Origin of the sequence: Dermacoccus nishinomiyaensis, assembly GCF_900447535.1 — a bacterium.
Classification (GTDB): Bacteria; Actinomycetota; Actinomycetes; order Actinomycetales; family Dermatophilaceae; genus Dermacoccus; species Dermacoccus nishinomiyaensis.
Window position 1 is genome coordinate 101,246 of the sequence record NZ_UFXX01000001.1, and the last position, 57,671, is coordinate 158,916.

Consider the following 57,671-nt stretch of genomic DNA (forward strand, 5'->3'; position numbering starts at 1 on the left):
ACTCCGACCTCTACCACGAGCAGATCCGCGACTTCATGGGCCCCGCCTCGCAGCTCATCGCGGCGTGGGAGGGCGACGAGGTCGTCGCGTTCGTGTGGCTCGTGGTCTCCGGCAAGACCGCGTTCGAGCTGTACGGCGGCGTCAGCCCGCGTGGCATGAAGCTGCGCCTCAACTATGGCCTCAAGTTCTGGGCGATGACGCACGTCAAGGCGCAGGGCGTCGAACGTTATGACTTCAACGGGCTCCTCAATGACGGCATCAGCGACTTCAAGCGCCAGTTCGCCAAGCACGAGGACATGCTCGTCGGCACGTACGACAAGTCGCTCTCGCCGATGTTCCCCGTTTTCGCGACGGCCCTGCCCGTGGTGCGCTCGACGCTCAAGCGCGGCGTGCCCGCGGCGAAGAAGACGGCTGTGTCGCTCAAGAACGACCCGAAGGGGACGCTCGTCGGCGCCGCAGCGGGCGCCCGCTCCAAGGCATCTGACGTTCGCGCCAAGCGCGCTGACGCAGCGTGGCACCGCCTCGACTGACGCCGACCTGACCCGCGACGACCCGCCTGATGTCCCATCGGGTGGGTCGTCGGTTATTCGACGTGTGGCGAGCCGGAGTTTGCGCGGCGGTCGACTGCCTGTTCTGCGCATGCCTTGTCCTGCGCGGCCGAACGCCGCCGCTCCTTGCCGGTCGTCGGGGCTGGCCGCGGCGGGGGCCAGCTGGCTGACCCTCGCGTCGGACGGCGAGGAGCGCTCGTTCGGCTCAGTTCACTGATTCGGCGCCTGCCGGCGATCGTCATCACGGCAACCGGCATTGGCTGACTGACTTCCTCGGCGCGTACGACGGCGGTTGCCACCGAGCGACTTGTCGACTCGTGTGCCCTGCCACGTCGCTTCCGCTCGACCCACCTCGAGGCCGAACGGCGACGTCGCCATCGGCTGCCCAGAAGCCTCAAGATCGCCTGCCGGGCGTTGCCGCTGATTTCGCGAGGCCGTCCGCCACGATGCGGGAAGCGGCGAAGCCTCGCGCGCGTGATTTCCGCGGCCCACTATGCCGCGTGGAAGCGCGGCGCGGCCTTTTCGATGTGACAGCCCGGGTAGGTGAGCCACAGGTGGAGTGTCGTGCTGACGCGGCTGTTCTCCAGTGCGAGGTCGAGAAGCGCCTTGACGCGCAGCGATCCGGCCGGGGGAGCCGCTCCGGGCGGGCTGTTCTCGCGCAACGACTGCGCGTGTTCCTCGATGACGGCGTTGAGCGCCACCGCGTCGCCCGTGTCGAGGGTGACGTGCAGTTGCGTCAACGCGTCGAAATCGAGGTGCGGAGTGAACCAGACGGCGTGTTCACGTGCGGTCTCATCAGGGTCGCGCGGTTTCGCGAGACCCTGCCGGTGGAGCAGGGTGAGCGCCCGCGCACGTGCCGCGTCGGCTCCGAGGCGGTGGGCGCCGGCCTTCGTCAGGTCGGCCTCGATGCCGGACGCGACCTTGGGCTCGAGGTGCTGCAGCTCGTGCAGGATGGCGCGCACCGCAGGCATGCGCGCGTCACCGTGTGCAGCTGCTCGAGCGACCGCGGGTGCGGCTGCGCAGTGCGGCGACGTCATCGGACATCGCCGCGACCGTACCGGGTTGCATCCCGGGCACCGCAGCGAGGTGGGCGGGGGCGAACTCGCCTGGCCCGAGCGGGTACGACTCGTCAGCACGTGCGAAGCGTTCGAACTCAAGATGATCCTGAGCCCGCACCGTGTCGTGATGAGCATGTGCGGTGAGGTCGACGACGGTCTGCGCCATCCGGGTGACCATGCGCGCCGCCTCTGCCGCTCGCTCGAGGTCGCGGCGGGTCGCCGCGAGGGTTGCGCACTGGTCGTCGAGGGTCACGCCGTCGTCCGCATCGGACGTCAGCGCGGAACCGCTCGCGAGCGCCCGGTCTGCCGCCACGCGCGTCAGTGCCTGCCATGTCTCGACGAGTTCGTCGCCGGGCAGGCAGGTGAGCGCCTCGAGGCTCTCCCGCACGATGCTGTCCATGCTGCATTATCGCACATATGTTCGAATGACGGAAGATTGTTGCACGCCGGGTTGACCGGTCGAAGCCGGGCTGGTCCGTACCTTTGCGAGAAACCCCCAGCGGATCGGCTGCCCCTCGCCAGCTATGGTGCCGTGCAGCGACCCCAGCGATGCCGAGCGCAGCGGGCCTGTGACTGAGTCAACGTCCGCTGTCGCGCACCGTCGGTCACGGGATGGCCCGTCCCGCCGCCGACCCCATTGCGCCGAGGAAACGCCACGCGTCATCGCACGGTCAGGCCCACCGGAGGTTCACGAAATGCGCCCGGTCGCCAGCACGGCGCGAGCATCGAAGGTCAGCGTCCCCTCGGCACTCATCGTGCGGGCCGTCTCGAAGAAGAGCTCCCGCATCCGGGCCCTCACCTCGGGTGATTGAGCAAGGTACGTCATGCCCGGCGTCGCCACGCCGGCCGTGATGCCCGCCCACAGGTCCTCGGGCGTCACCGTCCACGTCCAGCTGATGTCGGTGGATCGGACATCGTCGAGCCCCGCCGCGGCGAAGAGGGAACCGAGGCCCCGGCGGGTTCGCTCGAAGTCCTGATCGGCAGGTAGGGACTGGTCAGGCAGCGGCGTCAGATCGGGGCAGGAGAGCACCTCGCGGAGCAAGGGGCCGAACCCTGCGCCACCGGCGGGCCAGATCGTCGCCGCCACGATCCCGTCACGACGGCAGACGCGGGACAGCTCGCGCATCGACGCGCACGGTGCCTCGACGTGATTGATGACGAAATTGGCCGTCACGATGTCGAAGCTGCCGGAGCAGAAAGGGAGTTCAGGCAGCGCTGCTTTCAGAGTGGCCACGTGGGGTGCCGAAGAGCGGGTGAGTTCGCACATCGTCGCGTCCGCGTCGCACGCGACGACCGCACGACCGGTCTCTGACGCGGCAGCGGCCAAGCGACCGTCGCCGCACCCGACGTCGAGATGGCGCACGACGTCGTCGCTGTGGCCGCGCTGGTCATTCGTTGCGGCCAGGAGCGGCCCGGTGGCGCCCGCGCAAGCCCGTGCAAACGATCGGCGGTAGCCCTCCGCGACGTCGGCCCAGTCCCTCATCGCCCGGCGGGCGTGCAGATGCAGTGACGGTTGCCGTCGGCGTCCTCGACGACCCAGAACGACGGGGCGTGGGCGTCGCTGACGAGGCGGCCGCCGGCATCGAGAACGGCTGCCAGCCGCTGCTCGGCGGCCTCCGCCGCCACCCAGACGTCGAAGTGCCAACGCTGCTCGTGATCCGCCGGCGGGAGCTGGGAATCGTCGGCCGCATCGCCATCGGGGGAGTCTGCATCATCCGGGGCCTGCCACCACACCGTCGGCGTCTGGCCGCTCGGGTCGACGGGCTCACCGTCACGCAGCGGCGCAGCGAAGAGCGCCGAGTAGAACGGAGCGACCTCGTCCGCGTGTGCAGTGTCGAGCCCCGGATCGATCTGGGTGAGACCGGCCACGTCCGGTTCGAGGCCCAGGTGCGCCGCGTGCTCGGCGCTCAACCTCGCCATCCGTAGATCGCGGCTCGTGATGCCGCGGACGTCATGGCTGACGAGGCTGACGATGACGTCCCCGTACGTCAGGGTGACGTCGGGATGGTGATCCCACCGTTCCGCCGACTCGCCGATGAGGTTCACGAGCCGCAACCCCGTCGCGAAGTCGCCAGTGCGGTAGCGCGCCCGCAGTGACCCCATGATCGGCGTCCACCCGGCCGGGGCCTGCGCGGCCACCTCCGCCGCCGTCAGGGTGCGCATCGGATCGGGCCGCCCGCCGGGACGCTGCGTCATGTCGTCGCTCATGGCTCCAGTCGACCACACCCGCGCCCGTGCTGGGAGCGTGTCGGTCGCCTCGGTTCCGCCGTGCCCAGCACCGCGGGCGACTGCGTGAGGTGCAGCGTCGGCTCCCACGCTTGACCGCCGGAACTGCTAGCAGCTCCTCGAGCACGTGGCTCGGTTCCACACCGCGATGCGCCTCACGCACCCACGACGTCGTCGCCCGCCCCGTCCCGCCGCCTCACCCCCGCCGGTCGCGCGCAGACGTCGGTTCGTCGATGCCTTCGCGCAACAGCGGGTCGATACGGTAGGGGATGACGCGGCGCAGGTAGACGCTCGTGCGGGTTCGAGTGACGCCGGGGCACAGGCGGATCTCCTCGCTGACGCGATAGAGGTCGTCAGGGTCGCGCGCGACGACGCGCACGAGCAGGTCCGTCTCGCCGGCCGGCGCGAAGCACTCGAGCACCTCGGGGATTTGCGCCAACCCGTCGATCGCGCCCGAGATGTCGTGCTGATCCAGCTCGACCGCCACCATCGCGCTCATGGGCCGTCCGAGCGTCGCCGGGTCGACGCGCGCACTGTTGAGTCGCAGGATGCCGCGCTCGCGAAACCGCTCCAGCCGCGCGTGCACCGTGCCGCGCGCCAGGCCGCAACGCTGCGCGAGCGCCATCGTCGTCATACGCGGGTCCTCGTCGAGAGCGAGCAGGAGCAGCCGATCCGTCTCGTCGAGCTGCGGCGGTGAGGTCGGGCGCGGCGACCCAGATGACGTCGCGGTCGCGGACGTCGTCGCCGTGCGTGGCCCCGTGTCTGTTTGTCGAGCTGCACCGCGTCGGGCGTAGGAGCGTCGATCCATGATCATCCTCGTTCCAGTCGTGACGCGTGCTCAGCGCACCGCATCCATGGCCTGAAGCACAGTGCAGTGCGCTGCCCCGCGCAGGTCGCACGAGCAGTTCACGCCCACCCGAGCCTGACGCTGGAAGGGCCCGGTGCCTGCCGACCTGGGCGTCGTGGCCAAGCAACGACGCATGACGCCCCGCCACCTTGATCATAATGACCAATCAAGGCGGTGGGTGTTGCGCAGCATGATCGACATTGCAAGAGTTGAGGCATCGCGTTCGACGCGCTCACCACCCCGAGTGCGCGAACCGGCAGGTGACTCGGAGCCCCACCACGGCCCGAACAGCCGCGCACCACCACCCTGGGTGAGCACGCCACGAAGCGACCGAGGCCGGCTCCCGCACACTGCGGGAAGCCGGCCTCGTCGTCATCGGGCGAGTTCTCGGGCGCGCCTGGTCGCAGGTGACGGCCGAGCAGTGGCCGCTACTTCACGTGCCGATCGTGCGCGAGGCGCGCTGCACCGACGATGCCGGCGGCGTTCTCGAGCTTGGCGGGCACGATGGGCGTGCGGATGTCGAGCAGTGGCAGGAACTTCTCGGCCTTCTTCGACACGCCACCGCCGACGACGAACAGGTCGGGCCACAGCAGGTTCTCCAGCGAGGTGTAGTACTTCGTGAGTCGCTTGGCCCACTTGCCGTACGACAGTTCCTCGCGCTCCTTCGCCGAGTGAGCGGCCCGCGTCTCGGCGTCGTGGCCCTCGACCTCGATGTGGCCGAGCTCAGAGTTCGGTACGAGCACACCGTCGTTGATGACGGCGGTGCCGATGCCGGTGCCGAGCGTCGTGACGAGCACGAGCCCGTCCGTGTCCTTCGCCGCGCCGTAGAAGTTCTCTGCAATGCCGGCCGCGTCGGCGTCGTTGACCACGAGCACGTCGCGCCCGATATGCGCCGAGATGAGCTCTTCGGCGTTCGTCCCGATCCACGCCTTGTCGATGTTCGCGGCCGTACGCACGACGCCGTGCTGCACGACGCCGGGAATCGTCACGCCGATCGGTTCGTCGCCGATCATGTCGGCGAAGTGCTCGACGATCTGGGCGATGACGTCCGCGACAGCGTCAGGCGAGGCACCCGCGGGCGTCTCGAAACGGATGCGCTCCGAAGCGAACGCGCCCTTGTCGAGGTCGACGGGGGCACCCTTGATGCCGGTTCCGCCGACGTCGATGCCGAGGGGATAGGACGTGCGGGTCATGCTCGGGCTCCTTGATCAACTGCAGGGGAATCGCACTGCACGGGACGGGGCCACCGACATCTCGCGTGCGGCGACGAACTCGTCGACAGCCTAACCGCGCGGCCCGTCAGCCCTCGTGCGCAGGCGCTGGGCCTGCAGGAACGTCAGTCGACGCTGGTGAGGATCTGCGGGCCCGTCTCGGTGATGACGAGGGTGTTCTCGAACTGCGCCGAACGCGAGCCGTCGGCCGTCACGACCGTCCAGCCGTCGTCCCAGGTCGGGGCCGACTCGCCCGAACCCAGGTTGAGCATGGGCTCGACCGTGAAGACCATGCCCACCTCGATGACGTCGTCGTAGTGGGGCGCCGCGTCGTAATGCGGGATGATGAGGCCGTTGTGGAACTCGGTGCCGATGCCGTGGCCCGTGTAGTCACGCACGACGCCGTAGCCGAACCGCTTCGCGTACTGCTCGATGACACGGCCGATGACGTTGACCTGCCGCCCCGGCTTCGCGGCGCGGATGCCGCGCATCATCGCCTCCTTCGTGCGTTCGACGAGCAGGCGCGACTCGTCGTCGACGTCGCCGCACAGGTATGTCGCGCAGTTGTCGCCGTGCACGCCGTCCTTGTAGGCCGTGACGTCGAGCTTCACGATGTCGCCGTCCTCGAGCACCGTCGAGTCGGGGATGCCGTGGCAGATGACCTCGTTGACGCTCGTGCACAGCGACTTCGGGAAGCCGAGGTAGTCGAGCGTCGAGGGGTAGGCGCCGTGGTCGAGCATGTACTCGTGGGCGATGCGGTCGAGCTCGTCGGTCGTGACACCGGGGGCTACGGCCTTGCCCGCCTCCTCCATCGCGCCCGCGGCGATGCGCCCGGCGACGCGCAGGCGTTCGATCGTCTCCGCGTCCTTGACGTACGACTCGAAGCCCTCGCGCGCCTCGTCGCGCCCGACGTACTCGGGGCGGGCGATCTTCTGAGGCACGCTGCGGCGCGGGCTGATCGTGCCCGCGGTGATCGTGCGGCCGGACGTGGTCGTGGAGCGCGTCGTCGTCATAGGGTTGAGTCTAGAGGCCGGGTCCGACAGGGCTCGGCGCCCGCACAAGACGCGCCCGCAGGCGCGAGGAGGTGAGCCGTCATGGCCTACTGGTACAACGTCAACACCGGTGCCGTGGAGCAGGGGGAGGAGACCAACGCCAAGAGCGACATGCTCGGCCCCTACGCCACCGAGGCCGCGGCGCGCGACGCCATCGAATCCGCGCACAAGCGCAGCGAGGAGTGGGACGCTGAAGAGCGTCGTTTCAACGGCGACGACTGACGCACCCATCCACGCGCGACGGGCCGCATCCCACGAGGGATGCGGCCCGTCGTCATGATCTGGCGCGGCGTGATGCGGCTGATCCGACGCGCATCTGGCCAGGAATGTCACCGTTGCCTGCCGGGTAGGGCCGCCCATGAGCCCCACGTGAGACGCTGACGCGCCCCACGCCATCGACGCATAGCATCGCAATGCAACGACGGGTGCGAAGGAGGGGAGCACAGGTGAGCGAGCTCGGGTTCGATCTGCGGCGGCTCGCGATCCCCGCCTATGGCCCGACGCTGCTGTTCGGTGCCGCTGAGGGCGCCATCCTGCCCGTCATCCCCTCGACGGCCGTGGCGCGCGGCGCGTCGGTGGCGCTCGCGGCTTTCGTCGCGATGCTCATCGGGCTCGGCTCGCTCGTGTCGAACATCCCCGCCTCACTCATCACGCAGCGCCTCGGCGAACGTCGCGCGCTCGTGCTCGCGGGCGTCGTCACGGCCGCGGGATGCCTGCTGTGCCTCGCGCCGAGCCTCGTCGCGCTCATGCTCGGTGTCGTCATCATCGGCATGGCGTCGTCGGTCTACATGCTCGCGCGCCAGAAGTACCTGACGGAGGCCGTCCCGCCCACGCACCGGGCGCGCGCGTTGTCGCTGCTCGGCGGCGTGGGTCGCATCGGCATGTTCGTCGGCCCCCTCGTCGGCGCCGCCCTCATCGGAGTGTTCGGCGGGCGTTCCGTCTTCGTCCTCGCCATCGTCTTCCTCGCGCTCGCGACGTGGTGCGCGCTGCTCATGGAGGATGTCGAGCGGGCCGGAACCGGGCCCGTCGAACGGGTCTCCACCCGCACCGTCGCACGCTCGTTCGCGCGCGTGCTGCTGACGGTCGGGCTCGGCGTCCTGCTCGTGTCGGCCGTGCGCGCGACACGGCAGGTCGTCATCCCGCTGTGGTGCACGCACATCGGCCTCGACGAGCAGTCGACGAGCGCCATCTACGGGATCGCGGGCGGCATCGACATGCTCGTGTTCTACCCGGCCGGCAAGGTCATGGACGTGCGGGGGCGCGCCGCCGTCGCCGTACCGTCGATGCTCATCATGGCCGCAGCCCTCGTCGCGCTGCCGTTCGCCCACACCTTCGCCGCGGTGCTCGCCGCGAGCTGCGCGCTCGGGTTCGGCAACGGCATCGGCTCTGGCATGGTGATGACGCTCGGCGCCGACTTCTCGCCCGACGTCGGACGCGCGCCGTTCCTCGGCCTGTGGCGCCAGCTCAGTGACACCGGTTCGACGATCGGGCCGCTCGCCCTGTCCGGCATGACGGCGCTCGCCGGCCTGAGCGCCGCCGTCGTCGTGAACGCGATCTTCGGCGTCCTCGCCGCCGCGATGCTCGCCTACTGGCCCGCCAAGCTCATGCGCGCCGGATGGGGTGCCGCCCGGCCCGAACCTGACGCCGCCGACTCAACACCCTCACACCAGCGCTGACATACCCGATCCTCTCGCGTCCCGCGCGAACGACGAGCGCGGGCGTCAGCTCTCGAAGCTGTGCTCGGGCGCCGGGAACGTGCCGGAGGCGACGTCTTCGCGGTAGGTGCGCGCCGCGTCGAGCAGCACGCTGCGCACGTCGGCGAACTTCTTGGCGAAGCGCGGATAGCGGCCGTCACGCAGGCCGGCGAAGTCGGTCCACACGAGCACCTGACCGTCGCATCCGGCGCCGGCGCCGATGCCGATCGTCGGCACGCGCAGCGCGTCCGTCACCTGCTGCGCGACGGGCGCCGGCACCATCTCCATGAGCACGCAGAAAGCCCCCGCGTCCTGCAGCGCCCGCGCCTCGGCGACCATGCGCTCGGCGTCGTCGCCGCGGCCCTGGACTCGGTACCCGCCGAGCGTGTGCTCGCTCTGCGGCGTGAACCCGATGTGCGCGATGACGGGGATGCCGCCGCGCACGAGATGCTCGACGGTGGGCGCCATGTGCGCCCCGCCCTCGAGCTTGACCGCGTGAGCGCGCCCTTCCTTCATGAGTCGCGCGGCGCTCGCGAACGCCTGCTGCGGCGATTCCTGGTAGCTGCCGAACGGCAGATCCGCGACGACGAGGGCGTGCTGCGCAGCGCCGCTGACGGCACGCACGAGGGGGATGAGTTCGTCGAGGGTGACGGGCAGCGTCGTGTCGTAACCGAGCACGTTGTTGCCCGCCGAGTCGCCGACGAGGAGCGTCTCGATGCCGGCCTCGTCGAAGATCTCGGCCGTGTACATGTCGTAGGAGGTGAGCATCGAGAAACGCTCACCGCGCTCCTTCAACTGCTGCAGCGTGACGGTGCGGATGCGCTTGCGTTCGGCGGTGCGGTACGGGGCGGCCTCTTCACTCATGGCTCCAGCGTAATCAGCAGCCGTTGGAGCCGTTCCCATCCGCTGGCGGGGGCGGATCGTGATAGCACCCTTCGTTACGCAAATGTTGTAAGCGACATCACCGTTCGCTGAGGGGAGGCTGGGTATCTTCACAGTGTTCACGCGCTGGACGTGGGCGCCCTTCTGCTCCTGGAGTACTCATGACACATCGTCGTTCGAACACGCCGCGCATGGCCGCGGCTCTCGTCGGCACGGTGACGGCCTTCGGTCTCATCGCAGCCCCGGTCGCCTCCGCCAACAACGCCCCGCCCGCAGGCGAGGGCCAGACCCGCGTCGGCAAGTCCGACGACCGTCCGAACCCGCTCGCGGAGAAGAAGGCCGACCTGCGTGACGCCGCCGTCAGCGCTCTCGTCACGGGCAAGGCGGCCACGAAGAAGGTCAACGGCAAGCGCGTCATCGAGGTCAAGGGCAAGGACAAGAAGGGCAAGACGAAGCCGCGTTACGTCCAGTACGACGTCAACCAGAAGGCGAACATCCTGAGCTTCCTCGTCGAGTTCGGTGACCAGACGAAGCCCGCCGCCGGTGGCGCGCCCGGCCCGCTGCACAACAAGATCGCCCAGCCCGACCGCAAGATGGACGGCGGCGCGACCGACAACAACAGCACGATCTGGAAGGCCGACTTCAACCGTCAGCACTACTTCGACATGATGTTCGGCAGCTCGGAGTCGTTCAAGGACTTCTACTCCAAGCAGTCGAACGGCCGCTTCGACGTCGAGGGCGACGTGAGCGACTGGGTCAAGGTGCCCTTCAACGAGGCGCGCTACGGCCACAACCCCGTCTCGGGTGACGGCACGAGCGAGGCCGAGGGCTCCTGGTCCTTCATCGCCGACAGCGCCACGGCGTGGGTCAACGCGCAGAAGGCAGCGGGCAAGAGCGACGCCCAGATCAAGGCGTACCTGCAGAGCTTCGACAAGTGGGACCGTTACGACTACGACGGTGACGGCAACTTCGACGAGCCCGACGGCTACATCGACCACTTCCAGGCCATCCACGCCGGCGAGGGCGAAGAGGCCGGCGGTGGCGCCCAGGGTGATGACGCCATCTGGAGCCACCGCTGGTACGCGTACCAGAACCTCGCGGGCAAGGCCGGCCCGTCGCAGAACAAGCTCGGTGGTGTGCCGCTCGGCGACACGGGCCTGTGGATCGGTGACTACACGACCGAGCCGGAGAACGGTGGTCTCGGTGTCTTCACGCACGAGTTCGGTCACGACCTCGGCCTGCCGGACCTGTACGACACGACGAACAAGGCTCAGAACGACGTCTCGTACTGGTCGCTCATGAGCGCCGGTTCGTGGCTCGGCGACGGCAAGACCGACATCGGTTCGCGCCCTGGCTACATGGGTCCGTGGGAGAAGCTGCAGCTCGGCTGGCTCGACGCCACGAAGGTCAGCTACGGCAAGAGCAAGAAGGTCCAGATCGGCCCGAGCGACCGTGACTCGGCGACGCTCGGCCAGGCGGCCCTGATCAACCTGCCAGACAAGACGATCACCACGACGTACAACAAGCCCAAGTCGGGGGCCAACGAGTGGTGGGGCGGCAGCGCCGACAACCTCAACTCCACGTTGACGCGTTCGATCGACCTCACGGGCAAGAAGTCCGCGAGCGTGACGACGGCCGCCTGGTACGACACCGAGGAGGGCTACGACTTCTTCTACGGCGAGGTCAGCACCGACGGTGGCGCCACGTGGGCGCAGGTGGGCAAGGAGGTCTCCGGTGAGAAGAAGAACTGGAGCGACCTCACGTACGACCTGAGCGCTTACGCGGGCAAGAAGGTCGACTTCCGCTTCCGCTACGCGAGTGACGGCGGCGTCCACGGGGCGGGCCCGTTCCTCGACGACATCCGCATCGTCGCCGACGGCGCGACACTGCTGTCGGACGACGTCGAGAAGGGCACGAACGGCTGGGTCGCGAAGGGCTTCACCCTCTCATCGGGCACGACGAGCGAGAAGAAGACGCACTACTACCTCGCAGAGAACCGTCAGTACAACGGCTACGACCGCTACCTCAAGACGGGTCCGTACAACTTCGGTTATCTCAAGCAGCAGGCAGAGCGTGTCGAGCACTTCGCCTTCCAGCCCGGTGTTCTCATGTGGTACGTCGACAACGAGTACGCGAACAACAACGTCTCCGAGCACCCCGGCCACGGCCAGGTGTTGCCCATCGACTCGCACGCGCAGGCGATGAAGTGGAAGGACGGCGCGCTCGTGTCGAACAAGCTGCAGCCCTGGGACGCGGTGTTCGGCTCGTCCTCGATGCCGTCGCTGACGCTGCACCGCAACGGTGACGCCACGACGTTCCCGAAGAGCAAGGGCGTGTCGACGTTCGACGACACGAAGGCGACGAACTACTACGACGCCTCCAACCCGACGGGTTCGACGCTGACGGCAGGCAGCGGCGTCCAGGTCACCGTCAGGGGTGTGAGCAAGGACAAGGCGCACCTCGACGTGCTTTTCCGCCGCTGACGCGCTGAGGCGAGCGGCTGAGTCCGACATGTGAGCGGCCCCGGGGATCATCCCCGGGGCCGCTCGTCGTCGGGTGACGCGGTGAGGCAGGATGGCGTCATGAACCGTCAGCAAGAGTTCGTGCTCCGCACGATCGAGGAACGTGACATCCGATTCGTGCGTCTGTGGTTCACGGACGTGCTCGGAACCCTCAAGTCGGTCGCCGTGGCGCCGGCGGAACTCGAGGGGGCGTTCGCCGAGGGCATCGGCTTCGACGGTTCGTCGATCGACGGTCTCGCGCGGGTCTACGAGGCCGACATGCTGCTGCGCCCGGACGCCTCGACGTTCCAGGTGCTGCCGTGGCGCGGCGAGAACCCCGGCACTGCGCGCATGTTCGCCGACATCCTGCTGCCCGACGGCACCCCGAGCCTCGCCGACCCGCGTGACGTGCTGCGTCGCTCGCTGACGAAGGCCGCCGACCTGGGGTTCACCTTCTACACCCATCCCGAGATCGAGTTCTACCTGTTCGAGAAGGACCTTGACCACGGCCGTCCCGTGCCGGTCGACTCGGCCGGGTTCTTCGACCACGTGCCGCACGGCACGGGCCACGACTTCCGGCGCGCCGCCATCACGATGCTCGAGAACATGGGCATCTCCGTGGAGTTCAGTCACCACGAGGGCGGGCCGGGGCAGAACGAGATCGACCTGCGCTACGCCGACGCGTTGTCGATGGCCGACAACATCCAGACGTTCAAGGCCGTCATCAAGGAGGTCGCGCTCGAGCAGGGCATCTTCGCGAGCTTCATGCCGAAGCCGATGGCAGGCCAGCCCGGCAGCGGCATGCACACGCACCTGTCGCTGTTCGAGGGTGACACGAACGCGTTCCACGAGCCGGGTTCGCCGTATCAGCTCTCGCGCACGGGCCGCCAGTTCGTCGCCGGCCTGCTCCACCACGCGCCGGAGTTCACGGCGATCACGAACCAGTTCGTCAACAGCTACAAGCGCATCTGGGGCGGTTCCGAGGCGCCGGCGCACATCTGCTGGGGGCACAACAACCGCAGCGCGATGATCCGCATCCCCATGTACAAGCCCGACAAGGGCCAGAGCACGCGCATCGAGGTGCGCACCCTCGACGCAGCGTGCAACCCCTACCTCGCGTACGCCGTGATGCTGGGCGCAGGCCTCAAGGGCATCGAGCAGGGCATGGAGCTGCCGCCCGAGGCCGAGGACGACGTGTGGACGCTCACCGAGCGCGAGCGTCGCGCCATGGGCATCCGACCGTTGCCGGCTTCGCTCGACGAGGCGATCCGCACGATGGAGGAGAGCGATTTCGTCGCCGAGGTGCTCGGCGAGCACGTCTTCGACTTCGTGCTGCGCAACAAGCACAACGAGTGGGCCGCCTACCGCGACCAGGTGACCGAGTTCGAGATCAAGCAGGATCTGCGCCGGTTGTGAGTCGTACGCAGCAGACCAAGAGTTCCGCGGCCTGGCGCAAGGCGGGCTACACCGACACCGAACGCGCCGGCTCGCTGGCCCAGGAGGTCGCCGACCTCGTCCCGACCGACGTCCTGCTCGACGTCACGGGCGCGGTCGCCGACCCCGACCAGGCGCTGCTCGCGTTCGTTCGGTTGCGCGAGGCGCTCGATGCTCCCGGCCGGCGCGCGCTGACGGAGGCGCTGACGCAGCCGCTCGCACGAGCGCGCTTGTTCGGCGTGCTCGGCGCCTCGAGCGCCCTCGGTGATCACCTCGTCGCCAAGCCCGAGCAGTGGCGCGACGTGGTCGCCGCGGAGCGTCGCGACCAGGCGGCGTTCGCTCAGGCGCTCATCGCCGAGATCGACGGGCGGGACGACGACGTCAGCGCCTACGACGCGCTGCGCGTGGCCTACCGTCGTCAGCTCGTGCAGATCGCGGCGCTCGACGTCACCGACGTCCCCGCCAATGTCCTGCCCGCGACGGCAGCGTCACTCGCCGACCTCGCGGGTGCCGCGCTCGAGGCGGGGCTGCACATCGCGACGCAGAGCGTCGAGGGCGCCGAGCAGGCTCGACTCGCCGTCATCGGCATGGGCAAGACGGGCGGGCGCGAGCTCAACTACATCTCCGACGTCGACGTCATCTTCGTCGCGCAGCCCGCGGACGGGGTCGACGAGGACGTCGCCCTGCGCTTCGCTACGGAGCTCGCGACCGAGCTGATGCGCGCTTGCTCGGCGAGCACGGGGGAGGGTTCGCTGTGGCAGGTCGACGCCGCGCTGCGCCCGGAGGGCAAGCAGGGCCCCCTCGTGCGCACCGTCGCGAGCCACCGCAACTACTACGAGCGCTGGGCGAAGGGCTGGGAGTTCCAGGCGCTCCTCAAGGCGCGCCCCATCGCGGGCGACCGTGAGGTCGGCGAGGCCTACATCGCCGCGATGCGGCCGATGGTGTGGCAGGCCAGCAAGCGCGAGAACTTCGTGGAGGACGCGCAGGCGATGCGCCGTCGCGTCGAGTCGCACGTGCCCGTCAGCGAGCAGGCACGCCAGATCAAGCTCGGCCCGGGCGGTCTGCGCGACATCGAGTTCTCCGTGCAACTGCTGCAGCTCGTCCACGGACGCACCGACGAGCGGGTGCGCGCCCGCTCGACGCTCGACGCCCTCGAGGCGCTCAGTTCGTGGGGTTACGTCGGGCGCACGGATGCCTCGGCGCTCGACCGCTCCTACCGTCAGCTGCGCGTGCTCGAGCACCGCATCCAGCTGAGCAAGATGCGTCGCACCCACCTCATGCCGACGTCGAGCGCAGACCTGCGCCGCCTCGGACGCGGCGTCGGGTTGATGCGCGACCCCGACGAGGCCGTCACCGCCCACTGGCAGGAGCTCGCGCGCTCGGTGCGCCGCCTGCACGAGAAGCTGTTCTACCGGCCGCTGCTGTCGGCCGTCGCGCGTCTCGACGACGATGAGGCGAAGTTGTCGGACGAGGGCGCGCGCGATCGTCTCGCCGCGCTCGGTTACGCCGACCCGAGCGGCGCGCTGCGCCACCTGCAGGCGCTGACGTCGGGGCTGTCGCGGCGTGCGCAGATCCAGCGCACGCTCATGCCCGTCATCCTGCAGTGGCTCGCCGACGGCCCGACCCCCGACGCCGGGCTGCTCGCCTACCGCCGCATCAGTGACGAGCTCGGCACCTCGCACTGGTACCTCAACACACTGCGCGAGGGCAGCACCGCGGAACTGTTCGCCGAGGTGCTGTCGAAGTCGCGCTACGTCTCGGAACTGCTCGAACGCGCGCCCGAGAGCGTCAAGCTGTTCGCCGACCCTGCGCTGCGCGTGCCGCGTGACGAGAAGGCGATCAGCGCGACGATGACGTCCGTCGCCGGTCGCCACGACGACGTCGACAAGGCGATGCTCGCGGCGCGCACCGTCCGCCGCACCGAGCTGACGCGCATCGCCATCGCCGACGTGCTCGGCGAACTCGACCTCGAGGGCGTCGAGAAGGCCCTCACCGACGTCATGGCCGCGATGCTGCAGACCGGGCTCGACCTCGCATGGCGCGCCGTCTGCGATGACTCGGACGCACGCCTCACCGACGTCACGATCATCGGTATGGGACGCTTCGGCGGGCGTGAGCTCGGCTACAGCTCCGACGCCGACGTCATGTACGTCCACCGCCCGCGCGACGGCGCCGACGCCGGTGCTGCGCAGGACCAGGCGCTCGCCGTCGTCACCGAGTTGCGACGCCTCGCCGCGCTCGCCGGGCCAGACCCGAAGCTCGAGATCGACGCCGCGCTGCGTCCCGAGGGCAAGCAGGGCCCCCTCGTGCGTTCCCTCGACTCCTACGCCTCGTACTACGAGCGCTGGTCGGAGGGCTGGGAGGCCCAGGCGTTGCTGCGCGCCTACCCGCTCGCCGGTGACGCCGACCTGGGCCGCGCCTTCGTCGACCTCGTCGATCCGCTGCGCTGGCCCGAGGGCGGCATCAGTGACGCCGCGGTGCGTCGCATCCGCACGCTCAAGGCGCGGATGGAGGCCGAGCGCATTCCCCGCGGGGCCGATCCGCGCACCCACTTCAAGCTGGGGCGCGGCGGGTTGTCCGACGTCGAGTGGTGCGTGCAACTGCACCAGTTGCAGCACGCCCACGCCCACCCACAGTTGCGTCGGACCGGCACGATCTCGACGCTACGGCTGCTCGCCGAGCTCGAGCTCATGGACGCCCACGACGCCGAAGTGCTCGCCGACGCATGGACCTTCGCCTCCCGGGTGCGCAACGCCTCGGTGCTGTGGCGCGGCCGCCCCGTCGAGTCGCTGCCGAGCGACCTGCGCGACGCGGAGGGCATCGCGACGCTGCTCGGACTGCCCGCCGGTGACGGTCGTCAGCTCGGCGAGGAGTACCGCAAGGCCTCGCGGCGCGCCCGGCTCGTCGTCGACCGCGTGTTCTACGGTGAGGATCCTCACAACAGCACCGGACCGAGCTTCCGACGCTGAGACGGGCGGGCAGGCGCTCGGTGCCGCCGCCTAGAATGGAGCGGTGATTTCGCGTCGTGACCTTCGTGGTTCAGCCCTGACCTCCCTCGATGCACGCGGCCTGCGCGATGCGCTGCCGCGCGCACAGTTCGACATTGAGGCGGCCCTCGACGTCGTGCGTCCGCTGTGCGAGCAGGTGCGCCATGACGGGGCCGACGCGCTGCGCGAGCTGGGGGAGCGATTCGACAAGGTGCGTCCGACGCACCTGCGGGTGCCCGCGGAGGTGCTCGCAGCCGCCGAAGCGCAGCTCGACCCCGCGATCAAGGACGCCCTCGTCGAAGCCATCCGCCGCGTGCGGATCGTCCACGCCGCGCAGGCGCGCGAGGACGTCACGACGCAGGTGAGCGACGGCGGCAGCGTCACTGAACGTTGGATCCCCGTCGAGCGCGTCGGGCTCTACGTGCCCGGCGGCCTCGCCGTGTACCCTAGCTCGGTCGTCATGAACGTCGTGCCCGCGCAGGTCGCGGGCGTCGACTCGGTCGCCGTCGCGAGCCCGCCGCAGGCGCAGAACACCGGCGAGTTCGCCGGTTACCCGCACCCGACGATCCTCGCCGCGTGCTCCCTGCTCGGCGTCGACGAGGTGTACGCCGTCGGCGGCGCGCAGGCCGTCGCGATGTTCGCCTACGGCGCACGGGAGAAGGATGGCACGAGCGTGTGCGAGCCCGTCGACCTCGTCACCGGCCCGGGCAACATCTACGTCGCAGCCGCGAAGCGCCTGCTCAAGGGCCTCATCGGCATCGACGCCGAGGCGGGCCCGACGGAGATCGGCATCCTCGCCGACGACACCGCGGACGCCGAGCACGTCGCCGCAGACCTCATCAGCCAGGCCGAGCACGACAACCTCGCGGCCTCCGTCCTCGTCACCGACTCGACGCGCCTCGCCGACGACGTCGAGGCAGCCCTCGAGCGCCGCGCCCGCGCGACGAAGCACAGCGAGCGCGTGCTCACGGCCCTCGGCGGTCCGCAGTCGGCCATCGTCCTCGTCGACGACGTCACGGCCGGGCTGCGCGTCGTCGACGCCTACGGCGCCGAGCACCTCGAGATCCACACCGCCAGCTCGCGCGAGGACGCGCTGCGCGTGCGCAACGCGGGTGCTATCTTCGTCGGCACCTACTCGCCCGTCAGCCTCGGCGACTACGCCGCCGGGTCGAACCACGTCCTGCCGACCGGCGGGTGCGCCTGCCACTCGAGCGGGCTGTCGGTGCAGTCGTTCCTCAAGGGCGTCCACATCGTCGACTATTCGCGCGAGGCCCTCGCGGAGGTCGCGGACGTCGTCGTCACGCTCGCGAACGCGGAGGACCTGCCGGCGCACGGCGAGGCCGTGACGGCGCGCTTCGAGCGTCGGGACGAGGCAGAGGCCGGGACGGAGAACGCGCCCGCATGAGCGAACCCACGATCACGCAGCTGCTGCGCGAAGACCTGCGAAACCAGAGCGCGTACGGCGCGCCGCAGCTCGACGTGCCCATCGCGCTCAACACGAACGAGTCGTCCTACGACGTGCCGGAGACGGTCGTGCGCAGCATCGTCGAGCGAGTCGAGAAGGCCGCGGGCGGGCTGAACCGCTACCCGGATCGCGAGTTCACCGAACTGCGCGCGGCCCTCGCCGACTACCTCGATCGCGTGACGGGCGTCCGGTTGCCCGTCGAGCAGATCTGGGCCGCCAACGGCAGCAACGAGGTGCTCAGCCACATCGTGCAGGCCTTCGGGGGCCCGGGCCGCGTCGCGCTCGGCTTCACGCCGAGCTACTCGATGCACCCGATCATCGCGCGCGGCGCGGGAACGACATGGGTCGACGGCCTGCGCGATCGTCGTGAGGGCGTCTATGACCTCGACGTCGACCTCGCAGTCGACCAGGTGCGCGAGCACCGTCCGAACGTCGTGTTCGTCTGCACGCCGAACAATCCGACGGGCACCGCGGTGAGCAACGACGTCGTGCGCGCCATCTACGACGCGGCGCCGAACGCCGTCGTCATCGTCGACGAGGCGTACGTCGAGTTCGCGCGCCCGGGCACGCCGAGCGCCCTCGAGCTGCTCGCCGATCACCCGCGCCTGATCGTCAGCCGCACGATGAGCAAGGCGTTCGCGTTCGCCGGCGCGCGCGTCGGTTACATGGCCGCCTCGCGCGAGATCTGCGACGCGATGCGTCTCGTGCGTCTGCCCTACCACCTGTCGTCGGTGACGCAGGCGACCGCGCTGGCGGCCCTCGACCACGCCGAAGAGATGCTCGCCATGGTCGATGCGATCAAGGCCCAGCGCGACCGCATCGTCGAGGCCGCGCGAGTGGCGGGGCTCACGCCGACGCCGAGCGATGCGAACTTCGTTCTCATCGGTGGTCTCACCGACGCGCACGCCACGTGGCAGGCCCTGCTCGATCGCGGCATCCTCGTGCGCGACGTCGGCATCGCGCACCACCTGCGCATCACGGCCGGCACGCCCGCCGAGACGGACGCCGTCATCGCGGCCCTCACCGACCTCGCCCCCACGCACGCCCTCCAGGAGGAGAAAGCATGAGCGACGCGACCGACTTCGTCATCCCCGACGTGCCCGCCGACCACCGGACAGCGCTCATCGAGCGCACGACGAAGGAAGCCTCGATCAGGCTGTGGCTCGACCTCGACGGTACGGGCACGTCCGACATCCGCACCGGGGTGCGCTTCTACGACCACATGCTCGACTCGCTGAGCAAGCACAGCCTCATCGACCTGCGCATCCGCGCCAGCGGCGACCTCGACGTGGACGCCCACCACACGGTCGAGGACACCGCGATCGTGCTCGGCCAGGCCCTGCGCGAAGCGCTCGGCGACAAGTCGGGCATCTCGCGTTTCGGGGACGCGAAGGTGCCGCTCGACGAGGCGCTCGTCGAGGCGGTCGTCGACGTCGCGGGCCGCCCGTACGTCGTCCACACCGGTGAACCGGACGGCCAGATCTACGCGGTCATCGGGGGCAACTACATCGGCTCCCTGACGCAGCACGTCATCGAATCGCTCGGCTACAACGCGGGCATCGCGCTGCACGTCAACGTCATCTCCGGGCGCGACCCGCACCACATCGTCGAGGCCCAGTTCAAGGCGATCGCCCGCGCGCTGCGCGCCGCGGTGGCGAAGGACCCGCGCGTGCAGGGAATTCCGAGCGCGAAGGGTGCTCTCTGAGTCATGCCGAGACTAGGTCGGCAGTCGAACTTCACCGGCGCGCTCGACGCCGTCGTCGTCATACGCGGCGATGCCGAGCGTGTGGCTCGCTGGGTCGAACAGGGCACCGTGCCCGCGTACGTCGTCGACCTCGACGGGCCGTGGTGCGCCGTCGTCGCGGCGGGCCCTGGGCATGCGGCCGCGCCCTTTGACGACGCCGCGACGGTGCTCGTCGCCCGCCCCGTTCCGCAGATGATGCGCCCGGCCGCCGGGTTCTTCGTGCACGGCGACGACGCCGTCGTCCTCGTCCAGCCGCGACGGTGGCGCTCCCTGCCGCGTTGGTTCGTCGTCCGCCGCGGTTTCGGGGTCGTGCGCGCGGCGCTGCCGCAGGCGAGCCTCGCGGATCTGCTCGCGGTGGGGGAGAACTCGCACCCGGAGACCCTCGAACGCGTCCTCGCGCAGCGCGGCGCCGAGCCGATCGAGGTGCTGCGTGGCGTCATGGTCGCCCTCGGCATCCCCGCCGGGCATCTGCTCGCGCTGCATCCGCGCGCGGCGATCGAGGCCGATCTCGTCGAACCTGATGCGAAGGCAGTACGACGATTCGACAAGCACACCCGCGAGGAACGCGAAGAACGGCGAGAGATCGAAGGGCACGCCCTGATGGAGGAGAAGCGATGAAGAAGGTCGCCGTGCTCGACTACGGCAGCGGCAACATCCACTCCGCCGTGCGCATGCTCGAACGCATCGGCGCCGACGTCGAACTCACCGCCGATCCCACGTCCGTGGCGCGCGCAGACGGGCTGTTCGTGCCCGGCGTCGGCAACTTCCACGCGTGCGCCGCGGGGCTCGTCGCCGCGGGCGGGCGTGAGCTCATCGCAGAGCGACTGACACGTCAGGCCCCCGTGCTCGGTATCTGCGTCGGCATGCAGGTCATGTTCGACGGCTCGAGCGAGCCGTCGCCGTCGCCGGTCGACGGGCTGGGGCTGTGGCATGGTCGAGTCGAGCGTCTCGACGCCCCGGTCGTACCGCACATGGGCTGGTCGCAGCTCGAACCGGCGCCCGGCAGCCGACTGTTCGCCGGTGTCGAGGACGAACGGTTCTACTTCGTCCACTCGTTCGCGGCCCCCGCGACCGTCGCCGACCTCAACTCGGGCGCCCGCGTCACGCTCGCGACGCACGGCACCCCCTTCGCCGCGGCCATGGAGCAGGGTGCGCTGAGCGCCACCCAGTTCCACCCCGAGAAGTCGGGTGACGCCGGCGCCGCGCTGCTGACCAACTGGCTCGACACCCTCTGATGCCATGCCCAGCCACCCCGATCCGACGGCTCGAAGGAGCACCATGACCACCGAACCCCGCCTCGAACTGCTGCCGGCCGTCGACGTCGCCGGCGGTGAGGCCGTCCAACTCGTCCAGGGCATCGCCGGGACGGGCGGCCAGTTCGGCGACCCCGTCGCAGCTGCACTCGCGTGGCAGGAAGCGGGCGCCGAGTGGCTGCACCTCGTTGACCTCGATGCCGCGTTCGGACGCGGCGAGAACCGCGGCCTGCTCGCCAAGATCGTCGGCACGCTCGACATCAAGGTCGAGATGAGCGGCGGCATCCGTGACGCCGAGTCACTCGAGGCTGCGCTCGCCACGGGCTGCCGTCGCGTCAACCTCGGCACCGCAGCCCTGGAGAACCCCGAGTGGACCGCTGCCGCCATCGCCGAGCACGGCGACCGCATCGCCGTCGGCCTCGACGTGCGCGGCACCACCCTCGCCGCCCGCGGCTGGACGAAGGAGGGCGGCGACCTGTGGGAGACCCTCGCCCGCCTCGACCGTGAGGGCTGCGCGCGCTACGTCGTCACCGACGTCGCGAAAGACGGGATGCTCGCCGGCCCCAACACCGCGCTGCTGCAGCAGGTGTGCGAGCGCACCGACCGCCCCGTCGTCGCCTCCGGCGGCGTGACGACGCTCGACGACCTGCGCGCGCTGCGCGAGCTCGTGCCGTACGGGGTCGAAGGCGCCATCATCGGCTCGGCCCTCTACAAGGGCACGATGACGCTCGCCGACGCCCTCGACGTCGCGGGGCGCCCCGAGTGAGCGGCCCGGGGCAGAGCGACACGGGGCCGAGCGACACGGCCGGCATCCCGTTCAACGGCCGCGAGGTGACGAGCACCGGTTTCGACGACGACCGCGGCGAGGCCGATGCGGCTCTCGTGGCGGCGCTGGCGAGTGGTGACGAGGAGGCGTGGGTCGCAGCGTTGGCCGAGAGCAGGTTGCTCGTGCCGATCGTCGCCGCCCCCACCGAGGTCGACACGAGCGGGGAGCACGCGGTCGAGAAGTCGACCGACATGGCTGTCGTGACGCTGACCGCGCCGGACGGTACAAAGGGCCTGCCCGTCTTCACGAGCCTCGAAGCGCTCGCCGCCTGGGATCCGGCGGCCCGCCCGTCACCCGTCAAGGCCGCGTTCGCGGCGCAGGCGGCCATCTCAGAGGAATGCGACGTCCTGCTGCTCGACATGGCCAGCGAGCATCGCGTCGTCGTGCGCGCGAGCATGGTCTGGGCGCTCGCGCAGCAGCAGGCCTGGGTGCCCGCCTACCGTGACACGCACGTGCGCTCCGCCATCGGGCAGGCTGTGCGCGTCGAGGAGGCCGTGCTCGCGCAGGAGTGCGTCGACGGGGGAGAGGGCGTGCTGCGGCTGCGTCTCACCCTCGCCCCGGGTCTGAGCCAGGACGAGGTCCGCGCGCTCGCCACACGCGTCGGCGAGCGGCTGGCCGCCGACGGTGAGACTCGCGCCCGCATCGAAGCTCTCGCCTTCGAGTTCGTCGCGGCGTGAGGCGCGGGCGGCACTGAAAACCCCGGAAGAGCCGGGGGGCACATGACGCAGGGGCCGGACGGTGAGATCTCACCGTCCGGCCCCTGCGTCATGCGTCGGCGCGTCGACACCTGGCGTGCGGTCTGACGTCGTGCTCAGTCGAACTCGTCGTGCAGCGGGAACCCGCACTCGTGCAGGTGGTCGAGCACCCGGTCCATTTCCTGTGGGCTGGGCAGCTCCTGGGTCACCTTCGTGATGCCGACACCCACATCGACCCGGTCAGCGGGCACGAGCCCGTCGGCGACGAGGTGGTTGCCCAGTTCGTGCATCTCCTCAGGAGAGAGCCGGCGCCGCATGAGCGCGAGCAACGGCTGGTAGTCGCGCTCCGGTACCCCCGTGGGGTAGCTGACGCGCAGCCAGTTGACGATGCGCTCGAGGGACGGGTTCATCGCCTCACTTCTTCTCGGCGAAGGTCGGGAACACGTGCTCGAACGACACCTTGTAGCCGAAGCCCGACGCGATGATGATGGCGAGGCCCAGCGCCACCGCGACGGCGACGAGCGCGAAGCAGAGCAGGCCGACGGGCTTGCACCAGGACTTGGCGCTCTCGCCGGTCGTGAGAGCCCCTTCACCGGCGGCGCAGCCACGCACGCCGAAGGCGAACAGGGCAGGCACGCCTGCACCGAGGACGATGGCGATGAGAAGCACCTTCCAGGCGCTCTCGAACGCGAGGGAGAGAGTGTTCATCGGGAACCAACCTTGGTCGCGGGGTGGACGGTGTTGCGGTCGGACTCGGCCACGACGTCGGGGATGTGCGTCGCCGCGAGGTCCTGCGGGTCCCACTCCTCGTTGACGTTGTTGTGGTCGACCGGCGTCTTGCGCGAGTGGTAGAACATGTAGGCCGCGAACGCGCACAGGATGGCGAAGACGACGATGCCGCCGGCGCCACCACCGATGACGTCACCGAGGTACCACATGAGCGCACCGACGACCGCGGCGGCGGGCAGGGTGATGAACCAGGCGAGCACCATGCGTCCGGCGACACCCCAGCGGACCTCCGCGCCCTTCTTGCCCAGGCCGGTACCGAGGATCGAACCCGTCGCGACGTGCGTCGTCGACAGCGCGAAGCCGAGGTGGCTCGAGACGAGGATGACGGCGGAGCTGGCCGACTCGGCAGCCATGCCCTGCGGCGACTCGATCTCGACGAGGCCCTTGCCGAGCGTGCGGATGATGCGCCAGCCGCCGAGGTAGGTGCCGGCCGCAATGGCGAGCGCACAGGCGAACTTCACCCACAGCGGAACGCTGTGCGTGTCGGTCCAGGAGCCGTAGCCGATGAGGGCGAGGGTGATGACACCCATCGTCTTCTGCGCGTCGTTGGTGCCGTGAGCGAGCGAGACGAGCGAGGCGCTGCAGATCTGACCCCAGCGGAAACCACGCTCGGACTCGGCGTGACTGACCTTCTTCGTGATGGCGTAGATGAGCTTCGTGCCCAGCGCCGCGACGACCGCCGCGATGAAGGGCGACAGGAACGCGGGGATGATGACCTTGCCGACGACACCATCGAGCTTCGAACCGTCACCCGTCCACTTGACACCCGCCATGCCGATCGCGGCGATGGCCGAACCGATGAGACCACCGAACAGTGCGTGGCTCGAACTGCTCGGGATGCCGAGCAGCCACGTGAGCAGGTTCCACACGATGCCACCGACGAGGCCGGCGAGCACGATGAGCAGCAGGGCCTGGCCGTGGTCGGCGAGGAACTCCGGTTTCGGAGCGCCGTCCTTGGCCTGGATCTTGATGACTGCGTTGGTGACGGTGAGGGCGACCTCGACCGACAGGAAGGCACCGATCAGGTTGAGGATGCCGGAGAGGGCGACTGCCACCTTGGGCTTGAGGGCACCGGTGGCGATGGACGTCGCCATCGCGTTGCCGGTGTCGTGGAAGCCGTTGGTGAAGTCGAACGCCAGTGCCGTGACGATGACGAGCACGAGAAGAATGAACGAGAAATCCACACGGAAAGTGTGCAACCGCGCAGTGGCCGCCGAGTGCGCTGTACGCAAACGGGTGTTGGCACTACGGGAAATTCGCGGGAGCGCCCGATATCTGTTCACCGGAAGTTCACCTCCCGTGCGGCGATTCTTTGCCGGACGGGCACGCGCGAGGGCGCCCCGGGGTCTCGCCCGGTTGACGCGGGCGGCCCGCTCGACCACGTGACGCAACGAGACCGCCGGGTCTGGAGCATGAGCTCCGGACCCGGCGGTCTCGAATCGATCGCGCTGAGGTACAGGCGCGATCAGTGGATCTGCGCGATCAGAGGTTGATCATGTGCCCGGCGATGCCGTGCACGGCTTCCTTCACGGCCTCTCCCAGCGTCGGGTGGGCGAAGATGTTGCGCGAGACCTCGTCGGCCGTCAGATCCCACTGCTGCGCGAGCGTCAGCACCGGGAGCATCTCGGTGACGTCGGGGCCGATCATCGCGGCGCCGAGCAGTTCGTCGTGCTTCGCGTCTGCGATGACCTTGACGAAGCCCACGGCCTCGCCGAGGCCCTGCGCCTTGCCGTTCGCGGAGAACGGGAACGTCGCCGTCTTGACGTCGTAGCCCTTCTCCTTGGCCTGAGCCTCGGAGTAACCGAACGAGGCGACCTGCGGCTGGCAGTACGTCGCGCGCGGGATCATGTCGTAGTTGATCTCCATCGTCTCGACGCCCGCGATGGTCTCGGCGGCGACGATGCCCATGGCCTCGGCGGTGTGCGCGAGCATGAGCTTCGCCGTCACGTCACCGATGGCGTAGACCTTGTCGACGTTGGTGCGGCCGCGCCCGTCGATCTCGATGGCGCCGCGCTCGGTGAGCTTGACGCCGAGATCCTCCAGGCCGTAGCCCTCGACGCGCGGCTTGAAGCCGAACGCCGACAGCATCTTGTCGGCCTCGAGCACCTGCGAGTCGCCGCCCTTGGCGGGGGAGACGGTGACCTTGACGCCGGAGCCGGTGTCCTCGGCCTTCTCGACCTTCGTGCCGGTCATGACCTTGATGCCGAGCTTCTTGTACTGCTTGAGCAGCTCCTTGGACACGTCCGCGTCCTCGGTCGGCACCATGCGGTCGGCGAACTCGACGATCGTCACGTCGACGCCGAAGTTCTTCATGACGTAGGCGAACTCGACGCCGATGGCGCCCGAACCGCCGATGATGATGGAGCCCGGCAGCTCCTCCGAGAGGATCTGCTCCTCGTAGGAGACGATGTTCTTGCTGAGGTCGACCCCGGGCATCGTGCGCACGGTGGCGCCCGTCGCGATGATGAGGTTGTCGTAGGTGACGCTCTGGGTGGAGCCGTCCTCACCCTTCACGTCGATGGAGTGGTCGGCCTTGAGCGTGCCGTGACCGTTGATCTCGGTGATCTTGTTCTTCTTCATCAGGTAGTGAACACCCTTGACGATGTTCGACGAGACCTGACGGGAACGCTTGTGCGTGGGCCCGAACGCCATCGTGGCGTCGCCCTCGATGCCGAACTTCTCCTTCTCGTGCGTGAGCACGTGCGCGAGTTCGGCGTTCTTCAGCAGAGCTTTCGAGGGGATGCACCCGACGTTGAGGCAGACACCTCCCCAGTACTTCTGCTCGATAACGGCGGCGCTCAGGCCGAGCTGGGAGGCGCGAATAGCCGCGACGTACCCACCCGGGCCGGCGCCGAGGACGACGACATCAAAATGATTGGCCACGAGGCAGAGCCTAGACCCATCGGGGCGCAGGGTGTGAGTGCAGGTAGTTACTGACGGGTAGAAGTTTGCGGCGCCCGGTCCCGACCGTTCCCGTGCGCCTCGCGGCGCGTGGGGCTCAGTCGTCCGCCGCCTCGGTGTGCTGCGCGAGCAGCTCATGCGCCAAGGGCGTGTCGACGACGATCGAGGTGAGGTAGCCCCCGCGGATGCCGGCCGCGACGGCCGCGGCGCGCGCCCGACCGTGCGACAGGGCCACGACGTGGGTGATGAGCCGCAGGTCGTCGGGGCGCATGCTGACCAGACGGGCCGTCAGGCCCGCGTGCACCGGCGCGCCGGTCACGTCGAACAGGGAGCCGGCGATCTCGCCGACGACCTGCAGGCGCGCGAGATCGTCGCGCTCGTCGTCGCTCGCGAGGTCGAACAGGGTGCTCTCGCCACTGCTCCACCCGCCGACGCCGACGAGTGCGAGGGAGCAGTGCTTGGCGTCGTCGAGGGTGCCTGCGACGCTCGCCTGAGCGCGGATGACGGCGGCCGCAGCGGCGTCGTCGGCAACGAGCGGCGCGTAGAAGACGCGGGGTTCTCCGCCGGTGAGGCGGGCGGCGTCACGCACGACGTCGACGGGGGAGGATTCGTACGCCGGCAGGTCGAGGGCCCCGGAGAGCTGGACGATCGGCACGGGTGGCAGACCGTCGAAGTGGCGCACCGCCTTGGCGACCATCCGGCTCCATGGCAGCCCGATGACGTCGGTCGGCTGCGCGAGGCGCCGCATGAGGTCGGCGCCGCGGCGGGCGAGCTCGTCCTGCGCGGCGTCCGTCTCGAGTTCCTCGACGTCGACGACGACGGCGTGTGCGAGCCCGAACGCGTCGCGCAGGCGGCGTTCGAGGTGCTCGCACCCGGCGCCGGGGTCGACGACGTCGATGCGGACGATTCCCTGGTCGCGGGCCTCCTCGAGCAGGCGCGCCACCTTGAACCGACTGATGTCGAGCTCTTCGGCGATGGCCACCTTGGAGGCGTCGTCGAGGTAGTAGCGACGTGCTGCGTGGACCATGAGGCGCTGATGCTGCGGTGCGCTCGCGTCGACCATGGGAACTCCCGGCGTTCGTAGCGTGAATCGTGGGTTGACATTGTGTGTCGAATCACACTTTACTCATATGTGCCTGCTAGTGCTCAAGTGAGCATGGTGCTCGTTCGAGCATTGCACACCAGGCACGACGACATGGGAGGTTTCGTGGGACGACGACGAAATGGCATCGCCCTCCTCGCCGCGGCAGCACTGGTGGGCGGTTCTACGACCGCGTGCGCGGGCTGGGGTGGCGGGGTCTCATCGGGTGGCAAGGACAGCATCAACGTCCTCATGGTCAACAACCCGCAGATGATGGACCTGCAGAAGCTCGCGCCGGATTTCGAGAAGGAGACGGGCATCCACGTCAACTTCACGGTGCTGCCGGAGGACGACCTGCGCGACAAGACGAGTCAGGAGTTCAGCGCCCAGGCCGGTCAGTACGACGTCGCGACGTTGAGCAACTTCGAGATCCCGATCTACGCGAAGGCCGGCTGGGTCGCGGATCTCACGAGCCACGTCAAGGCCGACACCCAGTTTGACCAGGACGACATCCTCGCTCCCATGACGAAGGCGCTCAGCGTCGACGGGAAGATCTACGGCGAGCCGTTCTACGGCGAGTCGAGCTTTCTCATGTACCGCAAGGACATCCTCGCGTCGAAGGACATCACGATGCCCGCGAACCCGACGTGGCCGCAGGTCGCCGACATCGCGGCCAAGGTTGACGGCGCCCAGCCGGGCATGCGCGGCATCTGCCTGCGTGGTCAGCCAGGATGGGGTCAGCTGTTCGCGCCGCTGACGACCGTCGTCAACACCTTCGGGGGCACCTGGTTCACGAAGGACTGGCAGGCGCAGGTCGACTCGCCCGAGTTCAAGCAGGCGACGAACTTCTACGTCGACCTCGTCAGGAAGCACGGTGAGGCCGGAGCGCCGCAGGCGGGCTTCACCGAGTGCCTCAACAACACCCAGCAGGGCAAGACGGCGATGTGGTACGACGCGACGTCGGCCGCCGGTTCCCTCGAGGCCAAGGGCTCGCCGGTGGCCGGGAAGATGGGCTACGCGCCGGCTCCCGTCGTCAAGACGAAGAACGCCGGTTGGCTGTACGCCTGGGCGTGGGCGATCGAGCAGAAGTCCGAGAAGAAGGACGCCGCCTGGAAGTTCGTCTCGTGGGCCTCGGGCAAGAAGTACGAGAAGCTCGTCGGCGAGAAGATCGGCTGGTCGTCGGTCCCCTCCGGCAAGCGCGCCTCGACGTACGAGATCCCCGAGTACGTCGCCTCCGCGAAGGCGTTCGCCGAACCCGCGAAGAAGGCCATCGAGTCGGCTCAGCCCGACAACCCGGGCGTCCAGCCCCGACCCGCGGGCGGCATCCAGTTCGTCGACATCCCCGAGTTTCCGGCCCTGGGCACCCAGGTCAGCCAGGAGGTCAGCTCGGCCATCGCCGGCAAGCAGAGCGTCGACGCGGCGCTCGAGACGGGCCAGGAGCTCGCGAGCGACGTGGCCGAGGACTATCGCAAGCGTGAAGGGAAGTGAGTGACGTGAGCACCAACGCGCTCGCACGAGGGGGCGAGGACGACTTCGATCACCGCGACCCCGACAACCACGATCTCGAACCGGCTCCGGGCGGCAAGACAGCCCTGGCCCGGACGGGAGCGTGGGCGCGCCGCGCGCCGCTGCTGCCGGCGCTGATCTTCATGATCATCGCGACGCAGCTGCCGTTCGTCGCGACCATCGTCATCTCGATGATGCGCTGGAACGCGTACTACCCCGATGACGTCGGATTCGCCGGCTTCGACAACTTCGTCACGGTGTTCACGAACGTCAACACCCGCAAGGCGATCTGGGTAACAATCCTGCTCACGCTCATGGTCGTCATCATCAGCCTGCTGCTCGGGCTCGGCATCGCGCTGCTGCTCGATCGCAAGTTCAAGGGCCGCGGCATCGTCCGAACCCTCATGATCACGCCGTTCCTCATCGTGCCCGTCGCCGCGGCGCTGCTGTGGAAGCACGCGCTGTTCAACCCCGAGTACGGCCTGTTCAATGGATTCCTCAAGATGGTTCTCGGCGACGACGCTCCGCAGCCGGACTGGATCACGAACAACCCGCTGCTCGCGGTGGCGGTCTCGCTCATCTGGCAGTGGACGCCGTTCATGATGCTCATCTTGCTCGCGGGTCTGCAGTCGCGCCCGATGGACGTCGTCGAGGCCGCGCGCATCGACGGTGCGTCGAACTGGCAGATCTTCAAGCACATGACGCTGCCGCACCTGCGCCCGTACATCGAGCTGAGCACCCTGCTCGGCGCGATCTACATCGTGCAGAACTTCGACGCCGTCTTCACGATCACCTCGGGTGGTCTCGGCACTGCGAACCTGCCGTACCTCATCTACCAGACCTTCTACCAGGCCCACGATTACGGTCAGGCCTCCGCAGCCGGTGTGATCGTCGTCCTCGGCACGATCATCATCGCGACGGCCGCTCTGCGCACCGTCCTCAGCCTCTTCAAGGAGGAGAACTGATGAGCACTCCCGCCTCCGCGGCCGCTGCACCCGCCGCGACGCCGAAGTCCTCCGGGCCCGCGTACACGCCGAACCCGAAGAAGAGGTCGGGCGCCCTGCTGGGCGTCCTCGCCTGGATCATCGGCCTGCTGTTCGTCCTGCCCGTCGTGTGGATGGTGTGGATCTCGTTCCACTCCGAGAACGACGCGGCCACCAACCCGCCCAAGTTCGACGCTCCCTTCTCGACGGAGGGCTACAAGAACTTCTTCGACTCGAACCCGTGGCCGTCCCTGGCGAACTCGCTGACGGCGAGCGTCGTCTCGACCCTCATCGTCCTGCTGCTCGCCCTGCCGGCCGCGTACGCCCTGTCGATCCGTCCGGTGAAGAAGTGGTCGGACGTGTTGTTCTTCTTCCTGTCGACGAAGTTCATGCCCGTTGTCGCAGCGCTGCTGCCGATCTACCTGTTCGCGCAGAAGGTCAACCTGCTCGACAACATCTGGCTTCTCATCCTGCTGTACACGTCGATGAACCTGCCGATCGCGATCTGGATGCTGCGCAGCTTCCTCGCCGAGGTTCCGAGCGAGATGCTCGAGGCCGCCCAGGTCGACGGCGCCGGTCTCGTGCGCACGCTGCGTGAGGTCATCGCGCCGGTCGTCATGCCCGGCATCGCCTCGGCCGCGCTCATCTGCTTCATCTTCAGCTGGAACGAGATGCTGTTCGCCCGCGTGCTCACCGGTACGGTGGCGGAGACCGCGCCCGTGTTCCTCACGGGCTTCGTGACGAGTCAGGGCCTATTCCTCGCCAAGGTGTGCGCCGCGTCGATCGTCGTGTCGCTGCCCGTCCTCGCCGCCGGTTTCGCCGCGCAGGACAAGCTGGTCCAGGGCCTGTCGCTGGGAGCTGTTCGCTGATGGCCGTCCGTCTTTTGCAATCCACGTTGGCCGAGCTGCCGGAACAGGTGGCGCGCCCCACCTACGACCGCGCGAAGCTGACGACGGGCATCGTCCACTTCGGCGTCGGCGGCTTCCACCGCGCGCATGAGGCGATGTACCTCGATCGTCTCATGAACGACGGCGAGGCCCTCGACTCGGCCATCACGGGCGTGGGGGTGCTGCCGCACGACAAGCGCATCGTCGACACCCTCAATGCGCAGGACGGGCTCTACACCCTCGTCCTCAAGCACCCGGACGGCACCCGCGAGCCGCGCGTCATCGGCTCGATCCAGAAGATGCTGTTCGCGCCCGACGACCCCGACGCGGTCATCGACCTCATGGTGAGCCCGGAGGTCAAGATCGTCTCGCTGACGATCACCGAGGGCGGCTACCTCGTCAACCAGGTGACGGGGGAGTTCGAGGCATCCAACCCGGGCATCCAGCACGACCTGGCCGACGGGGCGTCACCGCAGACGGCGTTCGGGCTCATCGTCGAGGCGATCCGACGCCGTCGCGACGCGGGGCTCACGCCGTTCACCGTCATGAGCTGCGACAACCTGCCGGGCAACGGCGAGATCGCGCGGCGCATGATGACGGCGTACGCCGAGCTGAAGGACCCGTCGGTCGCGCAGTACATGCGCGATCACGTCGCGTTCCCGAACTCTATGGTCGACCGCATCACGCCCGTCACGGCGCCGGAGGACATCGCCGAGCTTGCCGACACGTTCGGTGTCGAGGACGGCTGGCCGGTCGTGTGCGAACCGTTCGCCCAGTGGGTGCTGCAGGACGAGTTCACCAACGGGCGCCCGCCGTTCGAGGATGCCGGGGTCCAGATCGTCGACGACGTCGAACCGTACGAGCTGATGAAGCTGCGCCTGCTCAACTGCGGCCACCAGACGCTCTGCTACGTCGGCTACCTCGCCGGTTACCGCTACGCGCACGAGGTGTGCAGCGACCCGTTGTTCGTCGACTTTCTGCTCGGTTACATGGAGAAGGAGGGTTCGGCGACGCTGCCGGAGGTGCCCGGGGTCGACCTCGACGCCTACCGTCACGAGCTCATCGCGCGGTTCGCCAACCCCGAGGTGCGCGACACGCTCGCCCGGCTGTGCATGGAGAGCAGCGACCGCATCCCCAAGTGGCTCGTGCCGGTCGTCAAGCACAACCTGGCGCACGGCGGCGAGATCGACCGCTCGGCCCTTGTCATCGCGTCGTGGGCGCGCTACGCCGAGGGCGCCGACGAGCAGGGCGACCCGATCGACGTCAACGATCGCGCCAAGGAGGCCGTCATGGCGGCCGCAGCGGCGCAGCAGGACGACAAGCTCGCGTTCCTGCGCAACCCGGACTTCTTCGGCGACCTCGTCGACGACGAACGATTCACGACGGCCTACGTCGCGGCACTCGACTCGCTGCACGAGGTCGGAGCCCGAGCCACGCTCGAGGCCCGCGCCGCCCAGGACGCCCGCCCCGGCGCGTGAGCCGGCACGGTGACGTCGGGGTGACCTGACGAGGCGTGGTCGGCGCCGCCGGCATCGTGCCTGCGGCGCCGGCCGCGTCGGAGTCCTCGGGGGTGAATGGAACCCCAGGACGACAGAGGAGACCGGATGACGTGTGACGAGAGGAACCCCATGCGCGTGCTCGAACTGAGCGCACCCGAGACGCTCACCCTGACCCAGCGTGACGTGCCGACGCCCGGCCCCGGGCAGGTGCTCGTGCGCATGACGTGCGTCGGCGTGTGCGGCAGTGACACGCACTACCTCACGCATGGGCGCATCGGCAGCTACGCCGTCGACTACCCGATGGTGCTCGGGCATGAGGGTGCCGGTGTCGTCGAAGCGGTCGGTGAGGGCGTCGACGCCTCGCGCATCGGCGAGCGCGTCAGCATCGAACCGGGCGTGCCGTGCCGCACGTGTGCGCAGTGCCTCGCCGGCGCCTACAACCTGTGCCCTGACATGGTGTTCCACGCGACGCCGCCGTACGACGGCTCGCTCGCCGAATGCATCGTCCACGACGCCGCCTTCGCGCATCCGTTGCCCGACGGCGTGAGCGACGAGGCTGCTGCGATGGTCGAACCGCTGGCGGTCGGATTGTGGGCCTGCCGCAAGGCCGATGTGACGCTCGGAGATCGCGTCCTCATCACCGGCTGCGGCCCCATCGGGCTCATGTGCCTGCTGGCCGCCCGGGCGCGCGGCGCGCGTGACATCACCGTCGTCGACCTCAACCCCGAACGCCTCGAGCGTGCCCGGGCGCTCGGTGCGCGGGTCGTCGACTCACGTCACGAGAGGTTCGACGAGCGCGAGTACGACGTTCTGCTCGAGTGCTCCGGGGTCGCCTCAGTCACGCTCGCCGGGATGCGGGCCCTGGCGCGAGGCGCTCGCGCCGTGCTCGTCGGGATGGGCGGCGACACCGTCGAACTGCCCCTGTCTGCGCTGCAGGAGCGTGAGGTCAGCGTCACCGGGGTGTTCCGCTACGCGAACACATGGCCGCAGGCGCTCGCGATGCTCGCGGGCGGCGTCGTCGAGGTCGACGATCTCGTGACGGGGCGTTTCGACCTCGCCGACGGCGAGCAGGCCCTGCGCGCGGGCCTCGACGACCCGGCATCCGTCAAGGCCATGATCTATCCGAACGGACTGCCGACGGTCTGATCTCACCGTACGGTTACCGCCGTCCGAACCGCGCGTCGCCCCCGGCGACGCCTGAGAAGGGAAACCATGTCACCTCGACTCGTCGCCGGAGTGGATTCGTCCACGCAATCGACCAAGATCGTCGTCTGTGATGCCGAGACGGGCGCCGTGGTGCGCACCTCGCGCGCGCCTCACCCCGACGGCACGAGCGTCGACCCCGAGGTGTGGTGGCGCGCTTATGAGGACGCGACGGCGGACGGGATGCTCGACGACGTCGAGGCGATCGCCGTCGGCGGTCAGCAGCACGGCATGGTCGCCCTCGATTCGGACGGCGCCGTCATCCGAGAGGCGTTGCTGTGGAACGACGTTCGCTCGGCGGGCGCGGCGCGTGACCTCGTCGACGAACTCGGGGGAGCGGGCGCCTGGGTGGATCGGCTCGACGTCGTGCCCGTCGCGGCGTTCACCGTCGCGAAGGTGCGGTGGCTGCGTGATTCCGAACCGGACAACGCCGCCCGCCTCGACACCGTCGTCCTGCCCCACGACTGGCTGACGGGGCGCATCCTGCAGGCCGGCGGCGGCTTGCGAGGATGGACGACCGACCGTGGCGACGCGAGCGGCACCGGGTACTGGTCACCCGTCACCGGCGAGTACGACGCCGGCATCCAACGTCTCGCCCTGGGCCGCGAGTTCGGCGTCCCGCGCGTCCTCGGCCCCGCCGAGCCCGCCGGCGTCACCGACGCGGGCCTCGTCGTCGGGGCGGGCACGGGCGACAACATGGGCGCGGCGCTCGGTCTCGGCCTGCAGCCCGGCGACGTCGTCGTCAGCCTCGGCACGTCGGGCACCGTCTTCGCCGTCCAGGACACGCCGACGCGGGACGCGAGCGGGCAGATCGCCGGATTCGCCTCGGCCGACGGGCGGCACCTGCCGCTCATGTGCACCCTCAACGCAGCCCGCGTGCTGACGACAGGTGCCCAGCTGCTCGGCGTCGACCTCGACGAGTTCTCCCGCCTCGCGCTCGCGGCACCCATCGGCGCGCAGGGCCTGACGTTGCTGCCCTACCTCGACGGTGAGCGCACGCCCGACCTGCCCGACGCCACGGGCACGCTCGGCGGCCTCACCCGAGCGAACGCGACGCCGGAGAACCTTGCGCGCGCCTGCGTCGAGGGGATGCTCGCGAACCTCGTCGCGGGCGTCGAGGGGCTGAAGCAGCACGGCCTGAGCGCGCGACGCATCGTCCTCATCGGGGGCGCTGCGGCTTCGGCGGCGGTGCGCGAGATCGCACCGATCCTGTTCGGGTTGCCGGTGCACATCCCGGCGCCGGGGGAGTACGTCGGTATCGGCGCGGCGCGCCAGGCGGCGTGGGCGCTGGCCGGAGGTGACGAGCCTCCGGCCTGGCATGTCGCCTATGACCACGAACTCGAGGCCACGGACGACGACGTCACCGCCGGACGCGCGGTCTACGAGCGCTACCTACGTCTGCAGCGGCAACTGCACGGCTGAACGGGCAACCTCGAGGCGGTGGACGAAAGGGGTTCGCCCACCACCGCACGCCCGTGACACCATGACGCCACCATGCCCGCCACCCGTTACCGCCGCGTTCTTGCCAACCGCCGCACCCGCCAGCTGCTGCTGCTCGGCTTCGCCATCCGCATCCCGACGTTCGGGGTGTCGGTGCTGCTCACGATCCACGTCGTCGAGACGCTGCACCGCACCTGGTCGCAGGCAGGTCTCGTCGCGGCGGCCTCGACCCTCGCCGTCGCGCTGTCGGGGCCGTGGCGCGGGCGCCTGCTCGACACCCTCGGGCTGCGCCGGGTCGTCGCGCCGTCGATCCTGGTCACGGCCGGGTGCTGGGCCGTGGCGCCCTTCGTCGGCTATGTGCCGCTGCTCATGCTCGCGGCACTGGCCGGGCTGTTCGCCGTGCCGACGTTCACCGTCATCCGTCAGGGCATCATCGCCGCGACGAGCGACGAGGATCGCCGCACGGCGCTCGCGACCGACGGCATCATCGTCGAGCTGTCCTTCATGCTCGGGCCCGTCATCGCGATCGCTCTCGGCGGTCACTTCCCGACGTCGTGGGTGATCTTCTGCCTCGAGATGGCCTCCGCGGCGCTCGCGGCGCTGCTGTGGTGGATCGACCCGCCGATCCGGCAGGCGCTCGACGAAGAGGCTGCCGCGGACGTCGACCTGCCACGCGAACGCTGGGTGACGCCGCGTTTCCTGGCGGTGTGCCTCGTCGGGTTCGCGGCCGTCGTCGTCCTCAGCGGCAGTGACGTCTCGTTCGTCGCCGCAGCCCGTCACTTCGACGCATCCGCCCAGCTCGGCCTCGTGCTGGCCGTGTGGGGGCTGGGCTCCGTCCTCGGTGGGCTCGTCTACGGCGCGATGACGTCGCCTCCGCCCATGTTCGCGCTGCTCGTCCTGCTCGCCCTGACGACGGCGCCGATCGGCTTCGCCCACGGCGTGCTCGGGCTGTGCGTGTGGGGTTTCGTCGCGGGCCTGTTCTGCGCGCCGACGATGACTGCGTCCGTCGATGCACTCACGCGCGTCGTCCCCGAACGGGTGCGCGGTGAGGCGATGGGGTGGCACGGTTCGTTCCTCACCCTCGGCGGTGCGCTCGGTGGGCCGCTCGCAGGCGTGTTCATCGACCGTCACGGCTTCGCGGGCGGTTTCGCGTCCGTCGGGCTGACGGGGGCGGCCATCGCCGGCCTCGGCGCCGTCATGGTCGGGGCGCGACGGGGGCTGCGGTCACGACGGGCCGGTCTGCCGGCGTCTTCACAGGCGCAGGGCACCGACGTCGAAACCGCCCGCCGCGCCGATTAGGGCGGAGCCACACCGGCTGCTATCGTAGTGGCAACCAGCCGAACGTTCGCATGGCCTCATCGAGGCAGTGAAAGCGCTCGGTGCGCAAGAGGGGCTTCGGTCTCCACCCTCGGTCTCCTTCGGGAGGCAGGGTCTTGGTCACGATGCACGACGAGGCACCCGCCTCGATGGCGACGGAATAATCATCGCGTCGTGCGTGTTGAACGAAGACTTCTTGCGCTCGCAAGAAGTCTTTTTTGTTGCCCGAACACCGTCGGTGGCCGGGCACACCGCAACAACTCGTGAACATCACACTCGTGAAGGAGCAGGCCATCAGCGCTGAGCCACGCATCAACGACCGAATCCGAGTCCCGGAAGTTCGGTTGGTGGGCCCCAATGGTGAGCAGGTGGGCATCGTCCGAGTCGAGGACGCGCTGCGCCTCGCCGCCGAGGCCGACCTCGACCTCGTCGAGGTGGCCCCCCAGGCCAAGCCGCCCGTCGCCAAGCTCATGGACTTCGGCAAGTTCAAGTACGAAGCGGCCATGAAGGCGCGCGAGTCGCGCAAGAACCAGGTCAACACGGTCATCAAGGAGATCAAGCTCCGACCGAAGATCGACCAGCACGACTACGACACCAAGAAGGGTCACGTCGTCCGGTTCCTGTCGGCCGGTGACAAGGTCAAGGTCACCATCATGTTCCGCGGCCGTGAGCAGTCGCGCCCCGAGCTCGGCTTCCGCCTCCTGCAGAAGCTCGCTGAGGACGTGCAGGAGCTCGCGTTCATCGAGAGCGCGCCGAAGCAGGACGGGCGCAACATGGTGATGGTGCTCGGCCCGACGAAGAAGAAGGCCGAGGCGCGCGCCGAGGACCGTCGTCGTCGTGAGGCCGAGAAGGCAGCCAATGCCGCCCCGGAGCCGCAGGCCGAGACGCCTGTCTCGAGCGAGGCCCCTGAGGCCGAGCAGGTCGCGGCCGGAGAGGCTGCGAAGTAACACCCCCTTCACCCTCGGGTGGAGAACCCTCGTCCCGGGTGATCGGGCGAGGCAGTCAGACAGCCGACGCGCACACGAGCGCGTCGAGGTAGCGAAGGAGTCGGCCATGCCGAAGATGAAGACGCACTCCGGTGCGAAGAAGCGTTTCCGCGTCACCGGTAAGGGCAAGATCATGCGGCAGCGCGCCCGCCACGTGCACAAGTTCGAAGAGCGCGCCAAGCGTCAGTCGCGTCGTCTCGTCAACGACGTCGTTCTCGCGCCGGCCGACGAGAAGAAGATCAAGCGCCTTCTCGGCCTCTGAGCCGTCCACACCCACCAACTAACTTCGCGGCAGGCGTCAGGCGCCGCCGCCCCACTCAAGGAGTGATCACGTGGCACGCGTGAAGCGGGCAGTCAATGCCCACAAGAAGCGTCGTACCGTTCTCGAGCAGGCCAGCGGCTACCGCGGCCAGCGCTCGCGCCTTTACCGCAAGGCCAAGGAGCAGGTGACGCACAGCCTCGGTTACGCCTACCGTGACCGTCGCGCCAAGAAGGGCGACTTCCGTCGCCTCTGGATCCAGCGCATCAACGCTGCGGCTCGCCTCAACGGCATGACGTACAACCGCTTCATCCAGGGCCTGAAGGTCGCCGGCATCGAAGTCGACCGTCGCATGCTCGCCGAGCTGGCCGTCAACGACGCCCCGGCCTTCGCCAAGCTCGTCGAGATCGCCAAGGCGAACGTCCCGGCCCAGACGCCGGCTGCCTGATCCAGGCACCTCTTTCGCACCGAACGCCGCTCCACGCCGAAGGGCTCGCTCGACCATGATCACGAACGTCCGTTCCGATCGGGTCAAGCAGGTCAAGGCGCTGGGGCGGCGTTCTGCACGTGACAAGGCCGGGCTGTTCCTCGTCGAGGGGCGCCAGGCCGTGCGCGAGCTCATCCGGTTCGCGCCGATGTCGATCCGCGACGTCTACCTCGACGCCGACGCCGCCGAGCGTCACCCCGACCTGCGCGAACTCGCCGGGGAATGGGCTGACGGCGCCGCAGCAGGCGAGCGGCGCTTCGTCCACGACTGCTCGCCGCAGGTGCTCGCCGCGATGTGCGACACCGAACAGCCGCAGGGCATCATCGCCGTCGCCAGGCCGATCGATCGCCCGCTGGCCGACGTGCTCGCGGGCTCGCCGAAGTTCGTCGTCATTTGCACGAACGTGCGCGACCCCGGAAACGCGGGCACCGTCATCCGCGGCGCCGATGCGACGGGGGCGGACGCCGTGATCCTCAGCGACGCGAGCGTCGACCTCTACAACCCGAAGCTCGTGCGTTCGAGCGTCGGCTCGCTGTGGCACCTGCCGATCTCGCGCGGGTCGTCGATCGAGGAGATCTTCGCCGCTTGTCGCGCCGCAGGGCTGACACTGCACGCCGCCGACGGCGTTGGCGAGACATTTCTGCCCGACGTCGACCTCGCCACCCCGCACGCGTGGGTCATGGGCAACGAGGCATGGGGCCTCGAGCCCGAGGTGCGCGAGCAGTGCGACGACGTCGTCCGCGTGCCGATCTACGGCCACGCCGAGTCGCTCAACCTCGCGATGGCCGCCACCGTCTGCCTCTACGCCTCGGCTGCCGCCCAGAACTGAGCACCCCTCGCCCGCGCGGACGCGTGGGAATCGGTTTGCGCGCACTCGATAGACTCGGGCGCATGTCTGGCCCCAACACGAACTACGACCCCGTCGAGGTCGCTGCCCTCGACCCCGAGGTGGTCGAGTCCAACGTCACCGCCGCTCTCGCGGCCATCGCCGCCGCGTCCTCGCTCGAGGAGCTCAAGGAGGTGCGCACGGCGCACGCGGGTGACAAGTCCCCGTTGGCGCTGGCCAACCGCGAGATCGGCGCGTTGCCGCCGTCGGCGAAGGCCGAGGCGGGCAAGCGCGTCGGCCAGGCACGTGGCCGTGTGGGCGCCGCGCTGAAGACCCGCCAGGGCGAGCTCGAGGCCGAGCGCGACGAGCGCATCCTCACCGAAGAGGCCGTCGACGTGACGACGGCGACCGCGCTGCGTCGCCCCGTCGGCGGGCGTCACCCCGTCGAACTCATGCAGCAGCTCATGGTCGACCTCATGGTCGGCATGGGGTGGGAGGTCGCCGAAGGGCCAGAGGTCGAGGCCGAGTGGTTCGTGTTCGACGCCCTCAACTTCGACGAGGACCACCCCGCGCGCCAGATGCAGGACACGTTCTACCTCGACCCCGCCGACGGCGGCCTCGTCATGCGCACGCACACCTCGCCCGTGCAGGCACGCTCGATGCTCGATCGTGGGGTGCCGCTCTACATCGTCGCGCCCGGCAAGGCGTACCGCACCGACGAACTCGACGCGACGCACCTGCCCGTCTTCCACCAGATGGAGGGCCTCGCGGTCGACAAGGGCATCACGATGGCGCACCTCAAGGGCACGCTCGACCACCTCGCGACGCAGTTGTTCGGTGAGGGCATCACGACGCGCCTGCGCCCCAACTACTTCCCGTTCACCGAGCCGAGCGCCGAGATGGATCTGCGGTGCTTCGTCTGCCGTGGGGAGGACGCGGCCTGCCGCACCTGCGGCGGCACCGGCTGGATCGAGTGGGGCGGCTGCGGCATGGTCAACGAGAACGTGCTGCGCGCCTGCGGCGTCGACCCGGCCGAGTACAGCGGTTTCGCGTTCGGCATGGGCGTCGAACGCGCCCTGATGTTCCGCACGGGCGCATCCGACATGCGCGAGATGATCGAGGGTGACGTCCGCTTCGACGCCCAGTTCGGCTTGGAGGTCTGAGACAATGCGAGTTCCCATCGAATGGCTGCGCGAGTACGTCGACGTGCCCGAAGGGGCAACCGGCCTGCAGGTCGCAGCGGACCTCGTGCGCGTCGGACTCGAGGAGGAGGCCATCCACGGCGGCGGCGTTACCGGCCCCCTCGTCGTCGGCCGCGTGCTGACGAAGACGCCCGAGGAGCAGAAGAACGGCAAGGTCATCAACTGGTGCACCGTCGACGTCGGTGACGCGAACGGCACCGGTGAACCTCAGGGCATCGTGTGCGGCGCGCACAACTTCCAGGTCGGCGACACCGTCGTCGTCGCGCTGCCGGGTGCCGTGCTGCCGGGCGGCTTCGCCATCAGCGCCCGCAAGACGTACGGTCACCTGTCGGCCGGGATGATCTGTGCCGCAGATGAACTGGGCCTGCCCGACGACGGCTCGGGCGGCATCATCCTGCTGCCGCAGCGCCTCGGTGTCGACGCCTCGTCGCTCACGCCGGGCCAGGACGCACTGCCGCTGCTCGGGCTCGACCGCGAGACCGTCGAGGTGAACGTCACCCCCGATCGCGGTTATTGCTTCTCGATGCGCGGCATCGCGCGCGAGTACGGCCACGCCACTGGCGCGAGCTTCACCGACCCGGTCGATGCGCTGACGACGAGGGCGCCGGCAGCGAACGACTTGGGTTACCCGGTGCGCGTCGACGACCCCCAGGGGCTGCGTGGCGCGGTCGGCTGCGACCGGTACGTCGCACGCGTCGTGCGCGGCATCGACCCGAACGCACCGGTGCCCGCGTGGCTCGCGACGGCCGTCACCGAGGTGGGCATGCGCTCGATCTCGCTGCCGGTCGACGTCACCAACTACGTCATGATGGCGCTCGGCCAGCCCCTGCACGCGTTCGATCTCGGGGCGCTGGGCGAGGAGATCGTCGTGCGACGCGCCCGCGCGGGGGAGAAGCTGACGACGCTCGACGGCGTCGAGCGCACCCTGTTCGCCGAGGATCTGCTCATCACCGACGGCGGTGCGCGCCCGCTGGCGCTGGCCGGCGTCATGGGTGGTTCCGACAGCGAGGTGAGCGACTCGACGACCGACGTCCTCATCGAGGCCGCCCACTTCGACCCGGTCTCCGTCGCCCGCACCGCGCGCCGCCACAAGCTCGGCAGCGAGGCGTCCAAGCGCTACGAGCGTGGCGTCGACCCGCAGATCGCCGCAGCCGCGGCGCAGCTCGCCGTCGACCTGCTCGTGCAGTACGGCGGCGGCGCCGTCGACGAGGGCGTCACCGACCTCGACACGACGCGCGCGCCGCAGCCGATCGACTTCGACCCGCAGCAGCCGACGCGGCTCGTCGGTGTCGCGTACTCCGACGACGAGGTCGCCGAGAGCCTTGACGCCGTCGGGTGCCGGGTCGAGCGCAACGAACCGTTGTGGAGCGTCACACCGCCCACGTGGCGCCCCGACCTGACGAGCGGGCCCGACCTCGTCGAGGAAGTGGCGCGTCTGCGCGGGTATGACGCCATCCCATCCGTCCTGCCGCGACCCCTCGCCGGGCGTGGGCTGACGGCGTCGCAGCGCTACCGCCGCAACGTGGCGAATGCGCTCGCGATGGCTGGCCTGACGGAGATCATCTCGCTGCCGTTCGTCAGTGATGACGTACACGACAAGCTCGGCTTCGCAGCCGACGACGCGCGGCGCACGAGCGTGCGCCTGACCAACCCGCTGTCGGACGAGCTGCCGCTCATCCGCACGAGTGTTCTCGCCACGATGATGGACTCGCTCAAGCGCAACGTCGCGCGCGGGTTCAAGGACGTGGCGCTGTTCGAGATCGGTCTCGTCGTCGCCGGTGAGGCGGGCCAGGCGCCGACGTCACCGGTCGGCGTGCACCCGGCGCCTGAGGTGCTCGACGCGATCCGCTCGGCCGTGCCGGCGCAGCCGCGCCACGTCGCCTGGGTCGCCGCCGGTGACAGCGAGCGCAAAGGCTGGTGGGGTGCCGGGCGCGGCGCGGACTGGAGCGACGCGATCGCCGTGGCGCTGCAGATCGGGCGCGTGCTCGGCGTCGACCTGACGATCGAGCAGGCGCAGGTGGCGCCGTTCCACCCGGGACGCTGCGCGAGCATCGCGCTGCCGGACGGCACCGTCATCGGCGCAGCGGGCGAGCTGCACCCCAAGGTCGTCGCGGCGTTCTCGCTGCCGGCCCGCACGGTCGGGGGCGAACTCGACCTCGACGCGCTGTCGGCGTACGCCGAGCGCCCCGGTGTCGCTTCGAGCATCGCGACGTTCCCGCAGGCGCATTCCGACGTCGCGCTCGTCGTCGACGCGTCCGTCCCTGCGGCTCGCGTCGAGACGGCGTTGCGCTCGGGGGCCGGTGAACACCTCGAGTCGGTCGCGCTGTTCGACATCTACACGGGCGATCAGGTCGGTGAGGGCAAGAAGTCCCTCGCGTACCGCCTGTTCTTCCGTTCCCCCGAGCGGACGCTGACGACCGACGAGGTGAACGCGGCACGCGACGCGGCAGTGCGCGCCGTCGACGAGAGTGTTGGAGCGAGCCTGCGCGGCGCCTGATTCCGGCATGATCGACAGGGTGGGGGCGGCGTGACGCCGTCTCCACCCTGTGTGCATGAGTATGACCTAAAAATGCATGGGTATGCGATCTGCGCTAGGCTGGGGGCATGGTCACAGCAGCTGTCGCCGGGGCGAGTGGATATGCGGGCGGGGAGATCCTGCGCCTCTTGCTCGCCCATCCCGACGTCGAGATCGGCGCACTGACGGCGGGTTCCTCCGCCGGTTCGCGCCTCGGCGATCATCACCCGTCGTTGTTCTCCCTCGCCGAGCGACCCGTGCGTGCCACGAACGCTGACGCCCTCGCCGGCCACGACGTCGTCTTCCTCGCACTGCCGCACGGGCAGAGCGCTGCGCTCGCCGCGCAGCTCGACGCAGACGTCGTCGTCATCGACTGTGGCGCGGATTTTCGGCTCGAGCGCGAGAGCGACTGGCAGCGTTTTTACGACACGCCCTACGCTGGGTCCTGGGCCTACGGGATGCCCGAACTCGTCTCGAAGGGCGTCAAGCGGCGCGAGCAGTTGCGCGGCGCGCGCCGCGTCGCCGTCCCCGGGTGCTATCCGACGGCCGTCTCGCTCGCTCTCGCGCCGCTCGCGGCGGCGTCCCTCATCGCGCTCGACGACGTGGTCGTCGTCGCGTCCTCGGGTGTCTCGGGGGCCGGCAAGGGCCTCAAGCCACACCTGCTCGGCGCCGAGGTCATGGGGTCGATGAGCCCGTACGGCGTCGGCGGCGGGCACCGTCACACGCCCGAGATCGCGCAGAACCTGCGTCTCGCCGCCGGCGGTGAGCGCGAGGTTACGCTGTCGTTCACGCCGACGCTCGCCCCCATGCCGCGCGGCATCCTCGCGACGTCGACGGCTCGGCTGGCGCCCGGCACGACGGCTGATGACGTCGCGCGCGCCCTCGCCGAGGCCTATGCCGACGAACCCTTCGTCGAGCTCCTGGCTGCCGGGTCGTGGCCCGCGACCGGTTCGGTGCTCGGGTCGAACGTCGTCACCCTGCAGTTCGCGCTCGACGAGGTGGCGGGGCGCGTCGTCGTCACCTCCGCCGTCGACAACCTGACGAAGGGGACGGCCGGTGCAGCCGTGCAGTCGATGAACCTGTCGCTCGGCCTGGGCGAGACCACGGGCCTGCCGCTCGCGGGGGTGAGCCCCTGATGGTCGCGTTCGGAGCTCGGTTCACCCTGATCGCCCACCCCGAGGAGCTGTCGTACGTGCGCCTCGGCGCGCAGGAGGTCGTGCCCGAATGGGCGCTCACGGACGCGCCGCTCGTCTCCGTCAGTGCGACGGCGTCGGAGACGTCGGTGCTGTGCCTCACCTCAGCGATCCCGCGGGACGCGGTCGTGCGTCAGCAGGGCCCGTTCCACGTGTTCGAGGTCGAGGGTCCGCTCGACTTCGCGCTGACGGGTCTGCTCTCGGCCATCGTCGCGCCGCTCGGCGAGGCCGACGTCACCGTCTTCACCGTCTCGACGTTCGACACCGACTGGATCATGGTGCCGACGTACGAATCCGCGCGCGCTCGTGAGCTGTGGGCTCGTGGCGGGCACATCATCAAGGAGAAACCATGAGTGTCACCGCTGCCGCAGGCTTCCGCGCGGCGGGCGTGACGGCGGGGCTGAAGCCCAGCGGGCGCCCCGACGTCGCCCTCGTCGTCAACGACGGGCCCGAGCACGTCGTCGCCGCCGTGTTCACCTCGAACCGCGTCGAGGCGGCGCCGGTGACCTGGTCGCGCCAGGTGGTGACGGACGGGCGCGCCGACGTCGTTCTGCTCAACTCCGGTGGCGCCAACGCCTGCACCGGGGCGCAGGGTTTCCTCGACACGCACCGCAGTGCCGAACTCGCCGCCGAGGCCGTCGGTGTGAGCGCCGGTGACGTCGTCGTCTGCTCGACGGGCCTCATCGGTGAGTTGCTGCCGATGGACAAGATCGAATCCGGTATCACCGCGGCGGCCGGTTCGTTGAGCGCTGACGGCGGGGAGGACGCCGCGACCGCCATCATGACGACGGACACGGTCGCGAAGGAGTGCACCGGGTTCGGTTCCGGCTACACGATCGGCGGCATGGCGAAGGGCGCCGGCATGCTCGCGCCGTCCCTCGCGACGATGCTCGTCGTCATCACGACCGACGCGGTCCTCACCGCCGAGCAGGCCGGCGAGGCGTTGCGCGCGGCGACGGCGATGTCGTTCGATCGCATCGACTCGGACGGTTGCCAGTCGACGAACGACACCGTCGTGCTCATGGCCTCGGGAGCGAGCGGGGTGAGCCCGCAGATGGGGGAGTTCACGGCCATCCTCACGCAAGTCTGCGTCGACCTGGCCGAACAGCTCATCGCCGACGCGGAGGGCGCCGCGCACGACATCACGATCGACGTCCAGGGCGCCGCCAACGTTGACGATGCACTTGAGGTTGCACGTTCGATAGCCCGCAACAACCTCTTCAAGTGCGCCGTGTTCGGCAACGATCCCAACTGGGGGCGGGTTCTCGCGGCCGTCGGGACGACCTCGGCCGCGTTCGAGCCGACGCAGCTCGACGTCGCGATCAACGGCGTCATGGTGTGCCGCAGCGGCGGGGTCGGTGACGACCGCGCTGGCGTCGACATGTCTCAGCGTGAAGTGAAGGTCGAGGTGTTTCTCCACGCCGGTGACGCCGACGCCACCGTCCTGACGAACGACCTCACGCACGACTACGTCCACGAGAACTCGGCGTACAGCACATGAGCGGGACGGAGAACGTGACGACCCAGCCTCGCGACCTCTCGTCGCTCGCCTCGGCGGGTCTCAAGGCGGGCACCCTCGTCGAGGCGCTGCCGTGGCTGCAGAAGTATCAGGACGCGCTCGTTGTCGTGAAGTACGGCGGCAACGCCATGAGGGACGACGCCCTCAAGCGCGCCTTCGCCGAAGACATCGCCTTCCTGCGTTACGCCGGGCTACGCCCCGTCGTCGTCCACGGCGGCGGCCCGCAGATCGCCGCGATGCTCAACCGGCTCGGGATGAAGAGCGAGTTCCGCGGCGGCCTGCGCGTCACGACGCCCGAGACGATGGAAGTCGTGCGCATGGTGCTGACGGGCCAGGTCTCGCGCGAACTCGTCGGCCTCATCAACAATCACGGCCCGATGGCGTTCGGCCTCTCCGGCGAGGATGCAGGCCTGTTCGGCGCCCGCCGCCGCCCCGCCATCGTCGACGGTGAGGCCGTCGACGTCGGCCTCGTCGGTGACGTCGAGATGGTCGACCCGCAGATCGTGCGTGACCTCGCGCACTCGGGGCGCATCCCCGTCATCTCGTCCGTGGCGCCCGACCTCGAGCGCGAGGGGCAGGTGCTCAACGTCAACGCCGACACCGCCGCGAGTGCTCTCGCCGTCGCGCTCGGCGCGCACAAGCTCGTCGTGCTCACGGACGTCGAGGGGGTCTACGCGAACTGGCCGGACGAGTCGTCGCTGCTGTCGAAGCTGCCCGTCGACGAGGCCGAACGCATGCTCGCGACGGTCGACTCGGGCATGGTTCCCAAGCTCGAGGCCTGCATCCGCGCCGTGCGCGGGGGCGTGCCGCACACCCACGTCGTCAACGGGCGACGCCCGCACTCCATCCTGCTCGAGATCTTCACGGACGAAGGGATCGGCACGATGATCACCTCAGGAGGACGCCGATGAACCCGGCCGACCATGACGCCCCGGCGTCCACGATGCCGACGCACGGGGATCTGACGCAGCGCTACGGCGCCTCCCTCATGGGGGTCTTCGGGGCGCCCGGGCTCGTCCTCGAGCGCGGCGAGGGCGCCGTTGTTCGCGACGTCGAGGGCCGCGAGTACCTCGATCTGCTCGCCGGTATCGCGGTCAACGTTCTCGGCCATGCCCACCCCGCGCTCGTCGCCGCGGTGAGCGAGCAGGCGGCGAAGCTCATCCACGTGTCCAACTTCTTCACGACGCGCCCGCAGATCGAGCTCGCCGAACGCTTGGTCGCCGCGTCGGGTGGCGACGGCGACACTCGCGTCTTCTTCTGCAACTCCGGCGCCGAGGCCAACGAGGCGGCGTTCAAGCTGGCGCGCCGTACCGCTCGCCCCGGTGTCGTCGTCGCGGACGGCGGCTTCCATGGCCGCACGCTGGGCGCGCTGTCGCTCACCTCCAAGCAGGCCTACCGCGAGCCGTTCGAACCGCTGGTCCCGGGCGTCACGCGCGTGCCCTACCACGACGTCGAGGCGCTACGGGCAGCCGTCGACGACACGGTGGGCGCGGTGATCCTCGAACCCATCCAGGGTGAGGCGGGCGTCATCGAGGCCTCGCCCGAATACCTGCGCGCGGCCCGCGAGGTGACGCGCGAACGCGGGGCGTTGCTCATCATCGACGAAGTGCAGACGGGCGTTGCACGCACCGGCGAGTGGTTCGGCTTCCAGACGATCGCACCGGAGGTCATGCCGGACGCCATCACGCTCGCCAAGGGCCTCGGCGGCGGTGTGCCGATCGGTGCGCTCGTCACCTTCGGTGCCGCCTCGACGATGTTCGAGGCCGGCCAGCACGGTTCGACGTTCGGTGGCAACCCGCTGGCGTGCGCCGCGGGCGTCGCCGTCATGCGCACGATCGAGGACGAACGCCTGCGAGAGCAGGCGCGGCGGCTGGGGGAGCACCTCGTCGAGGCTGTCGAGAATCTCGGCGACGAACGCGTCGTTACCGTCCGCGGCCGCGGCCTGCTGCGCGGCATCGTGCTGCGCGACCCGCTCGCGCAGCGTGTCGTCGTCCGAGCCCGCGAGGCGGGTTTCATCATCAACGCGACGGGCCCGGACGTCATCCGCCTGGCCCCGCCACTCGTCATCACGGCCGAGCAGGTCGACACCTTCGTCGCCGCGCTGCCCGGCCTGCTCGATGCCGCCGAGACCGAGGAGAACGCCTCATGACCCGCCACTTCCTGCGTGACGACGACCTGAGCCCCGCCGAGCAGGCCGAGGTGCTCGCGCTCGCGGCGACGCTCAAACGAGACCGGCACGCCAAGCAGCCGTTCGCGGGTCCCCAGGGCGTCGCCATCATCTTCGACAAGCCGACGCTGCGCACTCAGCTCAGCTTCAGCGTGGGGGTCGCCGAGCTCGGCGGGCACCCGATGATCGTCGACGGCAAGCTCGCGCAGATCGGCACGCGTGAGTCGATCCACGACGTCGCGAAGGTGCTTGGGCGCCAGGTCAGCGCGATCGTGTGGCGCACCTACGGCCAGGGCCGCCTCGAAGAGATGGCCGAGCACGCGGGCGTGCCCGTGGTCAACGCCCTGACGGACGCCTTCCACCCCTGCCAGATCCTCGCCGACCTGCTGACGGTCGCCGAACACAAGGGCAGCGCTGCCGGTCGCAAGGTCGCCTACGTCGGTGACGCTGCGAACAACATGGCCCACAGCTACCTGCTCGGTTTCGCGACGGCCGGCGCCGACATCACCGTCGCCGGCCCGCACGGGTACGGCCCGGATCCGGCGATCCTCGAGCGCGCCAAGGAGATCGCCGCGACGACCTGCGGCGGCGCGCATGCGAGCGAGGACGCCATCGAAGCCGTGACGGGCGCGGACGTCGTCATCACCGACACGTGGGTGTCGATGGGCATGGAGGACGAGGCGAGCACGCGCAAGGGCGAGAGCAATCCGTTCAGCGCCTTCAGCGTGACGAGCGAGCTGATGGCGCACGCGGCGCCTGACGCGATCGTCATGCACTGCCTGCCGGCATACCGTGGTTTCGAGATCGCCGCGGACGTCATCGACGGCCCCGCCTCGGTCGTGTGGGACGAGGCGGAGAACCGGCTGCATGCGCAGAAGGCGCTGCTGACGTTCCTCGCGGAGCACGCATGATGGCGCAGACGAAGGGTGCGCGCCATCAGCGCATCCGCGAGATCCTCGGGCGCGAGTCCATCCGGTCGCAGACGGATCTCGCCGAGCGGCTGCTCGCTGACGGCGTCGACGTCACGCAGGCGACGCTGTCACGTGATCTCGTCGAGCTCGGCGCGGTCAAGGTGCGTCAGGGCCGCACGCTCGTCTACGCCGTGCCCGGCGAGGGCGGTGACCGCACGCCTCGGGCGGGCGCCGCGCGCACCGAGGCGGTCCAACGATTGCGCCGGCTGTCGGGCGAGTTGCTCGTGACAGCGGAGTCGTCGGCGAACCTCGTCATCCTGCGCACCCCGCCGGGCGCGGCGAACTTTCTCGCCTCGGCGATCGACCACGCGGAGTTCACCGACGTCCTCGGCACGATCGCCGGCGACGACACGATCATGGTGATCTGCCGCGACCCGCAGGGGGCGGCGCCCGTCGCCAAGCGCTTCCTGGAACTCGCCGGCCGTACGGACGATCTCGCCTCCACCGACCACGATGACGACGCCCAGGAAAGCGGCGATCCCGACGCCGGTTCACGCGGCGACATTCGCGGCGTCTGAGCCCTCGAGCCCTGCTCCAACCGTTCCAATCTCCCCGGCGCCCCGCGCCCGATCCATCCGATGAAGGAGAGGTTCACCCCATGACCCAGCCCGACGCCCGCCTCAGCCTCTGGGGAGGTCGCTTCGCCGGTGGCCCGGCGGATGCGCTCGCCGCGCTGAGCAAGTCGACGCACTTCGACTGGCGCCTCGCGCCCTATGACATCGCCGGTTCGCGGGCGCACGCGCGCGTGCTGCACCGCGCCGGTCTGCTCGACGACGAGGCGCTCGCGGCCATGCTCGCGGCGCTGCAGCAGTTGCTCGACGACGTCGAGTCGGGCGCGTTCACGCCGGCGCAGGAGGACGAGGACGTCCACACGGCCCTCGAGCGCGGCCTCATCGAGCGCGCCGGCGCCGACGTCGGCGGTCGCCTGCGGGCCGGACGTTCGCGCAACGACCAGGTCGCGACGCTGTTCCGCATGTACCTGCGTGATCACGCGCGCTCGGTCGCCGCGCTGCTGCTCGACGTCGTCGACGCGCTCGTCTCGCAGGCGCAGACGCATCTCGGTGTCGCGATGCCGGGGCGTACGCACCTGCAGCACGCACAGCCCGTGCTGCTGAGCCACCACCTGCTCGCGCACGCGTGGGCGTTGCTGCGCGACGTCGAGCGCTTCGGCGACTGGGATCGACGCACCGACGCCTCGCCGTATGGCTCGGGCGCGCTCGCGGGGTCGTCGCTGGGTCTCGACCCGGCCTCGGTGGCCGACGATCTGGGCTTCTCGCGCCCCGTCGAGAACAGCATCGACGGCACCGCGTCGCGTGACTTCGTCGCCGAGTTCGCGTTCGTCGCCGCAATGTCGGCGGTCGACATCAGCCGCATCGCGGAGGAGGTGGTGCTGTGGGCGACGAAGGAGTTCAGCTTCGTCACCCTCGACGACGCGTTCTCGACCGGCTCGAGCATCATGCCGCAGAAGAAGAACCCCGACGTCGCCGAGCTGGCGCGCGGCAAGGCGGGCCGTCTCGTCGGGGATCTCGCAGGCCTGATGACGACGCTCAAGGCGCTCCCGCTCGCCTACAACCGAGATCTGCAGGAGGACAAAGAGCCGGTCTTCGACGCCGTCGACACCCTCGAGCTGCTGCTGCCGGCCTTCGCGGGCATGACGGCGACGCTCACCTTCCACCCGGAGCGTCTCGAATCCCTCGCGCCGCAGGGCTTCTCGCTCGCCACCGACATCGCCGAGTGGCTCGTGCGTGAGGGCGTGCCGTTCCGTATCGCGCACGAGGTCGCAGGGGAGTGCGTCCAGGCGTGCGAGCAGCGCGGAATCGAGCTGTGGGATCTGAGCGACGATGACCTCGCCGCCATCAGCGAGCACCTGACGCCGGGTGTGCGCGAGGTGCTGAGCGTGCCCGGTTCACTCGCCTCCCGCAACGCGACGGGCGGGACGGCTCCCGACCGCGTCGCCGAACAGCTCGAGGCCGCGCACGCGAAGTCGAGCGAACTGCGTACCTGGGCGAGCCGACCCATCGACATCCGCTGACGCTCGACGTCCGCTCACGCTGACGCTCGATGTTGCCCGGGTTTCGGGGGCCGACGCCCCCGAAACCTGGGCAACATCGCGTGCGGGGCCTCACGCCGAGGGAGGTGGCCCGAATCGGGCGTGGGCGGCACAATGTCGGCGTGCCGGATCTCGACTCATCGTTCTTCGCCCATCCGCCCGTCGACGTCGCGCCGAAGCTCTTGGGCCTCACCGTCTCGCACGCGGGGGTGACGCTGCGTATCACCGAGGTGGAGGCCTACCATGGCGCCGTCGACCCGGGTTCGCACGGCTTCAAGCGCCGCACCGACCGCAACTCCGCGCTGTTCGGCCCGCCCGGCACCTGCTACGTCTACATCAACTACGGCATCCACCGGGCCCTGAACCTCGTCTGCGGGGCTGACGGAGAGTCGGCCGGTTGCCTCGTCCGTTCTGGCGAGATCATCGACGGCCTCGACCTCGCGCGGGAGCGGCGCATGGCGAGTGCACGCGAGGGCGCGCCGCTTCCCAAGGACGCCCATCTCGCTCGTGGCCCGGGCAACCTCGCGAAGGCGCTCGCGATCGAGCCGATCCTCGGCGGCACTCCCGTCGTCGGGCCGGATGCCCAGGTCGTCGTCCGTCGACCGGACGGCCACGTCGCGCCCGAGTACCTCACCGGCCCGCGTGTCGGCGTGAGCGGGCCGGGCGGTGAGGGCGAGAGCTTCCCCTGGCGCTTCTGGATCCCGGGCGAGCCGAGCGTATCCGCCTACCGCGCCGCGGTGACGCGGGTGCGCAAGCGCTGACGCAGCCCGTTGCAGCGGCGCCCTCCACGCAGCAGGCGCGCCGGATCGGGCGGTCGTGGGAGACTCTGGGGTGGGTGCGTGATCCGCGCAACCGAATCATCTGACGAAAGGGACGACGTGAGCAACATCCTCGACGAGCTGCAGTGGCGCGGAGCGGTGGCGCAGACCACCGACGAGACGCAGCTGCGTGACGCGCTCGCGAACGGACCGCTCACGGTGTATTGCGGCTTCGACCCGACGGCGCCGTCCCTGCACTTCGGCAACCTGGTCCAGCTGATCCAGCTGCGACGGCTCCAGCGCGCCGGGCATCGCGTCATCGTCCTCGTCGGAGGTTCGACGGGTCTCATCGGTGATCCGCGCCCTAGCGCGGAGCGCGTGCTCAAGACGAAGGACCAGACGGCGCAATGGGTCGCGCGCATCCGTGAGCAGGTGCAGCCGTTCCTCGACTTCGACGGCGACAACCCCGCCATCGCGGTCAACAACCTCGACTGGACTCAGGGCATCTCGGCCCTCGACTTCCTGCGTGACTACGGCAAGCACTTCCGCGTCAACGGGATGATCAAGAAGGACGCCGTCGCGGCGCGCCTCAATTCCGAGCAGGGCATCAGCTACACGGAGTTCAGCTACCAGATCCTGCAGGCCCTCGACTACCTGCACCTGTTCCGCGAGTACGGCTGCACCTTGCAGCTCGGCGGCTCCGATCAGTGGGGCAACCTCATCGCCGGCTCTGATCTCATCCGTTCGGTGGAGGGCAAGAGTGTGCACGTGCTCACCTCGCCGCTGCTCACGGACGCGTCCGGGCAGAAGTACGGCAAGTCGGAGGGCAATGCCATCTGGCTCGACGCGCAGATGACGAGCCCGTACGTCTTCTACCAGTACTTCCTCAACGTCGAGGATTCCGAGGTCATCAAGCTCATCAAGTTCATGACCGATCGGACGAAGGACGAGGTCGCGGAGCTCGAACGCGCCGTGGCCGAGGAACCCTTCAAGCGAGTGGCGCAGAAGACGCTGGCGGCCGACGTCACGACGCTCGTGCACGGTGAGGCGGCGACGGCCGGCGCCATCGCGGCGAGTGAGGCGATGTTCGGCAAGGGTGACGTGACGGCCCTCGACGCGGGGACGCTGCGTGACGCCGTCGCGGAGTTGCCTGGGGGAGAGGTTTCGCCGGGTACCACCCTGACGGACGCGCTCATCGCGGTGGGCATCGCGGAGTCTCGCAATGCGGCCCGACGTCTCATCGGGGACGGCGCCATCTCCGTGAACAACGCGAAGTTCGACGACCCGGAGCACGAACTGAGCGCTGACGACTTCCTCCACGGCGTGGCCGCGATCATCAAGCGTGGGCGCAAGCACCAGGCAGCCGCGCGGCTCGCGCACTGACCGAGACGACAGCGGGGGCTCACCATGACGGTGGGTCCCCGTTGCGCATCCCGGGGTGGTGGCCGCACCCGGGCTGTCGATTTGGCAGCACCCGCCGCGCTGTGTAATGTTCTCTGAGTCGCCGCGAGCGAGGAGCTGGAAACAGCCACTCACTCGGACGGCTCTTGGTCACCAATTCGACTGGGACGCAACGAATTACAGCGATGTGGTTCCAAGCGCCGAGTTGAAGTCGGGGAGCGAGGGTGGTAAGGTTGATGAGTTGCCCCGAATGGGGCGGGAAACGAAAAGGGTTCCTGCTTCGTGTGGTGTGCGATGGTGTTTTGAGAACTCAACAGCGTGCCGATGTGATCATCGCCAAACATTTTAGTGGCACTTATGGAGTGTCGCGTGTTTTGGCTGAGTGATTAATGATTGTACAGAACGACGATGACCCTTTTGGGGTTGTTGTTTGTCACCGTTTTTTCTCGGTCAGGGTAACAAATTTTTTCTACGGAGAGTTTGATCCTGGCTCAGGACGAACGCTGGCGGCGTGCTTAACACATGCAAGTCGAACGATGAAGCACCAGCTTGCTGGTGTGGATTAGTGGCGAACGGGTGAGTAACACGTGAGTAACCTGCCCCTCACTCTGGGATAAGCCTGGGAAACTGGGTCTAATACTGGATACGACCGATCTCCGCATGGAGTGTTGGTGGAAAGTTTTTGTGGTGGGGGATGGACTCGCGGCCTATCAGCTTGTTGGTGGGGTAATGGCCTACCAAGGCGACGACGGGTAGCCGGCCTGAGAGGGCGACCGGCCACACTGGGACTGAGACACGGCCCAGACTCCTACGGGAGGCAGCAGTGGGGAATATTGCACAATGGGCGAAAGCCTGATGCAGCGACGCCGCGTGAGGGATGACGGCCTTCGGGTTGTAAACCTCTTTCACCAGGGACGAAGCTAACGTGACGGTACCTGGAGAAGAAGCACCGGCTAACTACGTGCCAGCAGCCGCGGTAATACGTAGGGTGCGAGCGTTGTCCGGAATTATTGGGCGTAAAGAGCTTGTAGGCGGTCTGTCGCGTCTGCTGTGAAAGACCGGGGCTTAACTCCGGTTCTGCAGTGGGTACGGGCAGACTAGAGTGTGGTAGGGGAGACTGGAATTCCTGGTGTAGCGGTGAAATGCGCAGATATCAGGAGGAACACCGATGGCGAAGGCAGGTCTCTGGGCCATTACTGACGCTGAGAAGCGAAAGCATGGGGAGCGAACAGGATTAGATACCCTGGTAGTCCATGCCGTAAACGTTGGGCGCTAGGTGTGGGACTCATTCCACGAGTTCCGTGCCGCAGCTAACGCATTAAGCGCCCCGCCTGGGGAGTACGGCCGCAAGGCTAAAACTCAAAGGAATTGACGGGGGCCCGCACAAGCGGCGGAGCATGCGGATTAATTCGATGCAACGCGAAGAACCTTACCAAGGCTTGACATACACCGGAATCATGCAGAGATGTGTGCGTCTTCGGACTGGTGTACAGGTGGTGCATGGTTGTCGTCAGCTCGTGTCGTGAGATGTTGGGTTAAGTCCCGCAACGAGCGCAACCCTCGTTCCATGTTGCCAGCACTTCGGGTGGGGACTCATGGGAGACTGCCGGGGTCAACTCGGAGGAAGGTGGGGATGACGTCAAATCATCATGCCCCTTATGTCTTGGGCTTCACGCATGCTACAATGGCCGGTACAGAGGGTTGCGAAACCGTGAGGTGGAGCTAATCCCAAAAAACCGGTCTCAGTTCGGATTGGGGTCTGCAACTCGACCCCATGAAGTCGGAGTCGCTAGTAATCGCAGATCAGCAACGCTGCGGTGAATACGTTCCCGGGCCTTGTACACACCGCCCGTCAAGTCACGAAAGTCGGTAACACCCGAAGCCGGTGGCCTAACCCTTGTGGGGGGAGCCGTCGAAGGTGGGACTGGCGATTGGGACTAAGTCGTAACAAGGTAGCCGTACCGGAAGGTGCGGCTGGATCACCTCCTTTCTAAGGAGCATCAAGCCCTTGCCACACCGTTCGTGTGTGGGGGGTGCTCATGGGTGGAACGATGATCATGGTGCAGCCTGCATGGTTGCCGGCATCAGCGAGTACGAACCAGTCATACGCGTCTTGATCCCTTGATGGGGTGAGGATGTGGGGCTGGTTGGGGAAAGCATGGTGGTGGTGAGTGTGTTGGGGTTGTGTTCGGCGCGTTGTTGGGTTCTCAGGACACGGATCGTGTTCTGGGGTTGTGGTCAACACAAGATCACACACCAAGTGAAGACTCTTCATCTTGTTGGATGGGGTTTGGGTGTGTGGGGTTGTGTGTGGCGTGTTGTTTGAGAATTACACAGTGGACGCGAGCATCTAGTATCTGTGATCTTAAGTTTTTAAGGGCACACGGTGGATGCCTTGGCACCAGGAACCGATGAAGGACGTTGTAATCTGCGATATGCCTCGGGGAGTCGATAAACAGGCTGTGATCCGGGGATTTCCGAATGGGGAAACCCGCCATGAATCATGTCATGGCACCTGCACCTGAACACATAGGGTGTTGGGAGGGAACGTGGGGAAGTGAAACATCTCAGTACCCACAGGAAGAGAAAACAAGAGTGATTCCGTGAGTAGTGGCGAGCGAAAGCGGATGAGGCTAAACCATGATCGTGTGAGACCTGTCAGGGGTTGCGGTTGTGGGGTTGTGGGACAGTGCTGATCCTCACTGACATGAGGGTGCGCAGTAAGAAACCATGTGCGTAGTTGAACAATCTTGAATGGTTGAGCGTAGAGGGTGCGACTCCCGTAGACGAAACGTGTGTGGCTGTGTTGTGCTGTTTCCCAAGTAGCACGGGGCCCGTGAAATCTCGTGTGAATCTGGCAGGACCACCTGCTAAGCCTAAATATTCCCTGGTGACCGATAGCGGACTAGTACCGTGAGGGAAAGGTGAAAAGAACCCCGGGAGGGGAGTGAAATAGATCCTGAAACCGTGTGCTTACAATCCGTCGGAGCCTCTGTGTGGGGTGACGGCGTGCCTTTTGAAGAATGAGCCTGCGAGTTAGTGCTCAGTGGCGAGGTTAACCCGTGTGGGGTAGCCGTAGCGAAAGCGAGTCCGAATAGGGCGTTTGAGTCGCTGGGTCTAGACCCGAAGCGGAGTGATCTACCCATGGCCAGGTTGAAGCGCCGGTAAGACGGCGTGGAGGACCGAACCCACTTAGGTTGAAAACTGAGGGGATGAGCTGTGGGTAGGGGTGAAAGGCCAATCAAACTCCGTGATAGCTGGTTCTCCCCGAAATGCATTTAGGTGCAGCGTCGCGTGTTTCTTGCCGGAGGTAGAGCTACTGGATGGCTGATGGGCCCCACCGGGTTACTGACGTCAACCAAACTCCGAATGCCGGTAAGTGAGAGCGTGGCAGTGAGACTGCGGGGGATAAGCTTCGTAGTCGAGAGGGAAACAGCCCAGATCATCAGCTAAGGTCCCTAAGCGTGTGCTAAGTGGGAAAGGATGTGGAGTTGCTGTGACAACCAGGAGGTTGGCTTAGAAGCAGCCACCCTTTAAAGAGTGCGTAATAGCTCACTGGTCAAGTGATTCCGCGCCGACAATGTAGCGGGGCTCAAGCACATCACCGAAGCTGTGGCAATGACACACTGACCCTTAACGGGGGTGTTGTTGGGTAGGGGAGCGTCGTGTGGCGAGTGAAGCGGCCGAGTGATCGAGTCGTGGATGCTACACGAGTGAGAATGCAGGCATGAGTAGCGAATGACGGGTGAGAAACCCGTCCGCCGAATAACCAAGGGTTCCAGGGTCAAGCTAATCTGCCCTGGGTAAGTCGGGACCTAAGGCGAGGCCGACAGGCGTAGTCGATGGACATCCGGTTGATATTCCGGAACCGGCGAAGAACCGCCCATACTGAACCATGGGATGCTAAACACCCGAACCATGCCAACCGGTCCTTCGGGATCATCTGGTGTGGGGAGCGTGTGACCCGATCGTGTAGTAGGTAAGCGATGGAGTGACGCAGGAAGGTAGCCTCCGCGGGGCGATGGTAGTCCCCGTCCAAGCATGTAGGCCCACTGGTAGGTAAATCCGTCAGTGATGTGGCTGAGATGTGATGGTGACCACGTATGTGGGAAGCAGGGTGATCCTATGCTGTCGAGAAAAACTTCTAGCGAGGTTCGAGCCGCCCGTACCCCAAACCGACTCAGGTGGTTAGGTAGAGAATACTAAGGCGATCGAGTGAATCGTGGTTAAGGAATTCGGCAAAATGCCCCCGTAACTTCGGGAGAAGGGGGGCCCAAGCCTTGAAGCCCGTACGGGCTAGGGGTGAGGGTCGCAGAGACCAGGGAGAAGCGACTGTTTACTAAAAACACAGGTCCGTGCGAAGAAGTAATTCGATGTATACGGACTGACGCCTGCCCGGTGCTGGAAGGTTAAGAGGACTGGTTAATCACTTCGGTGGTGAAGCTGAGAATTTAAGCCCCAGTAAACGGCGGTGGTAACTATAACCATCCTAAGGTAGCGAAATTCCTTGTCGGGTAAGTTCCGACCTGCACGAATGGCGTAACGACTTCTCCACTGTCTCAACCACGAACTCGGCGAAATTGCAGTACGAGTAAAGATGCTCGTTACGCGCAGCAGGACGGAAAGACCCCGGGACCTTTACTACAGTTTGGTATTGGTGTTCGGTACGGCTTGTGTAGGATAGGTGGGAGACTGTGAAGCATGCACGCCAGTGTGTGTGGAGTCATTGTTGAAATACCACTCTGGTCGTATTGGGCTCCTAACTTCGGTCCGTGATCCGGATCAGGGACAGTGCCTGATGGGTAGTTTAACTGGGGCGGTTGCCTCCTAAAGGGTAACGGAGGCGCCCAAAGGTTCCCTCAGCCTGGTTGGCAATCAGGTTTTGAGTGTAAGTGCACAAGGGAGCTTGACTGTGAGACAGACATGTCGAGCAGGCACGAAAGTGGGGACTAGTGACCCGACGGTGGCTTGTGGAAGCGCCGTCGCTCAACGGATAAAAGGTACCCCGGGGATAACAGGCTGATCTTGCCCAAGAGCTCATATCGACGGCATGGTTTGGCACCTCGATGTCGGCTCGTCGCATCCTGGGGCTGGAGTAGGTCCCAAGGGTTGGGCTGTTCGCCCATTAAAGCGGTACGCGAGCTGGGTTTAGAACGTCGTGAGACAGTTCGGTCCCTATCCGCTGTGCGCGTAGGAAACTTGAGAAGACCTGTCCCTAGTACGAGAGGACCGGGATGGACGAACCTCTGGTGTGTCAGTTGTTCCGCCAGGAGCACCGCTGATTGGCTACGTTCGGAAGTGATAACCG

The 57,671-nt window shown here is 68.2% G+C and carries 49 protein-coding genes and 2 rRNA genes (2 of these 51 running past the window's edge); 38 read left to right on the plus strand and 13 right to left on the minus strand.

The features are described 5' to 3' along the window. A protein-coding gene (locus tag DYE07_RS00700; protein ID WP_040014395.1) for a lipid II:glycine glycyltransferase FemX crosses the window boundary here: on the plus strand, positions 1-530 show its final stretch. Its footprint begins 664 nt before the window's first position; 530 of the gene's 1,194 nt are visible here — the last part of the coding sequence; its start codon lies off the left edge, out of view; its stop codon occupies positions 528-530. A 509-nt stretch (positions 531-1,039) separates the two neighbouring features. On the opposite strand, the gene DYE07_RS00705 is transcribed toward DYE07_RS00700, so the two are convergent. The 7 genes from DYE07_RS00705 to map all read right to left on the minus strand — a co-directional run bounded on the left by DYE07_RS00705 (position 1,040) and on the right by map (position 6,903). Next, positions 1,040-1,519, minus strand: coding sequence for a hypothetical protein (locus tag DYE07_RS00705; RefSeq protein ID WP_115296114.1), 480 nt, complete (start codon positions 1,517-1,519; stop codon positions 1,040-1,042). Positions 1,520-1,526: 7 nt separating this feature from the next. Beyond that, positions 1,527-2,006 (minus strand): hypothetical protein, encoded by a 480-nt coding sequence (locus DYE07_RS00710; protein WP_062257828.1) that lies wholly within the window; start codon positions 2,004-2,006, stop codon positions 1,527-1,529. A 288-nt stretch (positions 2,007-2,294) separates the two neighbouring features. Further along, a complete protein-coding gene (locus DYE07_RS00715; protein ID WP_115296115.1) occupies positions 2,295-3,089 on the minus strand; it encodes a class I SAM-dependent methyltransferase in 795 nt (264 codons plus the stop codon). Then, on the minus strand, positions 3,086-3,814 hold the full coding sequence (locus DYE07_RS00720) for a 4a-hydroxytetrahydrobiopterin dehydratase (RefSeq protein WP_115296116.1): 729 nt from the start codon (positions 3,812-3,814) through the stop codon (positions 3,086-3,088). The genes DYE07_RS00715 and DYE07_RS00720 overlap by 4 nt, the downstream gene beginning before the upstream one ends. A 214-nt stretch (positions 3,815-4,028) precedes the next feature. Next, positions 4,029-4,640 (minus strand): Lrp/AsnC family transcriptional regulator, encoded by a 612-nt coding sequence (locus tag DYE07_RS00725; protein WP_115297038.1) that lies wholly within the window; start codon positions 4,638-4,640, stop codon positions 4,029-4,031. Between the two features lie 467 nt (positions 4,641-5,107). Then, positions 5,108-5,872: a polyphosphate--glucose phosphotransferase gene (ppgK, locus tag DYE07_RS00730; protein WP_006944296.1), complete on the minus strand. Its 765-nt coding sequence runs from the start codon at positions 5,870-5,872 to the stop codon at positions 5,108-5,110. Between the two features lie 143 nt (positions 5,873-6,015). Then, entirely contained in the window at positions 6,016-6,903 is an 888-nt protein-coding gene (gene map / locus DYE07_RS00735) for a type I methionyl aminopeptidase (RefSeq protein WP_038568602.1), read from the minus strand. A gap of 81 nt (positions 6,904-6,984) precedes the next feature. Here map and DYE07_RS00740 point away from each other — a divergent pair, with 81 nt between their 5' ends. Then, positions 6,985-7,164 (plus strand): hypothetical protein, encoded by a 180-nt coding sequence (locus tag DYE07_RS00740; RefSeq protein WP_006944217.1) that lies wholly within the window; start codon positions 6,985-6,987, stop codon positions 7,162-7,164. A gap of 191 nt (positions 7,165-7,355) precedes the next feature. Further along, positions 7,356-8,618: an MFS transporter gene (locus DYE07_RS00745; RefSeq protein ID WP_074040718.1), complete on the plus strand. Its 1,263-nt coding sequence runs from the start codon at positions 7,356-7,358 to the stop codon at positions 8,616-8,618. 45 nt (positions 8,619-8,663) lie between these two features. Here DYE07_RS00745 and panB read toward each other — a convergent pair whose 3' ends face one another. Then, entirely contained in the window at positions 8,664-9,500 is an 837-nt protein-coding gene (gene panB, locus DYE07_RS00750) for a 3-methyl-2-oxobutanoate hydroxymethyltransferase (RefSeq protein ID WP_050786456.1), read from the minus strand. Between the two features lie 179 nt (positions 9,501-9,679). On the opposite strand from panB, the gene DYE07_RS00755 reads away from it, so the two are divergent. The 10 genes from DYE07_RS00755 to DYE07_RS00805 all read left to right on the plus strand — a co-directional run bounded on the left by DYE07_RS00755 (position 9,680) and on the right by DYE07_RS00805 (position 22,405). Next, positions 9,680-12,001: an immune inhibitor A domain-containing protein gene (locus DYE07_RS00755; RefSeq protein WP_115296117.1), complete on the plus strand. Its 2,322-nt coding sequence runs from the start codon at positions 9,680-9,682 to the stop codon at positions 11,999-12,001. Between the two features lie 99 nt (positions 12,002-12,100). After that, positions 12,101-13,435: a type I glutamate--ammonia ligase gene (gene glnA / locus DYE07_RS00760; protein WP_074040717.1), complete on the plus strand. Its 1,335-nt coding sequence runs from the start codon at positions 12,101-12,103 to the stop codon at positions 13,433-13,435. After that, entirely contained in the window at positions 13,432-16,422 is a 2,991-nt protein-coding gene (locus DYE07_RS00765; protein ID WP_115296118.1) for a bifunctional [glutamine synthetase] adenylyltransferase/[glutamine synthetase]-adenylyl-L-tyrosine phosphorylase, read from the plus strand. Before glnA ends, DYE07_RS00765 begins: the two co-directional genes overlap by 4 nt. Positions 16,423-16,465: 43 nt before the next feature. Beyond that, complete coding sequence (gene hisD / locus DYE07_RS00770) at positions 16,466-17,845, plus strand: histidinol dehydrogenase (RefSeq protein WP_074040715.1); 1,380 nt, start codon at positions 16,466-16,468, stop codon at positions 17,843-17,845. Further along, positions 17,842-18,972: a histidinol-phosphate transaminase gene (locus DYE07_RS00775; protein WP_115296119.1), complete on the plus strand. Its 1,131-nt coding sequence runs from the start codon at positions 17,842-17,844 to the stop codon at positions 18,970-18,972. The genes hisD and DYE07_RS00775 overlap by 4 nt, the downstream gene beginning before the upstream one ends. Next, positions 18,969-19,610: an imidazoleglycerol-phosphate dehydratase HisB gene (gene hisB, locus DYE07_RS00780; RefSeq protein ID WP_006944159.1), complete on the plus strand. Its 642-nt coding sequence runs from the start codon at positions 18,969-18,971 to the stop codon at positions 19,608-19,610. The genes DYE07_RS00775 and hisB overlap by 4 nt, the downstream gene beginning before the upstream one ends. 3 nt (positions 19,611-19,613) lie before the next feature. Continuing rightward, positions 19,614-20,267: a hypothetical protein gene (locus DYE07_RS14615; protein ID WP_006944237.1), complete on the plus strand. Its 654-nt coding sequence runs from the start codon at positions 19,614-19,616 to the stop codon at positions 20,265-20,267. Then, positions 20,264-20,884, plus strand: a complete 621-nt coding sequence (gene hisH, locus DYE07_RS00795) for an imidazole glycerol phosphate synthase subunit HisH (protein ID WP_115296122.1) — start codon at positions 20,264-20,266, stop codon at positions 20,882-20,884. The genes DYE07_RS14615 and hisH overlap by 4 nt, the downstream gene beginning before the upstream one ends. Positions 20,885-20,927: 43 nt before the next feature. Then, positions 20,928-21,668, plus strand: coding sequence for a bifunctional 1-(5-phosphoribosyl)-5-((5-phosphoribosylamino)methylideneamino)imidazole-4-carboxamide isomerase/phosphoribosylanthranilate isomerase PriA (gene priA, locus DYE07_RS00800; RefSeq protein ID WP_006944303.1), 741 nt, complete (start codon positions 20,928-20,930; stop codon positions 21,666-21,668). Continuing rightward, the gene (locus tag DYE07_RS00805; protein ID WP_006944234.1) at positions 21,665-22,405 is read left to right on the plus strand and encodes an SseB family protein; all 741 of its coding nucleotides are present in this window, start codon (positions 21,665-21,667) and stop codon (positions 22,403-22,405) included. The genes priA and DYE07_RS00805 overlap by 4 nt, the downstream gene beginning before the upstream one ends. Positions 22,406-22,539: 134 nt before the next feature. Here DYE07_RS00805 and DYE07_RS00810 read toward each other — a convergent pair whose 3' ends face one another. The 5 genes from DYE07_RS00810 to DYE07_RS00830 all read right to left on the minus strand — a co-directional run bounded on the left by DYE07_RS00810 (position 22,540) and on the right by DYE07_RS00830 (position 27,176). Continuing rightward, positions 22,540-22,833, minus strand: coding sequence for a DUF3349 domain-containing protein (locus DYE07_RS00810; RefSeq protein WP_062256422.1), 294 nt, complete (start codon positions 22,831-22,833; stop codon positions 22,540-22,542). A gap of 4 nt (positions 22,834-22,837) precedes the next feature. Further along, positions 22,838-23,131, minus strand: coding sequence for a hypothetical protein (locus DYE07_RS00815; RefSeq protein ID WP_115296123.1), 294 nt, complete (start codon positions 23,129-23,131; stop codon positions 22,838-22,840). Next, entirely contained in the window at positions 23,128-24,396 is a 1,269-nt protein-coding gene (locus DYE07_RS00820; RefSeq protein WP_062256426.1) for an inorganic phosphate transporter, read from the minus strand. Before DYE07_RS00820 ends, DYE07_RS00815 begins: the two co-directional genes overlap by 4 nt. A gap of 298 nt (positions 24,397-24,694) precedes the next feature. Next, complete coding sequence (gene lpdA / locus DYE07_RS00825; RefSeq protein WP_006944264.1) at positions 24,695-26,095, minus strand: dihydrolipoyl dehydrogenase; 1,401 nt, start codon at positions 26,093-26,095, stop codon at positions 24,695-24,697. A 115-nt stretch (positions 26,096-26,210) separates the two neighbouring features. Continuing rightward, positions 26,211-27,176 (minus strand): sugar-binding transcriptional regulator, encoded by a 966-nt coding sequence (locus DYE07_RS00830; RefSeq protein WP_062256429.1) that lies wholly within the window; start codon positions 27,174-27,176, stop codon positions 26,211-26,213. Positions 27,177-27,308: 132 nt separating this feature from the next. Here DYE07_RS00830 and DYE07_RS00835 point away from each other — a divergent pair, with 132 nt between their 5' ends. From DYE07_RS00835 to DYE07_RS00955, 25 genes are all read left to right on the plus strand, one after another. After that, the gene (locus DYE07_RS00835) at positions 27,309-28,682 is read left to right on the plus strand and encodes an ABC transporter substrate-binding protein (protein WP_074045607.1); all 1,374 of its coding nucleotides are present in this window, start codon (positions 27,309-27,311) and stop codon (positions 28,680-28,682) included. 104 nt (positions 28,683-28,786) lie between these two features. Then, positions 28,787-29,665: a carbohydrate ABC transporter permease gene (locus tag DYE07_RS00840; protein ID WP_231729381.1), complete on the plus strand. Its 879-nt coding sequence runs from the start codon at positions 28,787-28,789 to the stop codon at positions 29,663-29,665. After that, positions 29,665-30,552, plus strand: a complete 888-nt coding sequence (locus tag DYE07_RS00845) for a carbohydrate ABC transporter permease (protein ID WP_115296126.1) — start codon at positions 29,665-29,667, stop codon at positions 30,550-30,552. The genes DYE07_RS00840 and DYE07_RS00845 overlap by 1 nt, the downstream gene beginning before the upstream one ends. Next, positions 30,552-32,048 carry a mannitol dehydrogenase family protein gene (locus DYE07_RS00850; protein WP_062256437.1) on the plus strand — a complete coding sequence of 499 codons (1,497 nt, stop codon included), beginning with the start codon at positions 30,552-30,554 and terminating at the stop codon, positions 32,046-32,048. The genes DYE07_RS00845 and DYE07_RS00850 overlap by 1 nt, the downstream gene beginning before the upstream one ends. A gap of 126 nt (positions 32,049-32,174) precedes the next feature. Then, on the plus strand, positions 32,175-33,215 hold the full coding sequence (locus DYE07_RS00855) for an NAD(P)-dependent alcohol dehydrogenase (RefSeq protein WP_115296127.1): 1,041 nt from the start codon (positions 32,175-32,177) through the stop codon (positions 33,213-33,215). A 66-nt stretch (positions 33,216-33,281) separates the two neighbouring features. Then, complete coding sequence (locus DYE07_RS00860) at positions 33,282-34,694, plus strand: xylulokinase (protein ID WP_115296128.1); 1,413 nt, start codon at positions 33,282-33,284, stop codon at positions 34,692-34,694. A 72-nt stretch (positions 34,695-34,766) separates the two neighbouring features. After that, on the plus strand, positions 34,767-36,011 hold the full coding sequence (locus DYE07_RS00865; RefSeq protein ID WP_074045611.1) for an MFS transporter: 1,245 nt from the start codon (positions 34,767-34,769) through the stop codon (positions 36,009-36,011). A gap of 296 nt (positions 36,012-36,307) precedes the next feature. Continuing rightward, the gene (gene infC, locus DYE07_RS00870; RefSeq protein ID WP_050786459.1) at positions 36,308-36,976 is read left to right on the plus strand and encodes a translation initiation factor IF-3; all 669 of its coding nucleotides are present in this window, start codon (positions 36,308-36,310) and stop codon (positions 36,974-36,976) included. 106 nt (positions 36,977-37,082) lie between these two features. Continuing rightward, entirely contained in the window at positions 37,083-37,277 is a 195-nt protein-coding gene (rpmI, locus tag DYE07_RS00875) for a 50S ribosomal protein L35 (protein ID WP_006944255.1), read from the plus strand. A 70-nt stretch (positions 37,278-37,347) separates the two neighbouring features. Next, positions 37,348-37,722 carry a 50S ribosomal protein L20 gene (gene rplT / locus DYE07_RS00880; protein WP_006944285.1) on the plus strand — a complete coding sequence of 125 codons (375 nt, stop codon included), beginning with the start codon at positions 37,348-37,350 and terminating at the stop codon, positions 37,720-37,722. Between the two features lie 55 nt (positions 37,723-37,777). Continuing rightward, positions 37,778-38,590, plus strand: coding sequence for a TrmH family RNA methyltransferase (locus tag DYE07_RS00885; protein ID WP_006944167.1), 813 nt, complete (start codon positions 37,778-37,780; stop codon positions 38,588-38,590). A gap of 62 nt (positions 38,591-38,652) precedes the next feature. Next, positions 38,653-39,750, plus strand: a complete 1,098-nt coding sequence (pheS, locus tag DYE07_RS00890; RefSeq protein ID WP_062256443.1) for a phenylalanine--tRNA ligase subunit alpha — start codon at positions 38,653-38,655, stop codon at positions 39,748-39,750. Positions 39,751-39,754: 4 nt separating this feature from the next. Further along, on the plus strand, positions 39,755-42,286 hold the full coding sequence (pheT, locus tag DYE07_RS00895; protein WP_062256445.1) for a phenylalanine--tRNA ligase subunit beta: 2,532 nt from the start codon (positions 39,755-39,757) through the stop codon (positions 42,284-42,286). Between the two features lie 107 nt (positions 42,287-42,393). Then, complete coding sequence (gene argC, locus DYE07_RS00900; protein WP_115296129.1) at positions 42,394-43,440, plus strand: N-acetyl-gamma-glutamyl-phosphate reductase; 1,047 nt, start codon at positions 42,394-42,396, stop codon at positions 43,438-43,440. After that, positions 43,440-43,850, plus strand: a complete 411-nt coding sequence (locus tag DYE07_RS00905) for an ACT domain-containing protein (protein ID WP_006944305.1) — start codon at positions 43,440-43,442, stop codon at positions 43,848-43,850. Before argC ends, DYE07_RS00905 begins: the two co-directional genes overlap by 1 nt. Further along, the gene (gene argJ / locus DYE07_RS00910; RefSeq protein WP_115296130.1) at positions 43,847-44,998 is read left to right on the plus strand and encodes a bifunctional glutamate N-acetyltransferase/amino-acid acetyltransferase ArgJ; all 1,152 of its coding nucleotides are present in this window, start codon (positions 43,847-43,849) and stop codon (positions 44,996-44,998) included. The genes DYE07_RS00905 and argJ overlap by 4 nt, the downstream gene beginning before the upstream one ends. After that, positions 44,995-45,927, plus strand: coding sequence for an acetylglutamate kinase (gene argB / locus DYE07_RS00915; RefSeq protein WP_074040701.1), 933 nt, complete (start codon positions 44,995-44,997; stop codon positions 45,925-45,927). The genes argJ and argB overlap by 4 nt, the downstream gene beginning before the upstream one ends. Continuing rightward, on the plus strand, positions 45,924-47,165 hold the full coding sequence (locus DYE07_RS00920) for an acetylornithine transaminase (protein ID WP_006944301.1): 1,242 nt from the start codon (positions 45,924-45,926) through the stop codon (positions 47,163-47,165). Before argB ends, DYE07_RS00920 begins: the two co-directional genes overlap by 4 nt. Further along, complete coding sequence (gene argF / locus DYE07_RS00925) at positions 47,162-48,094, plus strand: ornithine carbamoyltransferase (protein ID WP_115296131.1); 933 nt, start codon at positions 47,162-47,164, stop codon at positions 48,092-48,094. The genes DYE07_RS00920 and argF overlap by 4 nt, the downstream gene beginning before the upstream one ends. After that, positions 48,091-48,672 (plus strand): arginine repressor, encoded by a 582-nt coding sequence (locus DYE07_RS00930; RefSeq protein WP_006944242.1) that lies wholly within the window; start codon positions 48,091-48,093, stop codon positions 48,670-48,672. The genes argF and DYE07_RS00930 overlap by 4 nt, the downstream gene beginning before the upstream one ends. An 80-nt stretch (positions 48,673-48,752) precedes the next feature. Then, on the plus strand, positions 48,753-50,186 hold the full coding sequence (argH, locus tag DYE07_RS00935; RefSeq protein ID WP_115296132.1) for an argininosuccinate lyase: 1,434 nt from the start codon (positions 48,753-48,755) through the stop codon (positions 50,184-50,186). 140 nt (positions 50,187-50,326) lie between these two features. Then, positions 50,327-50,965 carry a DNA-3-methyladenine glycosylase gene (locus tag DYE07_RS00940; protein ID WP_062256457.1) on the plus strand — a complete coding sequence of 213 codons (639 nt, stop codon included), beginning with the start codon at positions 50,327-50,329 and terminating at the stop codon, positions 50,963-50,965. Between the two features lie 117 nt (positions 50,966-51,082). Next, positions 51,083-52,345 (plus strand): tyrosine--tRNA ligase, encoded by a 1,263-nt coding sequence (tyrS, locus tag DYE07_RS00945; protein ID WP_074045616.1) that lies wholly within the window; start codon positions 51,083-51,085, stop codon positions 52,343-52,345. A 486-nt stretch (positions 52,346-52,831) separates the two neighbouring features. Further along, a 16S ribosomal RNA gene (locus DYE07_RS00950) occupies positions 52,832-54,353 on the plus strand. Between the two features lie 373 nt (positions 54,354-54,726). Continuing rightward, a 23S ribosomal RNA gene (locus tag DYE07_RS00955) occupies positions 54,727-57,671 on the plus strand; it runs 156 nt beyond the window's last position. Together the 16S and 23S rRNA genes form the textbook arrangement of a ribosomal RNA operon.

Excerpts from the sequence above, each read along its gene's own strand:
- DYE07_RS14615 (WP_006944237.1), top strand. The coding sequence starts at position 19,614 with ATGCCGAGACTAGGTCGGCAGTCGAACTTCACCGGCGCGCTCGACGCC.
- argF (WP_115296131.1), top strand. The coding sequence starts at position 47,162 with ATGACCCGCCACTTCCTGCGTGACGACGACCTGAGCCCCGCCGAGCAG.
- DYE07_RS00815 (WP_115296123.1), bottom strand. The coding sequence starts at position 23,131 with ATGAACACTCTCTCCCTCGCGTTCGAGAGCGCCTGGAAGGTGCTTCTC.
- hisB (WP_006944159.1), top strand. The coding sequence starts at position 18,969 with ATGAGCGACGCGACCGACTTCGTCATCCCCGACGTGCCCGCCGACCAC.
- DYE07_RS00885 (WP_006944167.1), top strand. The coding sequence starts at position 37,778 with ATGATCACGAACGTCCGTTCCGATCGGGTCAAGCAGGTCAAGGCGCTG.
- hisH (WP_115296122.1), top strand. The coding sequence starts at position 20,264 with ATGAAGAAGGTCGCCGTGCTCGACTACGGCAGCGGCAACATCCACTCC.
- DYE07_RS00830 (WP_062256429.1), bottom strand. The coding sequence starts at position 27,176 with ATGGTCGACGCGAGCGCACCGCAGCATCAGCGCCTCATGGTCCACGCA.
- rpmI (WP_006944255.1), top strand. The coding sequence starts at position 37,083 with ATGCCGAAGATGAAGACGCACTCCGGTGCGAAGAAGCGTTTCCGCGTC.
- DYE07_RS00810 (WP_062256422.1), bottom strand. The coding sequence starts at position 22,833 with ATGAACCCGTCCCTCGAGCGCATCGTCAACTGGCTGCGCGTCAGCTAC.
- DYE07_RS00920 (WP_006944301.1), top strand. The coding sequence starts at position 45,924 with ATGAACCCGGCCGACCATGACGCCCCGGCGTCCACGATGCCGACGCAC.
- argC (WP_115296129.1), top strand. The coding sequence starts at position 42,394 with ATGGTCACAGCAGCTGTCGCCGGGGCGAGTGGATATGCGGGCGGGGAG.
- DYE07_RS00745 (WP_074040718.1), top strand. The coding sequence starts at position 7,356 with ATGCAACGACGGGTGCGAAGGAGGGGAGCACAGGTGAGCGAGCTCGGG.
- DYE07_RS00835 (WP_074045607.1), top strand. The coding sequence starts at position 27,309 with ATGGGAGGTTTCGTGGGACGACGACGAAATGGCATCGCCCTCCTCGCC.
- DYE07_RS00740 (WP_006944217.1), top strand. The coding sequence starts at position 6,985 with ATGGCCTACTGGTACAACGTCAACACCGGTGCCGTGGAGCAGGGGGAG.
- priA (WP_006944303.1), top strand. The coding sequence starts at position 20,928 with ATGACCACCGAACCCCGCCTCGAACTGCTGCCGGCCGTCGACGTCGCC.
- glnA (WP_074040717.1), top strand. The coding sequence starts at position 12,101 with ATGAACCGTCAGCAAGAGTTCGTGCTCCGCACGATCGAGGAACGTGAC.
- DYE07_RS00705 (WP_115296114.1), bottom strand. The coding sequence starts at position 1,519 with ATGCCTGCGGTGCGCGCCATCCTGCACGAGCTGCAGCACCTCGAGCCC.
- argH (WP_115296132.1), top strand. The coding sequence starts at position 48,753 with ATGACCCAGCCCGACGCCCGCCTCAGCCTCTGGGGAGGTCGCTTCGCC.
- DYE07_RS00725 (WP_115297038.1), bottom strand. The coding sequence starts at position 4,640 with ATGGATCGACGCTCCTACGCCCGACGCGGTGCAGCTCGACAAACAGAC.
- DYE07_RS00865 (WP_074045611.1), top strand. The coding sequence starts at position 34,767 with ATGCCCGCCACCCGTTACCGCCGCGTTCTTGCCAACCGCCGCACCCGC.
- panB (WP_050786456.1), bottom strand. The coding sequence starts at position 9,500 with ATGAGTGAAGAGGCCGCCCCGTACCGCACCGCCGAACGCAAGCGCATC.
- DYE07_RS00715 (WP_115296115.1), bottom strand. The coding sequence starts at position 3,089 with ATGAGGGACTGGGCCGACGTCGCGGAGGGCTACCGCCGATCGTTTGCA.
- DYE07_RS00855 (WP_115296127.1), top strand. The coding sequence starts at position 32,175 with ATGACGTGTGACGAGAGGAACCCCATGCGCGTGCTCGAACTGAGCGCA.
- pheT (WP_062256445.1), top strand. The coding sequence starts at position 39,755 with ATGCGAGTTCCCATCGAATGGCTGCGCGAGTACGTCGACGTGCCCGAA.
- DYE07_RS00845 (WP_115296126.1), top strand. The coding sequence starts at position 29,665 with ATGAGCACTCCCGCCTCCGCGGCCGCTGCACCCGCCGCGACGCCGAAG.
- DYE07_RS00720 (WP_115296116.1), bottom strand. The coding sequence starts at position 3,814 with ATGAGCGACGACATGACGCAGCGTCCCGGCGGGCGGCCCGATCCGATG.
- DYE07_RS00930 (WP_006944242.1), top strand. The coding sequence starts at position 48,091 with ATGATGGCGCAGACGAAGGGTGCGCGCCATCAGCGCATCCGCGAGATC.
- DYE07_RS00710 (WP_062257828.1), bottom strand. The coding sequence starts at position 2,006 with ATGGACAGCATCGTGCGGGAGAGCCTCGAGGCGCTCACCTGCCTGCCC.
- ppgK (WP_006944296.1), bottom strand. The coding sequence starts at position 5,872 with ATGACCCGCACGTCCTATCCCCTCGGCATCGACGTCGGCGGAACCGGC.
- argJ (WP_115296130.1), top strand. The coding sequence starts at position 43,847 with ATGAGTGTCACCGCTGCCGCAGGCTTCCGCGCGGCGGGCGTGACGGCG.
- DYE07_RS00755 (WP_115296117.1), top strand. The coding sequence starts at position 9,680 with ATGACACATCGTCGTTCGAACACGCCGCGCATGGCCGCGGCTCTCGTC.
- DYE07_RS00860 (WP_115296128.1), top strand. The coding sequence starts at position 33,282 with ATGTCACCTCGACTCGTCGCCGGAGTGGATTCGTCCACGCAATCGACC.
- pheS (WP_062256443.1), top strand. The coding sequence starts at position 38,653 with ATGTCTGGCCCCAACACGAACTACGACCCCGTCGAGGTCGCTGCCCTC.
- DYE07_RS00775 (WP_115296119.1), top strand. The coding sequence starts at position 17,842 with ATGAGCGAACCCACGATCACGCAGCTGCTGCGCGAAGACCTGCGAAAC.
- DYE07_RS00905 (WP_006944305.1), top strand. The coding sequence starts at position 43,440 with ATGGTCGCGTTCGGAGCTCGGTTCACCCTGATCGCCCACCCCGAGGAG.
- map (WP_038568602.1), bottom strand. The coding sequence starts at position 6,903 with ATGACGACGACGCGCTCCACGACCACGTCCGGCCGCACGATCACCGCG.
- DYE07_RS00850 (WP_062256437.1), top strand. The coding sequence starts at position 30,552 with ATGGCCGTCCGTCTTTTGCAATCCACGTTGGCCGAGCTGCCGGAACAG.
- argB (WP_074040701.1), top strand. The coding sequence starts at position 44,995 with ATGAGCGGGACGGAGAACGTGACGACCCAGCCTCGCGACCTCTCGTCG.